Below are 57671 nucleotides of genomic sequence, written 5' to 3'. Positions count from 1 at the left end.
ATCTTAGCTCAACAAGATTACCTACACAAATATCTAATTAGATTTTTTAGAGATTATCCAAATACTAAATTTTCGATCATCATCCCAACATATTCAAGATTATTTTATCGTATGCAAAATATAGAAACAATATATAATGATAATTCCAAGTTTTTTTATACTTGGGAGAAATCTTTAAGATACTTTATCACTCAAAGTAGTAGTTATAAAAATGTCAAAGTATATGGATTTGATGAATTAGATTATGCTGATGATATTGCTAATTATAGAGACTTGCCACATTATAACAAAGATTTGAATTCAATCCAGCTCGACGCTATAAAAAATCAAACAAATATCCTAACTCCACAAAATATAGATAAATATCTAGCAACACTGGAGCAAAAGATCAAATCCTATGATATAAAGCCATTTATCAAAGCTTTAGAAAATGTAGAGATAGAGCAGATAAAGCAGTAAATATAGCCCATAAATAGGGCTATATCAAATTTAGTTATTTAAATTATCGTTTTAGCTGATTTACGGTTTGGAGCATTTCATCACTTGTTGTGATAGCTTTTGAGTTGGCTTCATAAGCTCTTTGGCCTGTGATAAGATCAGTCATCTCTTCTACTAATTGGACATTACTCATCTCTACAAAGTGTTGTTTGATCTGACCGAAGCCATCAGCACCGCCATTACCGATATTTGGTGCTCCGCTCGCTGCGGTTTCTAAAAATAGATTATCCCCCATAGCGTGAAGGCCGGCTGGGTTTATAAAGTTAGCTAACTCTATTTGACCGATCTGTGTCATCTCTTGATTACCTGGTTGAAGGACAGAGATAGTTCCATCAATGCCTATTGAAATTTCAGTAGCATCAGCTGGAATAGTCATCTCAGGAAGTAGTCTATAACCATCGCTATTTACTATATTTCCATCGCCATCTAGCTTAAATGAGCCATTTCTTGTATATGCTGTAGTACCATCTGGGAGTTGGATTTGGAAAAATCCATTACCGGCAATTGTCATATCAAGTGCATTTCCTGTCTCTTTGAAATATCCTTGCCCAAACATCTTTGTAATAGCAGTCGGACGCACTCCAAGACCTACTTCCATACCTGTTGGGCTCATTGTAGTAGTGCTTGTCGGTGTGCCTGCGTATTGCATAGTTTGATACATTAAATCAGCAAATTCAGCTCTATTTTTCTTAAAGCCTATGGTATTGACATTTGAGATATTATGCGAAGTTGTGTCTATTTGAGTTTGTTGAGCTATCATACCTGTAGCTGCTGTGTATAGAGATCTTATCATTATTTTATCCTTTAGTTAGCTCTCATTGAGGCTAGTTTGTTTATCGCTTCTTGATTTAAATCACTCATGTGAGTTGTCATCACTCTTTGATACATATCAACCATTCTTTGGGTCTCTATTAGGCTTACCATCTCTTTTACTGGATTGACATTTGAGATTTGTGCGTAGCCTTGTGCTATTGAGCCGCTTGTAGCGTTATCTACTACTTCTTCCATACTATCTATTTTATATAGATTATCACCCTCTTTTTGTAAATTTCTAAGCTCTCTTGGCTGAGCTACATACAATCTTCCAACTGGGGCTTGATCGGAGTATATATTGCCATTACTATCGATTGTCATAGGGGCATTTTGTGGGATTACAATTCCCCTTGTTAGCGGTGGTTGGGCTTCATAATTTGTAGGTAAAACTCTATAACCATCTTTAGTTACTAAATACCCTTCACTATCTAAATTTAGTGAGCCATTTTTGGTTAGTCTTACGCCGGCTGGAGTATCTACTAACAAAAATAGATCATTTTTGCCAATTGCGATATCAAGCGGATTATTAGTATGCTTTAGTCCACCAGCGCCAAAATCTGTATAAACTTCATTGATATGCGGCACTCTATTTATAGCACGATTTAGAAATTTAGCAGAATCTTTCGTGTGGTTTTCTAATGGCAATATATCCTTAGTCTCTTTGAAAATTCTCTCAAAATCAGCTATTACCACATCATCTTTTTTATATCCACTAGTATTTACATTAGCAAGATTATTAGTAATGATATCTAAGCGATTAAACTGCGTTACCATCGCACCCGTGGCTTGATAATATCCGTTTTGCATAATCTCTCCTAAGTGAAATTTCTAGCTACTAAGCAAGTTGCGTTCCATATTAAATTTTTATCAAATTACCAAATTTAATACAATTAAGCTACAAAAAATCAATTTTAATGTATAATCAAAAATCTATTTTAAATCCAAATTTAAGGCTTATAAATTTGACTAAGATATTTAATGAGAGATTTTTTAAATTTATATTTGTAATTTCTATAATCATAATTGGCTTATATCTCACCTTTCCAGCCGATCTTACTCAAGCGCAGAAATTAGCCTATCAAAATGCCTATTTCACCACTATTATGCTTACTTTTGGTGGGATTAGTATAGGCGTGATACTTGGATTTGTTTTGGCGTTTTTAAAGTTTTTGGATATCAAAATTCTATCATTTATAATAGATGAATATATAGATATTATCCGTGGAACTCCTGTGTTGCTTCAGCTTATGATATTTGCCTTTGTGATATTAGCCACACTTAGTGATAACTTTTATGCTGCCATTATCGCACTTGGGCTAAATAGCTCAGCATATGTAGCAGAGATAGTCCGCAGTGGTATAAATAGCGTAGATCGTGGCCAAATGGAGGCAGCTAGAGCGATGGGGCTTAGCTATAGTGCGTCTATGAGATTAATCATATTTCCACAAGCTATTAAGAATATTCTTCCAGCTCTTGCTAATGAGTTTATAAGCCTATTTAAAGAGACTTCCGTAGTTGGATTAATAGGGATTTTTGACCTAACAATGCAAAGCAAAAGCCTACAAGCCACGCTATTTACCCCGGAGCCGATTTTGTTTGCGGGGGTGGTGTATTATGCTAATGTCAAGATATTTTCTGTTATAGCAAAATTATTAGAAAATAGGCTAAATAAAGATGATTAAGGTAGTAAATTTAACAAAAAAATATGGCGATTTATCTGTATTAAACAATATTAATACACAGATAAACAAAGGCGAAGTAGTAGCGATAATAGGCCCAAGCGGTGGTGGCAAAAGCACATTTTTACGCTGTTTAAATAGATTAGAAGAGCCTAGTAGCGGAGAGATATTTATAAACAATCAAAATATCTTAGATAAAAAAGTGGATATAAACAAAATTAGACAAAAAGTCAGCATGGTATTTCAACACTTCAATCTCTTTGCCAATAAAACTGTAATACAAAATCTCACCCTAGCACCAGTCCAAGCCAAGCTATATACCATATCACAAGCTACAGATATAGCTATGGAGCTACTAAAAAAAGTTGGCTTAGAATCCAAAGCCAATGTCTATCCACACAAGCTAAGTGGCGGCCAAAAACAAAGAATTGCTATAGCTAGAAGTCTAGCATTAAAGCCTGAAATTATACTATTTGATGAGCCTACAAGCGCCTTAGATCCAGAGATGATTGGCGAGGTTCTATCCATCATGAAAGAAGTAGCTAATGAGGATCTAACTATGGTTGTAGTAACTCATGAGATGGGATTTGCTAAAAATGTCGCAAATAGAATATTCTTTATGGATAAGGGCGTTATAGCAGTAGATGGTAGCCCTAAAGAGATATTTGAAGATAGTTCGCACCCAAGACTGAATGAATTTATAAATAAGGTTTTAAACCATTAAAAGGAGCTTAAATGAATATATTTTTCAAACTAATTTTTGGCGTTGCTTTACTAGCAACTTTGGCCATAAGCCAAACCATAAAAGTCGGCACAAATGCCTCTTATCCGCCATTTGAATTTATAGATGAACAAAATAAAATAAGTGGCTTTGATATGGATTTGATCGATGAGATATCTAAGATTGTTGGCTTTAAATATGAGATAGTAAATCTAGCTTTTGATGCCTTAATACCAGCTTTAAAAGCCGGTAAAATCGATATTATAGCTTCAGCTATGAGCGCTACTCCTGTAAGAGAAAAGGCGGTGGATTTTAGTAAGCCATATTATAATACTATGAATTTGTTTATCAAAAGAGCTGATAATAGCGATCTAATCAAATTCGAGCAACTAGAAGGCAAAAAGATAGCCGTCCAATTAGGCACAGTCCAAGAGCTAGCCGCTAAAGAGATTAAATCAGCTAAGGTTATGGCTATTGATGATATCTATGGCGCTGTGATGGCTGTCAAAAATGCCAAAGCCGATGCCCTAATAGTAGATAGCTCAATAGGTTATGGCTATCTAAAAAACAACAAAGATTTAGCGGAATTTCTAATCCTTCCAGATGGTAGTAATGGATTTAGCTTTGCTTATGATAAAGGCAAATATAAAGAATTTCAAGCTAAAATTGATAAAGCCATCGATGAGCTAAAAAGTAATGGCACATATGATAAACTCTTAATCAAATATGATTTAAAATGAATCAAATTTACGCACTAACCGATCAACACTTCACCCCACTAAACACTCTAAAAGCTCAAATAAACGAGCTTTTAGCTGGTGGGGTCAAAATAATCCAATATAGAAACAAAAGCCAAAATCACGATATATCACTACTAAAAGATATAGCCAAAATATGTAAAAACAACAACGCTAAGTTTATAATAAACGATGATGTAAGCTTAGCCCAAATAGTCCAAGCTGATGGCGTCCATATAGGCAAAGATGATGAGACGCTTAAAAGAGCTAGAGATATTTTAGGTTATAAGGCTTTTATAGGTGTGAGCTGTTATAATGATCTGAATTTAGCTCAAAATGCCGTTACTAATGGCGCTGATTATATCGCATTTGGGGCGATATTTCCTAGCTTATCTAAGCCAAATGCCACGCTTTGTGAGCTTGATATAATCAAAGAAGCGAGAGTAAAATTTAAAACCAAAATAGCCGTAATAGGCGGAATCAATAGTTTAAATTTAAAAGAGATAAAGGATATTGGCGTTGATTACATAGCTATCATATCGGCACTATACACAGATGGGTCAATTAGTGAGAATTTAATCAAATTAAATAGAGCATTAAAGGGGTAAAATGGATATAATCTCAGCTATAATCTTAGGTATTGTAGAGGGGCTTACTGAGTTTTTGCCAGTTAGCTCAACTGGCCATATGATACTTACTTCGCACTTTTTGGGTCTTGAGCAGACTCAAATTTTAAAATGTTTTGAAGTAGTTATTCAATTAGGTAGTATTTTGGCTGTTGTGTGGGCCTTTAAAGAGCGTTTGACAAGTGATATTTTACTATGGATTAAGCTAATTATCGGATTTATACCGACTGCGATTATTGGATTTTTGGCTTACAAATATATTAAAGAGCTATTTAATCCAAATACAGTAGCCTATATGCTGATAATCGGCGGTATTATTTTCATCATTGTTGAGCTATTTCATAAACGCCCTAGCTACACTCCTAGCACAATTCACCTACACAATGTCAGCTATAATCAAGCCTTTATAATTGGTCTTAGTCAATGCCTAGCTATGATACCAGGGACCTCTAGAAGTGGCTCTACTATTATCACCGGTTTGCTTTGTGGGCTTAGTCGTGAAGTGGCTGCTAGATTTAGCTTTTTGCTCGCTATCCCTACTATGCTAGCAGCTACAATATATGATAGCTATAAAAATAGAGAGATTTTCGCTACAAATTTAGACCAAATTTGGATATTTTTAACTGGCGCTGCCGTGGCGTTTATCGTAGCTTTAATAGTGATTAAGCTATTTTTGCGTTTTGTGGCGCATTTTAGTTATATTAGTTTTGGGATTTATCGCATAATTTTGGGATTAGCCTTTTTGTCGCTATCACTTTAAAGATTTGGCTAACTCTACGCAATCTTTAATAGTTTGAGATTTAGAGATTATGGGATCTGTATATGGCTTTAACGCTTGGGCTGTGGCTTTGCCGATAGCAACTGCTTTGTAGCTATCATCCCAACCCAAATTTTGGATAAAGGCTCTCACATTAATCGGGCTTGTAAATATCAAAATTGAGTTAGATTTTGGCTTGCTAGATATATCTTTTTTTAAGATTAAATTCTCATAACCATCAATCACGCTTATATCAATACCATTTTGATTAAAATATATATCTAAATTTGAAATTGTCTCTTTGGCCTTGATAAATAAAACCCTTTTACCATATAATTTCTCTAAAATTTCAGCCCCAAACTCACTTCCGTGCGAATTTTGCGCTTCGTAAATTTGAGTAAAGCCAAATTCCTTACAAGAGAGCGCCGTAGCCTTGCCAATAGCAAAAACCAAAATATCAGCTAAGGTTATAGAGTTAAATTTAAGCGAATTAATACCATTTTTACTAGTAACTATAAGAGCGTCAAATTCACTCAAATCGGTATTAAATTTATTAAATTTAATACCGCAAAGCGAAATTTGCTCCACGCTCTCATCATCAAAAGGTGTATTAGAGATTAAATATATCATATTTTAATCTAGCAAAATCCGCTCTACTCCCACTCGATTGTCGCTGGCGGCTTAGAGCTGATATCATAAACTACACGATTGATTCCGCTAACTTCATTTATGATCCTACGGCTACAATTTTCTAATAGATCATAAGGCAATCTAGAAAAACTCGCCGTCATACCATCGCTAGCATCCACTACCCTGATACAAACAGCATTTTCATAAGTTCTATTATCACCCATCACGCCAACTGAGCTTACATTTAAAAGCACACAAAATGCTTGCCAAGTCTTATCATACCAACCACTACTTTTAAGCTCTTGCTGAAGTATCACATCAGCTTTTCTAAGTAGCTCAAGACTAGGCTCATCCACCTCACCCATTATGCGTATCGCTAGACCTGGCCCTGGAAATGGATGGCGGAAAACCACATCACGACTAAGCCCAAGCTCCAAGCCAAGCGCCCTCACCTCATCTTTGAAAATCTCTCTTAAAGGCTCAATAAGCTCAAATTTCATCCACTCAGGAAGTCCCCCTACATTGTGATGACTTTTGATAGTTTTAGAAGCCCCTACAACGCTACTTTCTATAATATCAGTGTATAGCGTCCCTTGTGCTAGATACTTCACATTAGTGTGCTTTTTGGCCTCGTTATCAAAAACTTCTATAAATGTCTCGCCGATGATTTTGCGTTTTTTCTCTGGGTCTCTTACACCTTTTAAACGACTTAAAAATAACTCACTCGCATCAATGCTAATCAAATTCACCCCAAGTTTTAGCTTAAACATCTCCTCAACTTGCTTAGCCTCATTAGTGCGAAGAAGCCCATTATCTACAAATACAACTATCAAATTTTCTGGCACCGCAGTAGCCAAAAGCGCTGCTACAACAGAGCTATCCACACCACCACTTACAGCACAAAGCACCTTATCATTGCCTACTTTTTTTCTAATAGCTTGAATTTGAGTCTTAGCAAAACTTCCCATATTCCAAGTGCTATCGCACCCACAAATCTTGGCAAAATTCTTAAGCATCACACTCCCAAACTCGCTATGAGCGACCTCTGGATGAAACTGCATAGCATAAATTTTACGCTCAAAATCACCAAAAACACAAAATTCGCTATTTTGGCTCTTAGCTATCACTTCAAAGCCTTTTGGTAGCTCATTTACCTTATCAGAGTGGCTCATCCAAACAATGCTATTATCTACCACGCCACTCATAAATTCACACTCTTTTATAATCTCGATATTAGCCTTGCCATACTCTTTGTGATTGGCTGGTGCGACATTTGCGCCATTTTTGTAAGCGATTAATTGCATACCATAGCATATCCCAAGAATAGGAAGCCCAAGAGCAAAAATCCCATCATCGCAAAAATAGGCATTTTCATCATAAACACTAGCTGGGCCACCGCTTAGAATTATACCTTTTGGATTTTTGGCTTTTATCGCTTCAAGAGTAGCATTAAAGGGCATAAGCTCGGCATAAACGCCCTCTTCTCTAAGCCTTCTAGCGATCAATTGAGTATATTGCGAGCCAAAATCTAGCACCAAAATATCAGCATTTTTCATAATTTATCCTAAAATTAAATTTGCGCAAGTCTATCTAAATTTGGCTTAATTAGCCTTGATTTCTTGCGTAGAATCTGTATAAAATGGATCTGCTTTATATCCACATCCTACTAAAAAAATTAAGCAAAAAATAGCTATAATTGCCAAATGCGAAGTTTTGAGATTATTAATCATATTGTCAACGATCCTAAATATAAAAAATTAAAAGCCGCCAAAGAGACAAGAGAGATATTAAAACTACTTGGTCTGGCTAAAAATAGACTGATTAAATTCACATACCAAAAAGATGGGATTTTGTTTATCGCAGTTTTACATCCACTTGCCAAATCTGAACTAAATCACGATAGTACCAAATTTCATATAAAAAATCTATTAAACAAATACATTGACAATACCCCAAATACTGCCTTAACTCCTATAAAAAGCGTTGTGATTTTCATCACAAAACCTAAAGCATTCCAAGAGTCATTAGAGCCTAAAAAGCCAATTTTCATAGAGCGAAGTGATGGGAATTTCAAAAACAACGCCCAAGATAGAGATATTTACGCACTTTTTGAAAAATTAAGAGAGTCTATAAATGCTAATAGATGAGTTAAAATCCCTACCCAATTCCCCTGGAGTTTATCAATATTTTGATAAAAACTCAAAGCTCTTATATGTAGGCAAGGCTAAGAATTTAAAAAATCGAGTAAAGAGCTATTTCAACGCTGATGCTACGCCAAATTCAAATCTAAGCCCTAGAATCACAAAGATGATAAGCGAAGCTGTCCATATAGAGTGGATTACAACCCAAAGCGAACAAGACGCATTGATATTAGAAAATTCCTTCATCAAACAACTCCATCCAAAATACAATATCTTATTAAGAGATGATAAAACTTATCCATATATTTGCCTAGATTTAAATAGCGATTTCCCTAGATTTGAGATCACTAGAAAGGTTTTAAAAGGCTCTAATATCAAATATTTTGGCCCATTTTTCAAAGGTGCTAATGAGATTTTAGAAGCCTTATACACTGAGTTTAAGCTAGTCCAAAAAAGATCATGCCTAAAAGAGAAAAAAGGTTGTTTATTTCATCAAATTGGTCGTTGCTACGCCCCTTGTCTTGGACTAATAGATAAAAATAATTACGCCAAAATCATAGAAGAGGCTATAAAAAAGATCAAAAATCCACAACTTTTAATACCAAATTTAGAAAAAACAATGCTAAACCTAGCCCAAAATGAAAACTACGAAGAAGCAGCTAAAATCAGAGATCAAATCAAAGCGATCAATGATACAAGCGTTAAAATTCAAATAGATTTAGCTAAATTAGAAGATTTTGAAGTTATCAGCGTCAATTCTAGCTTAGGCTTTGTGTGTGGCGTGAGATTTAGCATTAAAGATGGAAAAGTATGCTCTTCTACGCACATCATAAAACCAGCTAAAGATATGGTAGAATCGGATTTAGAAGCGGTTTATAGAGTTATGATATTAGATGCTTTTGGTATAGATCAACCCATAAATTCAACCAAAATTTACACATATATTAATCTTGAAGATTCTCAAATTCTAGCTGATATACTAAACTCTCGCCATAACAAAAAATTCCAAATCATCCAACCAAAAATAGGCGAAAAAAAAGAGCTAGTAAATATCGCTTACCAAAACGCATTTGAGCTGATTAAAAAACATATCAAAACTAATGATTACACCCTAGCAAGGGATATTCAAGAGAGTTTTGGGCTTAATAACCTACCTTTGAAAATTGAAATTTTCGATAACTCTCATCTATTTGGCGCAGCCCCTGTGGGTGCGATGGTTGTATGGGAAAATGGAGAGTTTAATAAAGCAAAATACCGCCATATGCACCTAAATAGCATAAATGACTATGATCAAATGAGCCAAGTCCTAACTCACAGAGCCAAAAGCTTTGAGAAGACAGCGCCACCAGATCTTTGGATCATTGATGGTGGTGGGGCTTTGCTTAATTTGGCTGAAGATATCATAAAAAGCAGTGGCGCTAATGTCGATATCATCGCAATTTCTAAAGAGAAAATTGATGCTAAAGCCAATAGAGCAAAAGGCAAGGCAAATGATAAAATTTACACAAATATAGGCAAATTTAGTCTAAATTCAAATGATATAAAGCTACAATTCATACAGCGTTTGCGAGATGAAGCGCATAGATTTGCCATTAGCTTTCATCAAAAAAGCAGACAAAAAAGCGACCTGCAAAGTAGCCAGCTAAGCGCTCTTGGTATCTCCAAAGGCTCTATAATCAAGCTTATTAACTACTTTGGAAACTTTGAAAATATCCAAAAAGCTAGCTTTGATGAGATTAAAAAAGTAACCAATAAAATCGTAGCTACAAAGATTACTAAAGGCTAAATTCTCTCAAATTTAGCCAAAATATATCAAAACTCTTGAGTATATTCGTATCCAGCATCTTTTAGAGCTTTTTGAACCCTATCTTGATGCTCTTTGCCTTTGGTTTCTAGCGTGATGGTGATTTTGGCATCGCCATAGCTTAATTTGGTTGAAAATCTATCATAATCAATCTTAACTATATTTGCTCCAGCGATCCGTAAAACATCTCCAAGCGCCATTAAAGCACCTGGTTTATCTATCAATGTGACATTGATTATCATCTTTCTATAGCTTTTTAAAAGCCCTTTTTCGATAATTACGCTTAGAGTTTGGACATCTATATTGCCACCACTTAATATAGCACCGATTTTAGAGCCCTTTTTAAACTCAAATTTACTCTCCAAAATCGCCGCTACAGATACCGCTCCAGCGCCTTCAACCATAATTTTTTGCTGTTCTAAAAGATACAAAATAGCATTTGCGATCTCTTCATCATCTACTTGTACCATATCATCAACGCTTTCTAAAATATGAGCCAAAGTAATCTTGCTAGCGTCTCTAACGGCGATTCCATCAGCTATAGTGCGCACACTTTTGGAGTTGTGTTGGCACCTATCTTTAAAGCTCTCAAACATAGCCGGCGCCCCCTTAGCACTCACGCCAATAATCTTGATATTTGGATTAATCTGCTTAGCGCAACTCGCCACACCACTAATTAACCCACCACCGCCAACAGGCACAACTATATAATCAAGATCACTAACCTCATCTAACATCTCAAGCGCTATTGTCCCTTGACCAGCTTGGACTAACTCATCATCAAAAGGGTGGATAAAGCTCATATTATTCTCTTTAGCATACTCTAAAGCATAGGCATAAGCCTCATCAAAATTATCCCCTTTTAAGATCACTTCAGCCCCAAGAGCCTTAGTCCCAGCAACTTTAGATAGTGGCGCAGCTTCTGGCATAATGATTATAGCCCTTACGCCAAAGTGTTTAGCGCTGATAGCTACGCCTTGGGCGTGATTACCGGCACTTGCTGCTACAACTCCGGATTTTTTAGCCTCTTCATCTAAATTCGCAATTTTATTAAAGGCACCTCTAACCTTATACGCTCCAGTGATTTGTAAATTCTCTTTTTTAAGATAAATTTGAGCATCTGCTATTTTGCTTAATTTTGGCGCAAAGCCAAATGGAGTCTTAGCCACAAATCCATCAATATTTCGTTTAGCTTGAATAATTTTATTTAGACTTATCATTTTTCATCCTTTTATGCTCTATCATGATACAAGCATCTTGAATAAAGTTCAATCCACCATCTTGGGCGATTTTTTTGGCTTCATCATTTACAATCCCTAATTGTAGCCATAGATTTTTCACACCTAATCTTAGGGCTTCCTTGGCTAATTCTGTGGCAAATTCAGCCTTTCTAAACATAACAATCGTATCTATATTTTGCTTAATCTCGCTTAAGCTTTGATATGTTTGGCGTCCATTTATCTCTACACTTTTTGGATAGATAGCAAACACATTAAAACCTTGTTCTATCAGGTAGTTGCCGACATGATTACTAGCCTTATTTGGATCAGGGCTAAAGCCTACAACGGCTATATTTTTCATTGAATTTAATATATTTTGCATTATTTTTCTTTTTTTGGAATTTGGATTTGGATTGTAACGAAATTTTACTAAGTTTAAATTTAAAATCTCCCAAAAGTTACTATAATCAACTTTTGGGACTAAGTTTATTAAGTTGAATTTAAGCTATTTTACTATTCTTTTTACATCAATCTCATTTGCTTTAAGAGCGTTGCCATCAACTTCGCCATATATCGTGATAAGCTCATCAGGCCCAACACTAACTCCACCCCAATCATCATCATCAATCTCTATAATAATAGTATCTTTACCATCGCTAAATTTATATTTTTCGTGGCCTACTTGAGAGATGATTTTGCCTTTTATCTCAACCCAGGTATCATCCCACGCACTAAGGGCCGCTTTGACGCTATTTACCCCATATCTAGGACCTAAAAATCCACCTTGATTCATCGGTGCTTGACCACCTGTAAAGCCTGAAGTATTTGATTGACTAGCACCACCTGTAAAGCCTGCTGCGTTTGCGCTAATTGCTAAAGCTAAAATAGCTATAAAACTGAGTTTTTTCATGTTAATTCCTTATTTAAATGTTGCGTAATTATATATGATATTTGTTAAGCTATTGTGAATTTTAACCATAAAGATAGAAATTGATTTAAACGCTATCTAAATAGCAATCTCACTAAATAAACTCAAAGCAAAATCATCAAATTTAGCCCCTTTTAAATGGCTTTTACAAAATTCCACAATAACCCCATGATAACGACAAAATAGCTCATTATCGCTTATATCACCAATTGCTTTATAAACCTCATCTCTATCGATACTCTCTAGCCACTCCCTAGCCTCTTCATAGCTCTCAAATTCATACCCTAAAGCACTTAAAATCCTATTAGTATAGCTATCGACAACCATCACATCACGCCCACAACCAAAGCACAAAATAGAATAAACGCTCTCAAGTCCTAAGCCCTTTTGTGCTATGAGCCACTCAAAGCTAACGCTACTAGCAAATTCATCAAAATTATCAAATTTATCTATAATTTTATTACAAAGCATACTAAGCCTTTTGGCTTTGGTATTATAAAATCCGCTTGGCTTTATCAATCTGCTTAAAACTTCAATATCCAAATTTGCGATATCTGATAGCTCTTTAACCCCATAATCTCTTAAATTTGCTAAAGATTTTTCCACGCTTGACCACTTAGCATTTTGCGTTAAAATAGCACCCACTATAACCCAAAAGCTCCCATAATCTGGCCACCAATGTCTATTTAACTCAAAGTCAAACTCGCAAACCCCATCAAGTGCTAAAAATAGCTCAACGCTTCTCAATATACTCCTTTGCGCTCTGCCAAAATAACCTAGCGTTTCTAGGGCTTCTTACCCCTTTGCTAGATGCGTAGGCTAAAGCTTGAGCCTTTATCTTCTCTTTATCTATATCGCTATTTTCAAAGAATTTACTCACAATATCGATATACTCATCAACTCCTAACTCATAAAAGCTAATATGAAGCCCAAATCTATCAGCAAGGCTTAAATTCTCTCTGCTATTTTCTTTCTCAACTATGTAATTATCGCTATTTGCTTTGCTTTTTACAAGGTGTTTTAAATTGCTTGTGGCATAAAATACCGCATTTGATGGTGGTGCTTGGATAGAGCCTTCAAGAAGATTTTTTAACTCCGCTAGCGAGCTATCTCTGTTTTCAAATCCAAAATCATCACAAAAAATAATAAATTTATATCTCTTTTTATCCCTGATTTTATCTAAAATTTTATGAAGATTTTTAAGCTCATTAGTATTAATCTCTATAAGCCTTAAACCCATATCCATAAATTTACAAAACACACCCCTTACAAGGCTAGATTTACCACATCCTCGCTCACCCCATAAAAGCACATGATTTACGATATCATCATTTATAAATTTCAATGTGTTGTTGATTAGTTTTGATTTTTGCTCATCAAGGCCGATTAAATCATCTAAATTTGTATAGGCAAGCTCACTTACGGCTTTTAGCTTTCCATCTCTTACTATAGCTGCTTTTGTGTTTTTCCATTTTATCTTCATCAAAAGCTCCCTATATTTGTAGGCATATAATTGCTATTTAAAGCACTATTATATGGATTTTTTCTCTGTTCGTTTAGGTAGTTTGAAGTATCTTGGCTTGATTGCGAATTTTGGGAATTTTGCTCTGTTTTGTCTTTTGTTTCTTGGTTTTGATTTTTTTGAATTTCCATCTTGGCATCAATCTCCATATTAGTAGCTGTGGCTGCTACTTGAAGGTCAGCTGAGCTTGGCTGGGCTGGTGCTAGGGCGGCTCTTTTGATTTGGGCGGCCTTTTTTAATGTCTCTTCTGGAGTTTTGCCTGATGATGTATCTATACCAACCTCACCACCTATAGCATACATCTTATCATCTGGGCCTCTTTGGTAGCTATAACTAGCCCCAGTAGTTAGCCCCGCTCCTGCTGACATATGAGCAGCCTCATGAGTTCTAACTTCTAAATCTCGCCTTTGTAGCTCTATAACTTGCATTTTTTGATCTTGTGTTAGCTCATATTGGTTATTACTACTTTTTTCTTGTGCGTTAGATTCACTGCTTTGAGTTACATTAACGCTTTGAGTCTCTATATTATAAAGAGGTTGATAGTATGATAGTCCCGAAATCATCATCTATTTTTCCTTAAATAGCGTAAAATTTCAGCTAAGACATCGTCATCATCTTTGCTTGGCGATTTTAAAGCAACTTTTATTCCATCCATTTTGGTTAGAGTGATATTTTGTTCATAGCTACTAATGCTCTTAAATTCTTGCTGTGTAGCCATAATTTTGATAACTATGATATCCAAAAACTGCTTAGTATAGATATCAAGCTTACCAAATCTATCTTCAATCTCACCACCGATATCATAGACTTCACTCACTTGATTGCACTTGCTTAAACGCCTATAAAGCTCTAATCTTAATCTATCTTCTGTGATTAAATCACTATTTAAAAAAGCATTTACGCTAAGTTTGATATCTATTTGGGACTCTTTTTTGGTATCTTTATTTAAAATTGAATTTATCTCATCTTCGAGCATTTTAAGATACAAAGAGTAGCCAATAGCTTCTATATGACCGCTTTGAGCCTCGCCGACCAAATTCCCGCCACCCCTAATCTCTAAATCATGATAAGCAAGCAAGGCCCCACTACCAAGAAATGAATTTGACTCCAAAGCCAAAAGTCGCTTAAGTGCCTCATCACTTAGCTCATCTTTATCTTTGACTAAAAAATAGCAATAACCTTGTTTTGAGCCTCTACCTACTCTACCACGCAACTGATGTAAATCCGCAATTCCAAATTTATTTGCTTCATCTATTATAATTGTATTAGCATTTGGCAGGTGAATTCCGCTCTCTACGATGCTAGTACAAAGCAATAAATCATACTCGCCATTAGCAAATTTAATCATCTCATCTTCGCTAGTTTTAGCATCAATTTGGCTGTGAAGTGTGAGGATTTTTAAATTTGGGATTATATCTTTTAGCTCACGCTCGATACTTGGCATATCAGCAATTTTATTATGTAGATAAAAGAGCTGCCCAGCTCGGCGGATCTCACGCATAATTGCTTCTTTAATCAAGCTTCTATCCCACTGCTTGACAAAGGTGCGAACATCTAATCTATCAAGTGGTGGCGTGGTAAGAGTAGCATAACTTTTAATAGAGCTAAGTGCCATATTTAAGCTTCTTGGAATTGGGGTTGCTGACATAGATAATATGTGAGAATGCTCGCTAAATTCTTTTAATTTCTCCTTTTGTTTAACTCCAAATTTATGCTCTTCATCGATAATTATCAGACCCAAATTCCCACTCTCAACACTCAAAAGTGCGTGTGTCCCGATCACTACAAGCGGTTTAGCCGCTCTTAAATCAGCTAATAACCTAGCCTTATCCTTAGCTGTGCTAAATCTATCAAGCCGCCTAACATCGATATCAAATTTAGATAGTCTCTCATTTAAACTCTTATAGTGTTGAGAGCAAAGCAAAGTAGTAGGGACAAAAAATAGAGCCTGAAATCCGCTTTTAACACAAGCAAATATCGCATTCATAGCAACTTCAGTTTTACCAAAGCCCACATCACCGCTTAAAAGCATATCCATCACCTTGCCACTTCTAAGGTGAGATAAAATGCTATTTACGGCGTTATCTTGATCTTTGGTGTATTCAAAGCCCGCTTGAGACCTAAAAGTAGCAAATTCAGCGCTATCAATATCGATTTTAACCCCTTCGATTAGCTCTCTTTTGGCTGCTAGTGAGATAATTTTGTTAGCTATGATAAAAAGCTTTTCTTTGACTTTTTGTTTAAGCTTGCTAAAAGTAGCTTTACCAAGCTTATCTAAGCTCACCACCGCACCGCTTCCAGCAATGTATCTATCTATCATATCAAGATGCTCTGTTGGCAAAAGCAATCTATCATCATTTTGATAAGTTAATACCACAAATTCTCTACTATTACCAAGCACACGAATCAGCTCAAGACCTGCGAATTTACCAATTCCATACTCGCTATGGACTACGAAATCTCCAATTTTTAACTCATCTAAGACAATGCTAGCTTTTTGTCTTTTTTTGCGTGAAGTAAGATGATTTAGGCTGATTATAAGCTCATCTTTGCTAATTAAATTTAATATTAAATCGCTTTTGATGAATTTCAAATTTGGATTTAACTCTAATCCCAAAGCCCTAAATGCACTCTCATTAGCGCTTAAAATCTCTATCTTTTTATCTTTATGAAATGCTATTAAATCGCTATTTACGCTACCTTCAAAGACTCTATATATCTTAGCTTTTGGCAAGGATGTAACGCTATCAAATTTGCTTATATCACAATCATCAAAATCAAACTCACAATCCTTAATAGCCTCAAACTGCTCTAAATAATCCACAAATCCATCAATAACCCAAAATCCAAATGAGGCTAAATCATTTACTAAATTATTTGATTCAATATTATTAGCACTATCTAAAGTACTATTTAGCTCATCAATGCTAAGTGCGGCTATATAAGGGGTGATAGTGATGCTCTCATCGCTACTAATGCTCTTTTGCGTAGCTGGGTCAAATCGGCGAATACTCTCGACTATATCAATATCCAAAGCTATCCTACAAGGCAACTCATCACCAACGCTATAAATATCAATAATATCACCACTAATTCTAATCTCGCCCCTACTTTGGACAATATCGACAAAGTTATATCCATATCCTAGAATTTCATCTTTGAATTTAGCTAAATCTATTGTATCGTTTAAATTTATATTTTTTACACTTAGTTGATTTGCATTGGGGAGTTTATTTAATATAGTTCTAAATGGAGTGATTAATAGCTTATTTGGATTAGTGCTTAGATGAAATCTGCTTAACTCTTTGCTAATATCTAAAAGCTCACTATTAAAAGCTCTTAAATCATCATCCCTTTTAGCTCTAAAATCAGGCAAGACAAAGCACTCACGCCCAGCATAAGTAGCCGCTGCGTGAGCCTTAAAAGCCTCTTTGTCATCATTGACTATTAGAATTTGAAATTGAGTTTTATGGGTTTTAAAAAACTCATATACCCTTGCTTGCACCACTTTCCTCTGTATCTATTATCTCTAAATTCTCTAAAGATTGTATAGACTCTGAAGCTTTAAGAGAGCTTTTGCCATCGAATCTTCCGCCAACTTCAATACTCAAACTACCAGAGCAGATATCGCCTAAGACAAATCCACCACTTAAAATCTCAACCGACCCAGAATCGATATTGCCCTCAAAGACACCATTTACCACTACCTTAGATGCCGTGATAATGCCTGTAACCTTGCCGTTTTTACCAATTACAACTGTGTTGCTAGATTTGATCATACCATCAATATGACCCTCAATATATAAAACCGAGCCACAAGCTAGCTCCCCTTTTATGTATGCTCCTTCTGATATTATGGTTGTTTCAGAGTTAAATTTGCCACTGCCTTTACTAAAGACTGCCATGATACTCTCTTCTCCTTTTGAAATATTTCTTCATAATTTTTTCTATTCCAATTAATAAAATTAGCCGGATCTAATGGGCGTTGAACAAAGCGTATTTCATAGTGTAGATGCGGCCCTGTGCTTATACCTGTGTTACCGCTATAACCTATCAGATCTCCTTTTTTGACAAATTGCCCTTCTTGGACAACATCCTTTCTTGATAGGTGAGCAAATCTAGTTTTAAAGCCAAAATTATGCTCTATAACCACTAAATATCCATATCCGCTAACTATATTAAATCCCGCTACTTGGACAACTCCATCAGCTGGTGCATATACTGGTGTGCCAATAGGTGCTCTAAGGTCAATTCCTTGATGTAGGTGCCTATGGCCTAAAACCGGATGAATCCTCCACCCAAAAGAGGCCGTTACACCGCCATCCTCCATTACTTTGCCATTTGGAATCATTGAAAATAGTATATTTTGTTGCTCTACTGTAAGCTTAATATTTTCTAATCTATCATCGATATTGGTGCTATTTATATCATCATTTAGGCCGATTTGCTCTTCTAAAAGTGAAATTTTATCCTCGATAGCCATCAATTCTTCTTCTTTGGTTGAGAGCTTTTGTTTTATATTTTCATACTCTAAATTCAAGCTCTCGCTACTGCTTATTAGCTCCTCTTTGGTCTGTCTAAGGCTATTTGTCTCATCTTGTAAATACCCCATATACAAAGCCCCAAAGACAAAAATCAATAGCAAAATCGCAACGATATATATAAAAATTTTTTTTAATACCTGACTTAAGAGATAGTTTCTAGAACCATTAATATCAGTTATTGTAACAACAATTTTATCTTTCAATCTTATCCTTAATAAAATTTTCTACCAACATAAATGACCCAAAAACCAAATAACGCTTATCTTTATCTAAATGCTTAAACTCCAAACACTCAATACCAAGCTCATTGGCTGCTTTAATAATCTGTTTTTTTGCTAATTTTCTATTTTGACTATCATAATTGTAAATGTAAATTGTAGCAATAAAAGGCTTTAAGCTTAATAAAACGCCAAAAATATCCTTATCATCAAAGGCATTATATATCAAATTCACCCCATACCAGCCTATACTTTGTAAGTGTTTAGCTATTGCTTTTGCTGCGTGCGGATTGTGTCCGACATCGATTATTAGGTTATCTTTTATCCTTTGGCATCTGCCTATTAAGCTTAATCTATCTAAATTTAAAATTATATTATCTAATTTCTCCACACCTAAAATTTTAGCCGCATTTACTGCTAGGGATAAATTTATCTTTAAAAAATCCGCTAATTCAAATCTCTTAGCATACTCATCAATGCTATGTTGAAATATATCTTTTTGGATTATTAAATTTGCCTTTTTGCTCTTTGCTATATCCTTGGCTAATTCCATACAGGCAAATTCACTACTTATCAAAGCTACTTTTCCCATCGCATTAAGCTTGGTTGTGGCTATCTTGCTAAGGGTATCACCTAGCATATCTGTATGGTCTAATCCAATTGGCGTAAATATACTAAGAATTTTATCAAATACATTTGTAGCATCATACTCTCCACCCATTCCAGCTTCCATAACCAAATAATCATACCCCTCAAACAGCACCACACAAAGCAGAGTCGCCCACTCAAAATAGCTTAATCTCTCTACCATCTCAAAGCCATCAAAAGAGCCAAAAATATCTAAAAGCCTATTATGAGCTAAATTTAATCTATCTTTATCAATCACCTCACAACCACTATAAAATCTCTCGCTAAAATCAAATATATGCGGACTGCTATAGTGACCAACTCTTTTACCGCTAGAAGTGAGAATTTGAGTTAGGAATCTACCGGTGCTTCCCTTGCCATTAGTGCCTACTACATGGATAATTGGTGGTGGATTGAGCTTGGATTTTATAAGTTTATAAATTTTAGGAAATCTCTCATAATTAATCTCTTGATAATACAATGGTTTTGAGCTTAGAAATATCTCATAATCCATCAAAGAACTTTTATACAATTAACCCCCTCGCTCCTAGCAGATTTCAATCCCAAATTTGCCTTTTGTATCATATCAGATTGAGTATTAGCACTAGATCTAATAGCAATACCACAACTAACACTAACTACAATATGCTCATCTTTATATCGAAATTTATACCCAGATATATCATTTATCATAGTTTGAGCTAAACTCATAGAGCTATTTATATCTAAATTTGCTATTAATATCACAAATTCATCCGCCTTTGTCCTAGCGATAAATTCTCCATTTATGCAGCGATTCTGTATGATTTTAGCCATTGTAGACAAGATCGCATCCTTGGCATTTAAGCCATATTTTGAGCCGATATCATCCAGACCATTAATCCCGATAATCATAATAGAATAATCTATTGAGTATTTGGTTTTAGCCTCTTCGATACTAGCTAACTCCATCTCAAAGCTACTTTTGTTATTTAATCCTGTTAGCTCATCTTTTTGGATATTGGCCTTAGCTATCATATCTTCAAGCTCTTTAATTCTCTCTTTTAAATCACTTATCAATCTACTATCATTACTTAGCCTAGATCCCATTGCTGATATCTCATTGCGAAGTGAATTTGATGTGTTTTGTAGCTTCTGTTTTATGGTGTTATAATCATCAATTGAGCTGATATTATCCATATCAAAAATAGCGCTATCTACGCTACTACCATTATTTAAAAGAGTTGCGGCGAAATTTTGAATTTCAATATTTAAATCATTTAAAATTCCATCTAAAATAGCTATCTTATGCTTTATCTCATTTTGATCAAGCTTAACTCGCTTTAATATACACCTTTTAATGTCATCTTCCATAGCTGGGCTACTTAATAGCGCTGGGTCTTGCCTTAAATGCTCGCTAATAGTAGCTATATCATCATCAGCACTTGGAGCAATCGATGGGACTAGGGCTGCTATTATAAGTTCGCAAATTTTAAAATATTGCAAATCTTGTTCTTTGGAATTATCTTTGAATTTCTCGATTTTAGCGACTATTGTCTCTATATCATCGCTTTGTTTTATACCATATTTTTCTAATCTTTTTAAATATTTATCATCAAAATGCGAAACAAACTCAAACCACCTATCCCTAATCAAATTCAAACTCTCAACACTCACAACCCCATCAAGCATAGAGATACTAGAGTTTGCTAAATCCTTGGCTTTGGTATTGTGCATTAAGTTTATAGCGTGAAGAATTCGCTTTAAAAGCATTGTTTGAGCTAGACTAATTTTGGTTATATCAGTTGGATTAGCACGATTTAACCTAGAGCTAATAAAAGCAAAAAGCTCATCAATGCTTCTTACATTCATCTTTTTAAGCTCGTTTTGGTAGCTTTGATCTAGTTTGGATATATAATTTTCTAGCTTTTTACACTCCATCGCACTTAGCCCACGCCTAGCTGCAGCCGCACAAAATAGCGTATGATAATTATCAGGCGTTAGAGTGATCTTCTTTTGACTTGCTTCTTTAAATACATCTTTTATAACATCAGAGATTAGACTTGCCATTTAAAAGACCTTGCATAGCTAACTTGCTCACAAACTCATCAAAGCTCTGTAAAGATGCATTTGTGATCGCATCAAACCTCTCACTATCACTAATTACACTATCTGTAAATCTATTGTCGTTCAGTCTTCTAGTCACACGAAAATCATAATCCCCACTAGCTAAAACACTCTTGATATTGCCATCTTTTTGCTTTAATTTATACTCTATAATCAAATTTGCCTTATAGGCTGTAGCGTAGCCAAACTGGTCGTATGATATAGTATCAAATGTCAAAGATTTTATAGACGCTATAATGATACTTTCAGCTTTGTCTTTTTGAGTTAAGCTAACGCCAAGGCGCCTTAACATCGCTGATTTGATACCATCTTTTATAGCTACTGAGCTTTCTGGGTCAATCTTGCTGATGATTACATCGATCCAAACACTACTACCTAAAATATCTCTAGCTGCCACGCTAGATGGTTTATAGCCACAACCTACAATAAAAAAAGCTAGCAATAAAATGGCAATTAATCTCACTCTATCCCTTTATAACGATATTTACAAGCTTATTTGGCACATAAATTTCTTTTATAATCTCAGATGAGCCAATCCACTTAGATGCAGCGATTTTGGCTTGATTTATGATCTCTTGGTCGCTTAAACTCTTATCTATCTCTATCTCGGCTCGTCTTTTGCCATTTATGGTGATAGCTAAATTTATAGTATCACTCTCAAAAACTTCACTTTTAAGCTCGATTTTTCTAAGATTTTTAAGCCCAAATAACTCACTACTAAGCTCCCAAGAGACATGCGGGATAATAGGCTCAAGCAAACTTAAAATTATATAATACCCCTCCGTCCATATATCTTTGTTTTGTTGAGCATTTAGGGCATTTAGAGCCTCCATACAAGCAGCGATTAAGGTGTTAAATGTAAAGCTACTCTCAAAAACCTCGCTTGATTTTTTAAGTGCTTCATAGACTTTTAGCCTTGCGTATTTCTCATCTTTGTTTAAATTTGCGTGATTTATAGATGGGAGTTGCTCTGTTTTATAGGCATTTACACTTCTATCATAAAGTCTATTTATAAACTTAAAAGCACCCTCCACAGCGCTATCATTCCACTCAAGCTCCTTTTGTGGTGGAGCTGCAAAAAGTATAAATAGCCTTGCGGTATCAGCACCATATCTATCTATAATCTCATCTGGATCAACCGTATTTCCCTTGCTTTTACTCATTTTAGCGCCGTCTTTTAAGACCATACCCTGAGTTAATAAACTAGCAAAAGGCTCACTATCACGCAAATAGCCAAGATCTCTTAAAACTTTTTGAAAAAATCTAGCATATAAAAGATGAAGTATAGCGTGTTCTATCCCACCGATATATTGATCTACGCTCATCCAATAATCAACACTTTTTTTATCAAAGGCTACTTTTTCCCAAGTTTTCTCATCACTTGCATATCTAGCAAAATACCAGCTACTTTCAAAAAATGTATCCATAGTATCGGTTTCTCTTTTAGCTTGATTGCCGCATTTAGGGCATTTACATTTTTTGAAATTTGGATGCTTGTCTAGCGGATTTCCCTCACCTGTGATACTCACATCTTCAGGCAATAAAACAGGCAAATTCTCAATACTCTCGCACACAACTCCGCATTTATCGCAATGCACTATAGGGATCGGCGCACCCCAATATCTCTGTCTAGAGATACCCCAATCTCTTAATTTGTAGTTTGTAACCTCTTTACCGCTACTGCTATTTTCGAAGTAATTTATGATAGTTTTACTAGCCTCATCATAATCCATATTATTTATCATATCTGAATTTATATGGTTGCCACTCTTTTGAGTATATGGCAACTCATCGCACTCTATTATCTTTTTAATAGGTAGATTAAATTTAATAGCAAACTCATAATCCCTCTCATCATGAGCAGGCACCGCCATCAAAGCCCCATGACCATACTCAGCTAAGACGAAATTCGCACACCATATCGGCACTAGCTCTTTGGTTATCGGATGGATAGCATTAATGCCTAGATAGACTCCATCTTTATCAGCTATTTGGCGCTCTTTTGGACTTTGATTTAGCATAAATTTGATCTTATCTTTTATCTCTTTTGAGGTATTATCACTATTTAAAATCTTTTTTGTAAGGCTATGCTCTGGCGCTAAAGCACAATAACTAACTCCATAAATAGTATCAGCCCTAGTAGTAAAGACCATAAATCCATCTTCACTAGCAATCTCCTTGCTACGATCATCAAGCTTAAATTCAAACTCAAGCCCGCTACTTTTACCTATCCAATTTTCTTGCATAGTTATAACTTGATTTGGCCATTTGCCATCTAAATCTTTTAAACACTCCAAAAGCTCATTAGCATAATCTGTAATTTTGAGATAATATCCTGGCATCTCTTTTTGAATTACATCGTGGCCACATCTCCAGCATTTACCATCTTCTACTTGCTCATTTGCCAAAACTGTTTGGTCATTTTCACACCAATTTACCACAGCAGATTTGCGATATACCAAGCCTTTTTCATACATTTTTATGAAAAACTCTTGCTCCCATCTTGTATAGAGTGGATCGCTAGTAGCTAATAAGCGATTTTTAGAAAAGCTTAACCCCAAGGTATCAAGCTCTTTTATCATATATTCTATATTTTCATATGTCCATTTTTTAGGATGAATTTTATGCTTTATAGCGGCATTTTCTGCTGGCATACCAAAGCTATCAAAACCCATTGGCTGAAGGACATTAAACCCCATATTTCTATAATACCTAGATAGGGCATCACCTATAGCGTAGTTTCGCACATGCCCCATGTGAAGTCTGCCACTAGGATATGGAAACATAGATAAAATATATTTTTTAGGTAAGCTATAATCATCTTTTGGCTCGCTATAACCGCTATCTCTCCAAGTAGTTTGCCATTTATACTCTATATCTTTAGCTACATATTGCATTATCTATCCTTAAAATTCATCTCTAGTTTTATACGCTTCTATCAATATCAAAATAATAGAAAATATATTTGCCAAAATCGCACCTATAACTAGCGTATATACCATACTTTGGCTATAGCCAGTTATTAGCAATACAAAAGCAGGAATTAGGTGTAAATCAGCCACCAATGAACTAGCAAAAAGCTCCGCTGCGAGCAAATTTCTCACTCCTACTTTTAATAGAGTTGAGATCAAATTTATACTAGCAGCGATAAATAGAGCCACAGCATTATCTTCAAACAAAAACCCAGCCGTAGTAGTCAAGCTCATAAGCGCAAAAAATGTAAATATAACCTTACCCCAATCCATACAAACTCCTTATAATCTGCCTTTTTCATACATAGCGCGAATTTTCTCTTTCTCTTTTTTTCTTAGCTCCTTAGCAGCAATCAACGCTCTATAACTCTCAACACTAAATCTAAACCAACTTAGCATAGGTGCTGCTATAAAAATCGAGCTTATAGTGCCGATTAGAATGCCAATTATCATAATAGTAGAAAATCCATGTATCATATCTCCACCATAGAAAAATAGCGTAATCACCGCTAAAAGCGTAGTCACAGAAGTCATCAAAGTCCTAGAAAGAGTAAGCGATACAGACTCATTAATCACCCCAAATAGCTCTATAAATTTACTATCTCTAATCCTCTCTCTAATCCTATCAAATATAATAATAGTATCATTTAGCGAGTATCCTAAAACAGTTAAAACCGCCGCTAAGGTATCTAAATTCACATCAATACTAAGCAAACTAATAGCCCCAAGCACGATAACTACATCGTGAATTTCACTAAATATAGCTGCTAGTGCAAATCTCCACTCAAACCTAATACCGATATAAATAAGTATCAAAATAAGCGAAACAACAATAGCCATTATACCTTTTTGCCTTAATTCACTACCGATTTTTGGCCCTACTACATCAACTCGGCGAATCTCAAATTCCCCACTACCTTTAAGCATATCAGCCACAAAATCCCCAGGATTATTGCCCAAACTATCACTAGTTGTGGTATATCTAATGGTGATTTCGCTAGCTGAACCAAACTCTGTGATACTAGCATTTTTCAAAATTTCATTAGTGGCAAATTTCTGCCTAATCAAATCTATTGGCGCATCCTTATCATGATATTTAACCTGAATTAGCGTCCCACCAGCAAAGTCAATCCCATAATTTAACCCCTTGGTAAATAAAAGCGCAATAGAGCCAAAAAACAGCACACCACTAAGAGCAAACATCACCCATCTAATGCTCATAAAATTATATATTTTACTCTTATCAAATATCTGCATTTTAGCCCCTTTTAATCCTATAACCAAACCACAGCACGCTACTACCCTTTTCTATCTTGCGACTTAAAAACTCAAACATCCCATGGGTACCTAAAATAGCTGTAAGCATAGAGGCTACAATACCTATACTCATAGTTACAGCAAAGCCCTTTACAGGCCCAGTGCCATAAGCATATAGAGCAGCTGAAGTTATAAGCGTGGTTAAATTCGAATCCACGATAGCGCTCATAGCGTTTTGATAGCCCTTTTGGATACAAGTGTGGATATTGTGACCCTCTTTTAAAAGCTCTCTAATACGCTCATTTATAATCACATTGGCATCCACGGCCATACCGATAGTAAGCAAAATACCAGCCATACCAGGAAGTGTAAGCGTCGCACCAAATAGAGCCATAACCGCTATAAGTAACACTATATTAACAACCAAAGCGATATTAGCCAAAACTCCAGCTAGACCATACACCATAACCATAAATATCAAAACCAAAATAGCACCAACAGATAGCGCCACCATACTTTGATCGATACTTTGCTGACCTAGGCTTGGGCCTATGCTTCTTTTCTCTTCTAAATTCACAGGAGCTATCAATGCCCCGCTTCTTAAAGCTATAGCCACATCTCTAGCCTCTTCTACACTAAATCCACCACTTATCTGACCGCTTCCACCGCCAATTCTCTCATTAATAGATGGAGCTGAATATACTCTATTATCTAATACTATAGCAAGTCTTTTACCTACATTTGCCCCAGTAAAATCCCCAAATATCTTAGCGCCTTGAGCATTTAGAGTAAAATTTATAATTGGCATATTTGTTTGATTATCAAATGCCACCTTAGCATCTACTAGCATACTACCATCTAAGACTGGAATTTCATTAACTAAATACTTATATCTTGGATTTCTAGCATCGCTTAATAATAGATCTCCATAAGCTGCGGCCTCATCTTCGTTCATAGTTTGAGCCATATCTTGGCGTTTTTCATCCACTGCCATGAGCTGTAAATGCGCTGATTTGGCTATCAAATCCATAGCTCTTTGCTCATCGGCTGCATTTTTAATACCAGGAAGTTCAACTAAAATTTTATCTTCACCTTGCTTAATCACCGTAGGCTCAGCCAAGCCAAATTGATCTAAGCGATTTCTGATAGTCTCTACTGCTTGATCTACTGCGTATTTGGCTGTGTCGATCTTCTCTTGCGGGGTGAGTAAAACTCTGTAATTTAGCTCATCTTTTTGAATTTCAATACCACTGATTTTAGATAAAATTCCATCTAATTTCTTGATATCATCACTATCTAAAAGAGCTATACTAATCCCGCTCTCATCGGCTTTTAATCTATCTACTAAGATATCATTTTTATCAGTATCGTATTTGATAGCTGAAGCTATTGATTTGATTTTAGATATTAAGGCTGCGTCTGTTTGGACGCTTAATAGCATATATAAACCACCTTGTAAATCAAGCCCTAGGCTTACCTTTTTACCATTTTGACTATCAGTAAAGCTTGGTATAGAAAAAAATATACCAAACACTAAAGCAAGGATAAAAACTATAAGCCTATAAGTTACCCTACTTCTCATCACTTGACTCTATTTTGTCTAATTTTTTGGCGACAAAATTTCTATCAATGCGGACAATTACATCATCATTAAGTTTAACTTTGATAAAATCATCTTCTGGTTTTACCACTTCGCATACTAAGCCTCCATTTGTGATGATTTTATCACCTTTTTGGAGATTTGCTAGCATATTTTTATGCTCACGCTGCTGCTTTTGCTGTGGTCTAATAACCAAAAAATAGAATATTGCAAACAATACAACAAGAGGTAATAATGAAGTTAGCATTGAATTTTCTGCCATGTGAATCCTTTAAGAAAAAATTAGTTGCCTATTTTACATTAAAATTTATAATAAAAGGCTTTATGATCTCCATTTTGCTATCCCTTTTTATATTTTTGGATCTACTAAATTTAAAATATATAGCAAATTTAGGGCTTTTAAGTGCGATTATAGGTTTATATATCCTTTTAAAAAGCGATAGAAAAATTTGGTTTTGGAGTGGGTTTTTTATCGGATTATTTTGGTTTTATTGGATTAGTTTTAGTTTGATTTATTATAATTTTGGCTATCTTATACCTATTGAAATTTTGGGAATTTGTTTAATATATGGCTCTATATTTTTAGCTGTTAGTTGGCTAGAGAGTATCTATATCAAGTCTATTTTCTTGCTATTTGCTAGTTATGTGGCACCTTTTGGCTTTGATTGGTTGAATTTTGAATTGATATTTGTCGATACGCTTTTTAAGCCTACTATTTATACTCTTGCTTTGGTATTAATATCCATTATTATATCTATAAAATTTAGTAGATATTTAGGTCTTGGGGCTATGGTTTTATCTCTTATAATCAGCTATAAATCCACAGATAATTTTGAGAGTTTGCCCTTTAATATCTCACTTATCACAACCGAACTTAACCAAAATCAAATTTGGGATCGCAACACAAAAAACGATATCATTAAAAGCAATCTAAATATAATCGACCAAGCCATCTTGGATGGCTCTAGGGCTGTGGTTTTGCCTGAGAGTGCCTTTCCACTATTTTTGGATCGTAGCCAAATTCTACTTAGCGAACTTAGGCAAAAATCTCATCAAATAGCCATCATAACTGGTGCTTTGGGCGCTAGCGATAATAAGCTTTATAACTCAACTTATATCTTTGACAAAGGTGAGGTTAAAAGGCTTGATAAGCTTATTTTAGTGCCATTTGGCGAAGAGATTCCATTGCCAAATTTCATTAAAAATCCTATTAATAATATCTTTTTTGATTCAGCTGTGGATTATAGCAAAGCTAATGGGGTGAGTGATTATGAGATTGATGGAGTCAAAATACGAAATGCCATCTGCTACGAAGCTACCAAAGATGAGCTATTTAAGTATAATCCTAAATTTATGATAGCTATTAGCAATAATGCGTGGTTTAGCCCATCTACTCAGCCAAATTTACAATCCAAAATACTAAAATTAAAAGCCTTCAAGCACAAAACCACAATATATCATAGTATAAATGGCAGCCCTAGCCAGATGATAACCCCATAGTGTTACTATGGGTAATATATTTAAATTTTTATCTGGTTTTTAGCGAATTTCAGCTTACTTTTATGGGGGGGGTATAATGCTATATGGATTTTTGTAATCCAAATTCATTATACAAGGACTTTCTTTGGCAAATATGGTTAAATTTGGTGCTGTAGTTGTAGCAGCTACAGCTATTTTAAGTAGCAGTGCAGCAGCGCAAGGCGGATTTGTAGGGGTTGAAGGTGCATTATTGCAAAGTCAAGTCAAACTAGATGATATATACCCATCAGTACTTGACGATCCAAAAGATACTTCGATTGAACTTGGATTAAAAGCAGGTTATGACTTTGATGTTTTTAGAGTTTGGGGTGGCTACTCATATAGAACTAAAGGCAGCGAAGATTATAATATGAAAGATGGCGCAGATTTTATAAATGGTGAATTTAACTGGCAAACTCACAATATTTTAGTAGGAGCTGATTATACTCCATCATTAACAGATAGCTTCAAACTAACACTTGGTGCTTATACCGGTATTTCTATCGTTAGAGGAGAATTTACTGGTCAAGCTCAATTTACTACTCAAGATAGTTATGGTACTTACGAATTTACACTCAGCGATAATTCAATAACTGGTGTAGGCAGTATATGGGGTGCAAAACTTGGTGGTATCTATGAAGTTGTTGAAAATAATGAGATTGAATTTGGTATAAAAGGCGACTACAAAATAACTGATATAGAAGATTATGATAACATACTTAACTATGGTGTATATGTAGGTTATAATTACAAATTTTAATCAAACGGACGAATCTCTTCGCCCCGAAATAAAATCTCTAAAATTTAAATTTAATCTATCCACCTAGATATTTTTTCTTAATCTCATAATTATTAGTCATATCTTTTGATACGCCCTCCATAACTATATGGCCATTTTCTAAAACATAGGTATAATCACTGGCTTTTAAGGCCAAAAAGGCATTTTGCTCTACTAAAAGTATAGTGATCCCCTCTTCTTTTAATCTCTCTATAATATCAAAAACTTCACCAACAATCTTAGGTGCCAAGCCAAGACTAGGCTCATCTAGCATTAAAAGCTTTGGCTCGCCCATCAAAGCCCTAGAGATAGCTAGCATTTGAGCCTCGCCACCACTTAAAGTCCCAGCTAATTGATATCTTTTTTGTTTGAGTCTAGGAAATAGCTCATACATTGTATCTTTTAGGTGTTCGTAATTCTCATCATTGTTAAAAGCACCCATTTTAAGGTTCTCTTCTACACTTAGATTTATAAAAACTCTTCTGCCCTCTGGCACTAAGGCTATACCTTGCTTTACGATTGTGTGAGTCTTGTGTCTGCTAGTATCATAGCCTAAAAATTTTATCTCGCCACTTCTTTTGACTGAATTTATAAGCGCATTTAGAGTGCTAGTTTTGCCTGCGCCATTTGAGCCTATAAGGCTTACTATTTGACCAGTTTGGACTGAAAAGCTAATCCCCTTTACCGCCTCAATCACCCCATAATAAACATGTAAATTCTTAACTTCTATCATTGTATAAAATCCCCTAAATACGCACTGATAACATCTTTGTGATTTATAGCTTCACTTGGGGAGCCTGTAAAAATCACCCTACCATAATCAAGCACCAAAACCCTATCACACAGATGATTTACAAATTTCATATCATGCTCGATTAATAAAATAGATAACCCATCACTAGCCCTAAGATCAAAAATCAAATTTGCCAACTCATCACTCTCGCTAGGATTCATCCCCGCTGCTGGCTCATCTAATAATAATAGCTTTGGATTAGTAGCTAAGGCTCTTGCTATCTCGACTTTACGCTGTGTGCCATAACTCAAATTCTTAGCAAATTCATTAGCATATCTAACAATCCCCAATCGCTCCAAAATAGCCATAGCTCTCTCTTTGGCTAATTTTTCAGCTTTAGCAAATCTACCTAAATGAAAACACGCTTCTAAAAAGCTATATTTTGTTGATTGATTTAGCCCTATTAAGACATTTTCGACCACGCTCAAAGAGCCAAAAAGGCGTATATTTTGAAAAGTTCTAGCGATACCTAAATTTACAATTTTATTTGGTTTTATGCTATTTAAAATCACCCCATCAAATTTAATCTCACCTTTACTTGGTTTGTATGCTCCGGTGATGATATTAAACATTGTGGTTTTACCGGCTCCATTTGGCCCAATAAGACCGAAAATTTCACCTCTTTTAACCCCAAAACTCGTCTCTTTAATAGCTTCAACACCGCCAAAATTTTTTGAAATTTTATCTAGCTCTAATATCATCTACGCCTACCTTTAAATAGATCGCTTAACTCTCTTTGACCCATAATTCCACTTCTAGCAAATAGCATAACAAAGATTAACACCAAAGAAAATACCACCATTCTAAGCCCCGGATAAGCCTCGGTTTGATGGCCAAATATATTCATCGGCTCATCTAAAAATCTAAGCCACTCACTACCGCCCATTACTAGCACCGTTGCGATAATCGCTCCACTAGTGCTACCAAGGCCACCTAGCACAATAATAATAAGCAATAAGAAAGTAAACATAAATGTAAATTGATCAGGGCTAACACTACCTAAAAGCCCAACCAATAAAGCCCCGCCCATCCCTTCAAAAAACGCACTCACGCAAAAAGCCGTAGTCTTAGTAGCAAAGGTATTAATCCCCATAGCCATAGCTGCGTCTTCATCATCTCTTACGGCTTTCATGGCTCGGCCAAATTTAGAATATACTAAATTTAGTATCACAATAGTAGCGATAATGGCTACTCCTCCGCTATAAAATATATTTGTAAAGCGACTTAAATTCCCATTTTCATCAGCTCTCATAACCTCATTTAAGCCAATTGAGCCATTTGTAAATGCTGGGAAATTTATAGCTAATAACTGGATTATAAAGCCAAATCCCAAAGTCACAATAGCTAGATAATCACCACGCACTCTAAATACAGGAATAGCCAAAATCAAAGCAAGCAAGGTAGCACAAATTCCACTTATAATCATAGCCAAAATAAAGTTGCTAGTATATAGAGCTAATATCACGCTTGATGGCTCGGCTGCGTCAAATTGATATAGCTTAGAATCAGCATTTAAGAGCAAAATAGCCGCCACATACGCACCCACAGCCACAAATCCATTAGGCTCAAGGCTAAACTGCCCAGTTACGCCATTTATGAGATTATAGCTAATCGCAAGAGTTATGAAAATAGCGATATTGTTCGCAATTCCTAAGCTATATTCACCCAAATATCTATCACAAACAAATAAAAATCCAATAGCCAAAATAGTAGCTAACCAAAATTTAAATTTACCCACCATTTAAAACCTACTCTTTTCAAAATTAATCCCCAAAATTCCAGTTGGCCTAAATAACAAAACTAAAATCAAAAATATAAAAGCAAAAGCATCTTTAAACCCTGCAAGATCTGGAAATAAAGCCACCGCCACAACCTCGCTAAATCCTATGATAAATCCACCAAGCACAGCTCCACCGACGCTTCCGATACCACCAAGCACAGCCGCCCCAAAAGCTTTAAGTCCTATTAAAACTCCCATTAATGGATCGATACTAGGATAATTAATAGCCCAAAATACCCCACCGATAGCAGCCAAAGATGAGCCTATGGCAAATACAACTGCGATGATTAAATTCGCATCAATTCCCATCAAATTCACGGTATTAATATCAAAAGCTAAGGCCCTAATAGCAATTCCATATTTGGTTTTATAAAGTAGATATAGCACAATACAGAGCAAAAATATAGTAATCACAGGAACTAATATCGCACTAACAGGCAAATTTATAGCGCCAATCTTGACAATATTTTCAAAAAATGGTGGCACGCTAAAAGACCTAGGTGTCCCACCAAATACAACTTGAAAGATATTTTCTAATAAAAAGCTAATCCCAATAGCGGTAATTAATAGCGAAATTCTAGGCGCATTTCTAAGTGGTTTATAGGCTATTTTGTCAGTAGATATACCTAAAATTGCAGATACAACCACAGCAACAATCAAAGCAAATCCAAATGGCAACGACATACTAGTCATAGAAAATAACGCCACATAAGCCCCAACCATCATTATATCACCATGAGCAAAGTTAATAAGCCTAAGCACCCCATAAACCATAGTATAACCAATAGCTATCAAAGCATACATAGACCCCAAGCTAAAACCATTAACCATCTGTTGTAAAAATAGCGTTAAATCCATAAATTCCCTTTAAATAAAGCTTTTTAAATCTAAATTTATTAAATTCACTCATTTCTCAAAGTTGTCAAAATATCGATATTGCTAGCCTTTTTAGCTGGATAATATGATGATAACAAGACAATAACTATAGCACCAACTAATATCATAGCTAGATCATAAATTGATAACTCCATAGGAAGTTTTGAGCTTCCATAGACATCAGCTGGCAAACTCACTATATCAAAACTACCTAAAAGCCAAACACCAAAAAGCCCCAAAATCAGCCCAAATATAATCCCACTTCCACCAATCACAACACCTTGAGTAAAAAAGCTCTTTTTAATCTCGCTCTTACTTGCCCCAAGTGCCAAAAGCAAGGCGATCTCTTGGCGACGATTCATAACAGTCATAAGAAGTGAGCTAATAATATTTAAACTAGCAACCAAAATTATAAGCATTAAAACAATAAAAAGCGCCCTTTTTTCTAACTCCAAAGCACTAAAAAAATTGCCATTTTGCTCCCACCATCCGATGGCTCTTTGGCCTGGTTTTAAGAGTTGATTTAGCTTTATGATATCATCTTTTGGGTTATTAGAGTAGATGTGAATTCCATCATATTTTTTACTCCCATAGCCTAAAATTTTAGCCAATGCATCTATATCTGTGTATGAGTATGCCTTATCATAAGCGATGAGCCCTGAGCTAAAATTTGCTACATACTCAAATCTCTTCATAACTGGCATAGAGAGCAATCCACTTGGATTAAGCTCCATAAACAAAGTTGTGATTTTCTCATTTAAAGATAGAGCAAAATCATCAGCAATCCCCTTACCTAAAACTATCTCAAAGCCCTTTGGCGTGGTATCTTTTAAGGCTTCATTAATTACAGAGTTTATCTGCTTTTCATCATCAAAATTCACACCAAACAGCAATCCGCCCTCTAGCTTGTTGCCATATTTTACAATAGCTTGTGTAGAGATATATGGGCTAAATTTAAGCTCTTTAAACTGCTCTTTAAGCCTGATTACATCGCTATCATCGATAGAGCCTTTCATATAGCTTATAATCGTGATTGGATAGTTCATAGTAAATAGCTTACGCTCAAATTCTTTATCAAAACCATTCATTATAGCCATAGCAATTATAAGCACCATAAGCCCAACACTAACCCCCAAAAAAGCTAAAATCGCCGATAGTGTGATAAATGGCTGAGACTTATCAAATCGTAGATATTTAAATAGCAGATACTTAACCACTAGGCAAAGACTCCGATTTTTGGCCCACTCTTACCACAACACTCTTTATATTTTAACCCACTACCGCAAGGGCAAGGCGAGTTGCGAGATGGCTTTTTATCTCTTTTTGGCATATCTTTTGGCTCATCTATATTTGTTAATTCTGTTTTAAATTTAACCACTTGTAACGCTCTTACACTCTCAGTTTTTAGCCTATTTACAAGCTCCATAAAGAGATTATAGCTCTCTTTTTTATACTCAGTTAGTGGGTCTTTTTGATTATATCCTCTAAGCCCAATTCCCGTTTTTAAAATATCCATTTGATATAAATGCTCTCTCCAAGCTGCGTCTAAAATTTGTAGATATAAGAGTTTTTCTATACTCTTTCTTTGCTCACTATCTATATTTGACATCTTATTCTCATAATCTTTAGTAAGCTCATCAACTATAAAAGATTTAATTTCATTATAATCAAGCCCCTTTAGCTGGCTGGAATTTATATCTATTAGGCTATTTTCTTTTATTATCAAGCATAGTTTATCCATATCAAAATCCTCGCTAAGCCCACCATCGACAATATCAGCATCATCTAAAAACATAGCGACCAAATCTTGGCGATTAGATATAATCTTATCTTTTAGATCGCTATTTGGATCTAGTAGCTCATCTCTATATTTATATATAGTTTTTCTCTGTTCATTTGCTACATCATCATATTCTAAGACATGCTTTCTACTCTCAAAATGCAAGCTCTCTACTTTCTTTTGAGCATTCTCTACAGCACGAGTAACTAGCCTACTCTCTATACTCTCACCCTCTTCTATACCTAGTCTTTCCATAATAGCTTTTATCTTATCACTACCAAATATCCTAAGGAGATTATCTTCTAAGCTTAGATAAAATCTACTAATACCAGGATCGCCCTGACGCCCAGCACGACCCCTTAATTGATTATCTATACGGCGGCTCTCATGTCTCTCTGTGCCTATAATATATAACCCACCAAGCGCTCTAACCTCATCATCGATTCTGATATCCACACCACGACCAGCCATATTAGTCGCTATTGTGACTGCGCCTTTTACTCCAGCTTGAGCAATGATTTGAGCCTCTTTTTCATGATTTTTAGCATTTAAAACTGAATGCGCTATTCTCTCTTTTACAAGCATATTATGAAAAACTTCACTCTTTTCTATACTCGCAGTCCCTACAAGCACAGGCTGACCGATGGAATTTGCCCTTTTGATCTCTTCAATAACAGCTTTGAATTTCTCATTTTCACTCTTATATATTAAATCATCTTTATCCAATCTCTTAATAGGTAAATTCGTAGGGATAGAGATTACATCTAAGTTATAAATTTGAGAAAATTCCGTAGCTTCGGTTTGGGCTGTTCCTGTCATACCAGCTATTTTCTCATACATTCTAAAATAGTTTTGAAATGTTATATCGGCTAAGGTTTGGCTCTCTTCTTGAATTTTCACACCCTCTTTGGCCTCTAAGGCTTGATGAAGACCTTCACTAAATCTCCTACCTTCGCTAAGTCTGCCTGTGAATTCATCCACAATCACAACCCCAGAATCACGCACCACATAATGGACATCTTTTTCAAAAAGATTATGAGCTTTTAAGGCTTGGTCTAGATGATGGCTTAAAATAGCATTATCTAAATTATATAAATTCTCAACCCCAAAAAGCTTTTCAGCCTTAGCAATACCAGCTTCAGTTATCATTATGGTTCTGCTCTTTTCATCTACTATAAAATCCCCTGTAGGCTTATCTTGAGGCGTGGCTGCTGGCTCACCTTTTACCATAGCTCTAGCCACCTCATCAGCCTTGATATAGCCATCAAGAGTGCGATTAGTAGGCCCTGAGATAATAAGAGGCGTTCTAGCCTCATCGATTAAAATACTATCTACCTCATCTACTATTACAAAATTATGCTCCCTTTGAACCTTCATAGATAATTCAAATTTCATATTATCACGCAAGTAATCAAAGCCAAATTCATTATTCGTCCCATAAGTTATATCAGCATCATAAGCGGCCTTACGCTTTACATCATCATACTCACCACCTACTATAATCCCCACACTAAGGCCTAAAAAGTTATATATAGCACTCATTTGCGTAGCATCTCTTTTGGCTAGATAGTCATTTACTGTAACTACATGGACACCTTTTTTATCCATAGCGTTTAAGACCACCGGCAAAGTCGCTACTAATGTTTTGCCCTCACCAGTTTTCATCTCTGCTATGCGGCCATCATTTAAGACCATACCGCCTATTAATTGGACATCGAAATGTCGCATATTCAAAACTCTTTTAGAGACCTCTCTAACAATAGCAAAAACATCATTTAATATACTATCTTTAGTAGCTTTGCCATCTATCAAAGAGCTTTGTAATTTAACGAATTCAGCCCTTAGCTCATCATCATTTAAAGCTTCATATTTTGGCTCTAAGGCGCCAATTTTGGCTACTCTTTTATAATATTTTTTGATCTCTTTGTCGTTTTTTGTCCCAAAAATTTTTCTAGCAATGAGTGAAAGCATCTCTTATCCTGTAGTTAAAATAAGCTGCTATTTTATCTAAAATCGCTTAAATTTAGCCTTTTATTTGCTAAATTTAGATAGAATAAACAACCAAAAATTACCAATTTTAAGGCAAATTATGAGAAAATTTATAATTATTTTTACCCTATTTCTAAATCTTTTTGGCTATAGTGAGCTTGAATTTAAAAGCTTAAGTGCTAAATTTACTCAAACGATCACAAGCCAAAATCAAAAGATTATCTACACCGGCTCAATATCGATAGATAGTGATTTTGGAGCATTTTGGCAATACAATACACCAACACAAAAATCAATATACATTAGCAATAGCAAAATCACAATAATAGAGCCACAATTACAACAAGCCGTAATCACAAATCTACAAAACTCGCCCGATATAACCCAAATTCTAAATAACGCCCAAAAGCTATCTGATAATAAATTTCAAACCACATACGATGATATAACCTACGATATAGTAGTAGAAAATAGCAATCCAAAGCTAATTAGCTATACCGATAAACTTGGCAATATAGCCACTATCGAATTTCACCAAACAATCAAAAATAGCCCCATCAATAAAGAGCTATTAACCCCTAAAATCCCATCTGATTATGATATAATCAGCAATTAAAAATTCTTATCAAAGTTATTATCTGGGATTAAATTTTCAATCTTTGGTAGCTCTGGAATAGCTGGTTGAGCGCTACTTGAGCTATCTTTATTCATCGCTTTTATAGCATCAAGTATCTTTTGGATATTGGTCTCTTCAACAAATTTAAGCTTAATAATATATATATCATCTATGCTAATTGAGTGCTTTTTATCGATATATTTGATTAAAGTAGCCTTAAAGCTCTCTTTGCCTTTTGAAGTCATGATATCCTCAGCATAAAAGCTCCCAACAATGATATTCAAAGCATCATAAATAGGTGCTCTTGCCACATCATCATCTCTGGTTATAATCTCCAAATCCATAGAGATTTTTTTAAGGTTATTGGTATCATATTTGGAGTATAAATCACTCTCAAACCCCTCTACACTCACCACATCACCAAAGCCCAAACTACACAAAATCATCATAGATAAAATCGCTTTTTTCATATATCTTCCCTTATAAATTTCTCTTTTAGATAAAACTCTTTTACATTATCATCTATATTCACAACACTTTTTAAATATGAGCCAAAATCCCTACTTTTGGTATATATTATCTTTAAATTATCCCAACTAATCGCCCTTGAAAGCGCTACATATAACTGCCCATTGGCAAAAATATTATCCAAATTACACACCAATCTATCAATACTCATCCCTTGGGATTTATGAATCGTAATAGCATAGGCTAATTTCAATGGAAATTGAGTAAATTCCGCCCTTAATCTCTCATTTATACTCTCGCCATCTCTCTCATACTCAATCAAAGAGTATGTAAAAGGCTCTACCTGTGCCATCTCGCCACTATCTTTTAAAACACTGATACTAACGATATTACCGCCATCATCGCTATTTAGCTCTTTGATTATACCTTGTTCACCGTTATAGTATTCGCCCCTTTTATTGGATAAAAACATAATTCTAGCATCTATTTTAATCTGTAAATCACTCAAAACATTTAGGCTATTTACCCACCTTTCATAGGCATTTTTATCTAAATTTTCATCATATATCTCACCACTAGCTTTTAGCGATATTAATGGATTTGGAATTTGAGCCAATCTCTTGGCATTTAGCATATCAGCTGGGGCATTTGTCCCAAATAAAACTATGCTATCTTCTGGAATTACATTTGTGATTTTAGATCTTAAATTTTGATAAATTTCATCATCTATAATTCCAAGCCTAATGCGTGATAACATAGAATAAAATTTAATATCAGAAGTCCTTTTAGATATCACCAATTCAACATTTTTAAATTTCAAATTATGCCAAGCAGTAGAGTCAAAAGCATAGCAAAAACTCATCAAGCTACCATCGTCTTGCTTTTTAACCGGTGGTAATTGATAAAAGTCCCCCACCACCATCACACGACCTTTGAAATTACCTTGTATAAGTCTGTAATTTATCATCTCCATCAATTCAGCACTTACCATAGATATCTCATCGATTATCAAAAGATCGATATTTTTGATAATATCAAATAACTCTTTTAGCTTTGATTTTTGCTTGAGATCAAGAGCTTTTAGCTCCATATGATTAGCACAAAGCCCAAATTTAAAAAAGCTATGTATAGTCACCCCACCGATCCCAACAGCACTAATCCCAGTGCTACCAAGTGCTACAATATCCTTGCCATCATCTTTATAAATTCGCATAATCTCTTTGGTGGTATAGCTCTTGCCTACTCCACCACCGCCAGTTAAAAATAGATTATTATTCCCAAGAAGCTCTATAATACAATTTAACAAACTATTTATCCTATTTTTGTTAGAATTATACCCAAAAAATATTAAGGATAAAGATGAAAAATTCACTACTATTTCTAATAATTTTTATATTTTTGGGCTGCGCTAAACAGAGCTATACGCTAAATGAGTTAAATTTAAGGCTTGATTTGGATTTTAATCAAAGCGCAAATATCTTACCCGATACCGATCTAAACTTCAAATCAAATAATAATGAATTAATCAATAGATATTTTAGCGTTTGGGATGGCGGATTTGATGTAGATATAAATGACGCTATGTGGGCGTTTGATACCTACACTTATGAGAAGCAAAAATATTATGGAGAGAGCCATATCTTGCGTGATCAAGAGTGGTTCGATAGACACAGACAAAATGCGAATTTCGCATCTTATAAAAGAGTTTTAAAACCTGCAATAATCCTTAGAGATACCGCTGTTAGGGGTTTTCCTACCAAAGAGAGACTATTTTTAGATAGTAGGCCAGGCGAGGGATATCCATTTGATTACTTACAAGATTCAAATTTAGAAGCCTTTCATCCAGTTTTGGTATCACATTTTAGCCTTGATGGTGCGTGGGTCTTTATCCAAAGCGACTCATTTACCGGCTTTGTAGCCAGTAACGATATCAAGATTCTAAGCAAAAAAGAGGCTAATGAGTTTAAAAAATCCAAATTTGGCATATTTATCAAAGATAGAGTCGCTATAAAAGATCAATCTAATAAATTTATATTTTACTCAAGAATCGGCGGTCTAGTCCCATATACAAAGATTGAAAATGGCAACTTCATCACCCCACAAGGCTATAAAATCAGCCAAGATATCGCCACTATAAATTTAGAGCTAAACTCCAAAAACGCTAAACTAATATTAAATGAGATGATAGGGATGAATTACGGCTGGGGCGGATTAGATGAGCTTAGAGATTGCTCTGCTTTTACCAAAGACTATTTTGCTAGTTTTGGAATTTGGCTACCACGAAACTCCAAACAACAATCCCAAATCGCTCAAATAATAGATTTAAAAGAGTTATCAGATGAAGCCAAAAAGGCCAAAATAGTTGAATTTGGCGTGCCTTATGCTACGCTTTTGTATATGCGTGGCCATATCATGCTCTACACCGGTGTAGTAGATGGCAAAATCAGCGTTACTCACGCTTCATGGGGTTTAAAAACCAAAAACAACTCTAGAGCAATCATAGGTCGCACAGCTATAACTGATATCGAGATTGGCAAAGATAGAAGCGATATAAAAGCACTTTTATTAAGCCTTGTAGAGTCTATGAATATCTTAACCCCAAATCCAAAACTAGCCCTACAAAATAGTTATAATATCAAATTTCAAAACAACAATATAATATTTGCCAACAACTCATCTATGCCGTATGAGATAGGTAGTAGCGATATTTTAAATAACCCAAGTATAAAAGATATGTTTGCTCTAAACTACCCACTTTTAAAGCCTTTAAACTCTCAATTAACAGACGCTGGACGGATAAGAAATGAGCAGTTTTTTAACGCAATTTATGGCGATAGCAAAGAAGCAGTAGAGGCTAATCTAAGTGAAGTAATCTGGCTAAAAAATAGCCTAAACCAAAAGATCAAATTCAACTCCTTAAATGGCGCAGCCAAAGCACTACAAAAAGTCAGCGATGAGCTTGATATATTGGTAAAAAATGAGCCAAATTTAATTATCTATCTTCAAGATATCGGCGGAACATTTAAATATAGAAATATAGCTCAAACCAACAGACTATCACCGCATAGCTGGGGAATCGCTATAGATATAAATGTAGCAAATAGCCACTACTGGCTATGGAGTAAAGATGGCTATCAAAACAAAATTCCATATAAAATAGTAGAGGTATTTGAAAAAAATGGATTTATCTGGGGCGGCAGATGGGAGCATTTTGATACAATGCATTTTGAGTATCGCCCCGAATTTGCCGCCTTAAGGGTTAATTAAATATAGGCAATCCCATCATTGCTGAAATTATAAAGGCATTTATAATATCTATGAAAAACGCCCCAACCAATGGAATAACGATAAAAGCCATGTGGCTTGGACCATAATGTTTTGTTACCGTTTGCATATTTACGAGTGCCGTAGGCGTAGCACCAAGACCAAATCCACAATGCCCAGCCGATAGCACAGCCGCATCATAATTCTTACCACAAAATCTAAAAGTGATAAATATGACATATAAGATCATAAGGATAATTTGAACTATAAGAATTGTTAGCATTGGAAGCGCTAGTGAGATAAGTTGAGCGATATTGATAGTCATCAAAGCAAATGCCAAAAATAGAGATAAACTCACATTGCCAATCACAGAAATTTCACGATCAAATACTGTGTGAATTTTGGTTGCTGATAGGACATTTCTAAGCACAGCACCAGTAAGCAAACACCAAACAAATGTAGGCATAGTTACAAATGTAACAATTTTTTTAAGCTCAGTCCCCACTAGCAAACATATAGCAATCAACGCCAAAGACTCCACAAATGAAGAAGATGTTATCAATCTTCGTTTTTCAGGCTTTTCAAAAAGAGTTGGATCGACCTTCTCTTCTAAGTGATGTCCGCTTAGACTATTTTTCACAACCAAATATCTAGCCACAGGCCCACCTATGATTCCGCCTGCTATCAAACCAAATGTAGCCGCCGCCATCGCTACTTCCATAGCTGGAGCGTAGTTATAAGGCTCTTTGATAAACTCAGCCGCCCATGCTGCACCCGTACCATGCCCACCACTCATTGTGATAGATCCTGATAGCATTCCTATAATAGGATTTTCACCCATTGCCAAAGCCACACCGATACCAGCTAAATTTTGTAAAATCAATAACCCAGTTACAATAAATAAAAATCCGATAATTACCTTTCCACCCTTTTTAAAAGAGGCGAAATCAGCACTAAGACCGATAGTAGCATAAAAGGCAAGCATTAATGGATCTTTAAGCGAACCATCAAAACTAAAGCTAATCCCAATATATTTATTAGCTATAAATAACAAAATAGCCACAATAATCCCACCCACAACTGGCTCAGGAATATTATAAACTCTTAGGAATTTAACTTGTTTAATGATGAAAGTACCTAATAACAAAACAAAAACCATCGCACAAAGAGTGGAATAAAAATTGAGTGTAATTTCCATTTAAATCCTTAAAATTTAATATTAATATCTATTATATTTAATTTATTTAAATAATAAAGCATTTATGAGAATTTTTGATAATAGCCAATACCCAAATTCTCACTACTAATATCTATTCTTATGCCTTAGCTAGAGCTCTTTTTTTATTGGAGTTTAAATACATTATCAAAAAAGTCAGTAACCATTAAGGTTACCAAAACCTTATCAATCGGCATAGTTACATCGCATTTTGTACTCCAAAATATATCAGCGTCAGGATCTATGGTTGCTTCTATAATTTGCATAGCTTCAGACATATTGCTCATCGGATGATCTGGATGTATAGTAAAATTAACTATAGCACCCATTGTGCCTTTTATATCTATACCACCTAAAAGCGGAGATTGCATAGCTGATTTTAAGGCTTCTTGAGCTGCCTTGTTACCTTGAGCCTCGCCAATACCCGTCAAGAAACATTCTACACTACTCATAACTGTTATAATATCAGCAAAATCAATATTGATATCAAACTCACTATGACTAAGAAATATAGAGCTTATACCATTTACTGCACTCGCTAAAATAGTATCAAATGATTCAATGTTATCTTTTGGGTCAGCTTTACTATCTGTGATATTACTTAATTTCTCATTTGAGATAACTACAACGCCATCGCACATTTTTTTAAGCTCATTAATATTTTTAGTAGCAAGTTGAATTTGTTCATTATTTTTAAATTTAAATGGAGTGGTTACTATAGCTATGCTAGTTTGGTAAATATAATTAGTGGAGTAAAAATTGAGTGTAATTTCCATTTAAATCCTTAAAAAATTTAATATTAATTTGATTAATTTATTAAATAAATGAAGTATTTATAAGAATTTTGGTGGTTAAATTCAGCTTAACCACCTAGTAAATTATAATTAATCTAACTGATGGCGACTAATAGTCGGAACATCCAAATCCTCGCTACTAATATTTATATCCAAGCCTGAAACCCTACGACGACTAAAAATACTCTCTTTTGGCTCTTCTACCTTAGCTGGGGCGATCTCTTTAGTTGGTTGGAGTTTTGATACATTATTATCAGAAAAACCAGTAGCTACTAATGTTACTAAAACCTTGTCAATTGGCATAGTTATATCACATTTTGTCCCCCAGAATATATCAGCATCAGGATCAGCAGCTGCCTCTATAATTTGCATAGCTTCGGTCATATCGCTCATCGGACAATCTGGATGTATAGTAAAATGAACTATAGCACCCATTGCGCCTTTTATATCCATATCATCTAAAAGTGGAGATTGCATAGCTGATTTTAAGGCTTCTTGAGCTGCGCCATCACCTTGAGCCTCGCCAACACCCATAAGCGACAACCCTCTATGGCTCATAGCAGTTTTGACATCAGCAAAGTCAAGATTGATATCGCTCTCACCATGGCTAAGAACTATAGAGCTCATACCATTTACTGCGCGCGCTAAAATACTATCAACTAATTTAAAGCTATCTTTTATACCAGCTTTTCTATCTACGATATTACTCAATTTCTCATTTGGGACGACCACTACGCTATCGCACTCTTTTTTAAGCTCATTGATACCCTCGATAGCAAGACGCATTCTCTTATTGCCTTCAAATTTAAATGGAGTGGTTACTACAGCTATTGTCAATGCGCCAATCTCTTTGGCTGCTTGAGCCACGACAGGAGCCGCACCAGTACCAGTACCGCCACCAAATCCAGAAGCGATAAATACAATATCAGAATACTCTAAAGTAGTTTTGATCTCTTCGTAACTCTCGATAGCAGCTTCTTTACCAACACTTGGCTGCATACCAGCACCTAAGCCTCTAGTCTTTTTCTCACCTAATTGAATTTTAGTTGGCGCAGATGAGCTATCTAGGGCTTGAGCATCTGTATTAGCAACGATTAAATCCACAGTTTTCATACCATCTTCGTTATTTATACCCTCTCTGATTATATGATTGATCATATTGCCACCGCCGCCGCCTACACCAACAACTTTTATCTTAGCACCATAAATATTTTGTTTTTCTTCTACAGTAAAACCACTCATCACAAGCCCCCTTATTAAAATAAATTTTTAAGATAATTAACCATTTTAGATACAGGATTAACCTTATCTAACTCAACATTTGATTTGATATCATTTTTACTGATATCATCATCGATTTTCAAATCCAACTCCGCCTTTGGCTTAGATTCGCTCTTTAGCTCTAAATTATCATAGGCACTAAAGCTGCTATCTAAATTTGGTCTATTTACACTCTCATCTAACTCTTTGATAGAGATAAAAGGATTTGGCTTTATGGCTATTTCATCTTTATAGCGAAGTTTTCTTTCAGAATCTATCTCGTATGGAGTGAAATATCCAGCACCATATAAGCAAAGACCAATTGCACATGAATTTGCTGGATCTTTAAATACATCAATTGAGCTTTCAAATTCCCTTGGTCTAGCAATCCTTACAGGCATATTATCGAAAATTGCAGTCGCTAACTCTTTTAATCCATCAAGCTTAGCCATACCACCAGTTAAGACTATCCCAGCTGCTGCGTAATCTTTATATCCACTCTCGCTTAGCATCTTAGCTAAGATCATTAACGCCTCTTCTACACGCATATATATAACATTTATAATAACATTTATATCAACTTCGTGGCTTGAGTTTTCATCGCCTAAATCAGGCAAAACTATAAGCTCATTATTTTTGGCTTTTAGGGTTCCATATTTGATCTTAATCTCTTCAGCAACTGATGGCGGAGTGTGAAGAACGGTTGATATATCAGTAGTGATATTTAGACTACCAACAGCTAAAAAATCATTATACCTAATCGAATTTCCAGAGTGTATAACCATATTACAACTTGAGCCACCAAGATCGATTAACACGGTTCCTAAAGATTTTTCATCTTCATTTAAAGTGGCAATAGCCGAGGCATAACCAGATAAAACGATATTATCAGCCTTTAATCCAGCTTTTTGTATGGCTTTTCTCAAATTCATAATAGCTGATTTTTGCACCGCTATAATGTGAGCTTGTACCTCTAATCTAGTGCCATTCATACCTAGTGGATCTTCTATATTATCTTGCTCATCAACCTTAAAATTATAAGGCAATGTATGTAAAATCTCATAATCATGAGGCACCTTAACCTTATACTCAGCTGAGCTTATAGCACGCTCAATCTGCTTGATAGTTACCTCTTTTTCAGGGATATTTACCACATCTTTACAATCTATATTTTTAGCATCTTTGCCAGATATTGAGACTATAACCTTATCAAATTTAGTCCCAGCTATCCTTACTACATCGCTTACTACTGTTTTAATAGAATTTGACGCTAATTCGATATTTGTGATTGAGCCTTTTTTAAGGCCTTGGGATTTGATAGTTCCCATACCGATAACTTTAACAGAGTTATTTGAGTCGTGCTCCACCATCACAGCACAAATCTGCGTAGAGCCGATATCAATACCTAATATTTTAATTCCCACGACTACTGACCTTTATAATATTGTTCTATCTTATATCTATGTTGAAGAGATGAGAGAAGATCTTCTATTAATTGCTCATTTTTGATACTAAAAGCACTATTTTTAAGCAAATCTTCATATTTAGATATATCTTTAAAATTTGGTAATTTTTGATCTGTGATCTTATATACTACGATTTTATTACCTAAAATTACATATCCACTTTTAGCGCTATTTTCAAAGACTGAATTTATAAATATAGCACTCTGGGCATCATTTAACTCATCAATTTTAGGTCTATTCTCCCTAGATATAAATCCTATATCTCTACCTTTAAAATTTTCCAAAGCGCTTTTAGCTCTATTTTCTAAGCTCTCTTTTAGCTTATTGTCTATATACTCACCTACTATAAGCTCTCTAGCCTCTTCATAATCCATAGGCTTTGGCAGATCTTTAGAATCCAATCTTGATATCAGATATCCATCTTGATAGTTCATTCTATATTTAACTGGCTTTATATATTCGCCGATTTGAGCATTTTTCAACTCTTGTGAGTCAAATTCATAGTCATCATCTAAGGCAATTAGATCAAATTCAAGCTCTACTTCACCTTTTTTGGCTTTTAGATATTCGCTTAGGGCTAATTTTCTTGTTTGTCTCATATCGTAATCATCTTTTACACGCTCTTTTGCCGCTTCAAAGCTTAAAATTTTATCAAATCCATCTCTATACTGAGCTCTATTTTCTTCATAATACTCTTGTAATAAGGCTAAATTCTCATCACTTACAACTTTTGGTATAAATTTGCCTTTGAGATTGTATTTTGTCTTAGTTAGATATTTATCTTTATTTTTTTCCCAAATTGATTTTAGCTCATTTTCATCTACTTTTATATCTGCTCTATTTAGGCTTATTATCTCTAAAGATAATCTATCTTCCATAAAGTAACTTGATGCTAACATATCAAGATCTTTTGAGTTAGCATCTATCTTTAAAGCGTTAAATAGTTTATCCAAAAGCAAACTATCGGCTAAATTTTTCTCATAATCTTTAGGCGAAATTCTAGCTTGTTTTAAGCTATTTTCATATTTGGCTTTATCGAATTTACCATCAACCATAAAGTTAGGATCTACCATCAAAGCTAGTATTATCTCCTCATCAGATATACCAAGCCCTAGCTCATCAGCGTAATTTAACATTACATTATCTTGGATTAATCTTTGTAAAACTACCTTATCAAGCCCCATTTGTTCAGCTTGTTCTTGATTAAATTTACCATTTGAAGCACTTAGATAATATTCATACATTGTGCTATATTTTTGTTGAAACTGGCTAATTGAGATATTTCTACTTCCGACTTTTGCTACTGATTTGGCACGACTAGTATTCATATCATATGCACCCCAGCCCACAAATCCAGCACCTACGAAAGCTATAGTGCTAACCCAAATAGTAACAACTAAATATTTTTTATGCTTTTGCATCCAAGTGATCATCAACTACCCTTTTAATAAAACAGACAATTAAACGGCGTTATTGTATCAATAATTGCTTTTAAATTAACTTAAAATAGCCTTTGAAATTAAACATTAAATTTAATTTAGGCTAAAATCCATTTGATAAATTTAACAATTTACAACTATTTTCTAATAAAGCTATAGATTTAGCCAAATCATGAGCCGTTCGCTCATATATGTATAATCCATAGCCCTTAATAACTACAACATTTGTATTTTTTTCTATCATATAACGGCAAATTTCAGATGGAGCACGCTCATACCAGTCATCAAATCTCTTTGGATCATATATAAAGATATTTCCAAATTTCATATAGCCAAAGTAATCCTTAGGCTCAAAAAATGAGTGATTAATGCTATAAGCAGTCATATAAGGCGGGATAGCATAGCAAACATATTTCGCTTCAGCTATGCTTTTATATATATTTAGATGTATATCTGCATCTATGCTAGCATCATTCCATCTATAATCTTTTTTAGAGTATAAAAGGGTTAAATCCTCATCTCTAAGACCATCGAAAATCGCATCTTTTCTATTAATCACAAATTGATTATGTTCGATTCTAGCAGAGATAGAGCCGTGAAAAATCCCCAAAAAATTCTTTTTAAACATAGAAGAAGATATCTTTTTGATCTCGCCTATTGAGTATTCTATATTCATAATTATTCCTAATTTCTTATACAAAATTGACTAAATTATACCAAAATATAAGGCTCTATTCATTAAATTTATGATAGAATTTTTGCTAAATTTAGCAAAGGTGTGCTTTTGGATTCTATTCATATTCCTGTTTTGCTCCAAGAAGTTATCGATACATTTAAAGATATTGATAGTGGCGTGATATTAGATTGTACCTTAGGCTATGGTGGCCATTCAAAAGCACTTTTAGATGCCTTGCCAAATATCAAAATTATCGCTTGCGATCAAGATGATATGTCTATTAAATATTGCCAAGATAAATTTAAAAATTATAAAAATAGAATCGAAATTCACAAAAGCAACTTCAGCCAAATCATAAACCAAATCCCGCAAAATGATATTAAAGGAATCCTAGCTGATATCGGTGTAAGCTCACTTCAATTAGATCTTAATGAGCGTGGATTTAGCCTTAAAAGCGATACTTTGGATATGAGAATGGATAGCTCAAATCCACTTGATGCTAAAACCATAGTAAATAACTATACTAAAGATGAGCTTCAAAGGATATTTTATGAGTATGGCGAGTTGCCAAATGCCAAAAGCATAGCCCAAAAAATAATAACCGCTAGAAATATTAAGCAGATAAACTCTTGTAAGGAGTTAAGCCAAATAGTAGGAAGCTCAAATTTACAAAATCGCTCTATAAATATCGCTACTTTGGTATTTCAAGCCATAAGAATTGAGGTAAATAAAGAGCTTGATGTCTTAAAAGAGCTATTAAATTCAATCCAAAATTCCCAAATCAATAACGCCAAAGTAGCAATTATCAGCTTTCACTCACTTGAAGATAGGATAGTTAAGGATAAATTCAAAAAGTGGCAATCAAGCTGTATCTGCCCAGCTGCGGCCCTACGCTGTGAGTGCGGCAACAACCACGCAATAGGTAAAATCATAACCAAAAAACCAATCACCCCAACCAATAGCGAAATAAGATCAAACTCAAGAGCGAGCTGCGCTAAGATGAGAGTTTTTGAGATTAAGAGGCCAAAATGACAGATAAAGAGAATTTACTCCAACAAAATAACCAAAGGATAAAAAATGAAAATAATCTAAATTTCAAATCCTTGCTAACAGGCTATGCTATTTTGCTTTTAATCCTTGCTTTGAGTCTGCCTAAAGTTTATTTTAGCAATGAAATTTACTACACAAGCAAGGATATCGCAGAGCTAAAAAGCAAATTAAATGTATTAAAAGAAGAGCATAAACTCCTAAAAAAAGATCTAGAATTCATAAGATATAAAAATCAAATAATTGATAATATGAGTGATTAATGCATAAATTTATCAAATTTTTCAACCGCTATGATCCGGCTTGGTTTGCTCTAAGCTACTCGCTAAAAGCCACTATATCTATATTGATATGCGGGTTTTTGGGATATTATGTGGGTGGATTTTTTGGGATGATATATGCGTCAAATTCATCTATGATTATCTTTTTCTTATCTTCGCTTAATGGAGATATAAGGGTTAAAATAGGCTATTTGTTACTATATATTATTCTTGGAATTTGCTCGGTTTTGTTTGTTAGTGCTCTTTTTAAATTTCATCTATTGTTTTGCTTTTTTACGCTTATTTGGATGATATTTGTGGGATTTAGCAAACTATTTAATTCAAATTTAAATAAAATTCTAACGATAGTCAATGCCACCGGCCTCCTTAGTATTATTACCTCCAATCAACCAAATTGGGATCTACAAAGCTCATTAGAAGGTTTTGTGATGGGTAGCATTATTGCTATAATTTTTAGGCTTACTAGGTTTGGGACTTATGGTAAATTTACCAAACGATCCGCTACAATGATACTAGATAATCTAATCCAAATGAACCAAAATATAAGTAGCGATAAGGAATTTCTAAATTTAGCCAAACAATGTGACAAAAATATCAACGATATAAAAAAGGTATTTGCCAACAAAAGCTCAACTATCAAAGATGAAAGGCTCATCATCCACCACTCAAGAGCGATATTTTATCTATATAAATTAGAAGATATCTATCATATATTAGTCTCAATGCAAAGATATTTTAAATCAATTAAAGATCAAAATCTCTTAAATTTGATAAATAGCGAAATCACAAACAACCTAATAGAGCTAAAAAATATCTTTGTAGATAGAAATTTCACAATCAAAGATGACGCACTAAATCTAATCAGGCAGAGTGATTATGGGATTTTTAAGGCATCTTTGGAGGTTTTATACTCTAAATTTAATCTTATAAAAGCTGGTGGCGAGGATAAAATCGCTTTAGAGTATAAAAAGCATAAAAGTATAAAAGAGATATTTAAAGATATCACGATAAATAACCCAACTATCCAGCACTCACTTCGCCTAGCTATTGGCGTGAGTATCGCTATAATCATCGCTAGTTTTGGCGATGTCCATAATGGAGTTTGGATCGCAATTGGCGTAATAAGCATAACCAAAGATAGCTCATATATGACCAAAATCACAGGTATTGGCAATATCAAGGGCACTATTATAGGTGTTGTTTTTACATCTATTTTATTGAATTTAATAACAAATGATCTTGTATTTACCATAATTTGTGTGATTTTTATATTTTTGGCATTTTACTTTAAAAACTTTCCGCCCATGTATGAGATGGCGGCTTTTATGAGTGCTTTTACTATAGTATATTATCTGATTTTAGGCAATGATATAAATCTTGTTTATCTTAGGATTATTGATATTTTGATAGGATTTATAGTCTCATTTGGTATCACTTTTATCCTATTTCGCCATACTAATGAGATCAAACTTAGTAATAGCTATATCAATCTTTTACCTAAATTTAAAAATCTTAGTAATAGCGTTATCGAAGGCAGATTTACAATAGAGCAAAATGCGATATCAAATAGCCTTACCAATTATCATAACACAATAATCCAAAGCGACAGAAGAAAAGGCTTAAAAAGATATTTAGAGATTTATAAAAACCTACACGATATCAGCTCGCTTCTTAGCAATCTAAAAGCATATAGCGACTCAACTGATATTAGCACCACCAAAGATGCGTTGATTTCAGATATCAATATAATCTCAACTAGATTTGAGATGATAGAAAAAAGAGTAAATAAACTCCCATACTACTTCTATGAAAATATGGAAGATAGAATTTTAAGTCAAGATAGCAAAATAAGATTTTTGCTCTTAGAGATAGCTAAAAAACAAGATAAGATAATATCCCAAAGCGATCTACTTATCAGATGATATGCCATGAACTAATCTATCTAAGACATATTTTTCTAAATCTTTGCGTGAGACTTCGTGCTCTTTTGTTACCTTGTGATAGACATCAGCCTTTAAAAGCGACTTTTTAAGTGTTTCTAATGCGTTTTTAAAGCCTTTTCATCATCAACAAATTTAAGTTTATTTACAGCTGATTTTAATGATTCGCCAATAAGTTCAAACACTATATACCTTTTGAAATTTTGATTAAAAAGTGCTAATTATACTTTAAAATTCTTTAATCATTCCATTACGCATATATTTTTTGCTATAATATTTTTTACAGTATGATAAGATACATATATAACCATCACGCAAAGCAAGATAAAAATAGTCATTCCTATATAGAGAAAAGCTATGTTGTTATTAATATTATAACCCTCTAACATCGCTATAGAAGCTGCAGCACTAGGAAAAATAAACGCCCACCATGATAAGAAAAATTTAAGTTTTAAAAAATTTTTATACATATAAATCACCATAAAACTAAAAAATATAGTAAGATTAAGCATAATATTAGCAGCAACATCAAATCCTACAAGCTTATAATATCCCAAAAACCCAACAGCTGGAGGAGCTATCATAATAAATAGTGTAGGCATAAATTTTTGCGCTAGCTGCTCATGAAATAATATTCTATAAAACATTATAGAAAATAAAATAATCCAAAAAAATACCCCTATGCTAAAATAATACCATAACCATTCATAGTTTTTATCTGATGATATAACAACTATTAAATTACCTACTACTGGTATAAACCAAGCTGGATTGGAGTGCTTGATCTCTAAATTCTTATTAATCCAAAATGCAATAACCCTAAAAGTTATATAGGTTTGCAATATTAAACCACTATAAAATAACCACTCATATACAATACTTTTTTGCCATAGATTGGCTAAAATTAAAAAAGATATAGGTATCGCACCAAAGAAATTTAATCTTATTTGATGATTAAATTCACTTTTTACCTCATCTATATTTATAAATATTTTAATAGCATACAACAATACAACCAATAAAAAAATAGCAGATGTAATAATTTTAAATATATCAAAATATAAACTATTAATTTCAAATACTACACTGACTTTTCTTATAGCCATACTAAACCCACCAAATCCCATTATAATGGCAAAAAACATAATAGGAAAATTACTTATTCTACTCATTTTTTATCCTTGCCATTTTTTAATATTTTATTAGCCTCTTTTATACCCTCTCTCCACAATTGATGACGCTTTAATGTGTATTTTGCATCTACATTGCCACTAAACATTGATATAAGCAAAAAGCGATTAATTTTAGGTATAAAGGCTGCTAAATGGGCAATAATTAATATTATGATAAGTATCATACCCAAATTATGCAATTGTGCCGCCCAAAAATATGCCCAATTTGCTATATCAAATCCTAATAAATTCTTATATGTTTTTATTAATCCTGTAAATACTAGTATAAAAAGCGTAAAAGCAATTGCTATATATGCTAAGCGTTGTTCTGGTAGATATTTTTGGTTTGGTGGTTCTTGATCTTTTGTTATCATAGATTTTATAACTAAATAACTATTTTTTATATCGCCTTTTTTAGGTATGATATCAAACTCTTTTTTTAAACTATGATAAACTATATGATAAACTCCAAAAAATATAAGCCCTATAGCAAAGATATAATGCAATACTAGACCTTCAAAATACTCGCCACTCCATTCCCATATATTTGCTACGCCATATCTTTTAGCCACTGGCATTTGAAATATACCAGTTAAAATAAGTCCAAAAGTAGATATAGCAACTCCCCAATGTATGATACGATTTTGCAAACTCTGTCTATATATTTTCATTATTTATCCTTTTTATTCCATTTTATAGCAGATATAGCTCCCGCACCTATTGCAGCTAGTGGAGTAATCATTGCAGCCATAGCTAAATTTTCGCTCTTTTGTAATGGACTATCTACTCTAGCCATATGAGGTCTGCCTATTTTATTTGTTAAATTTTCATATTTTTTTGTTATTGCTTCATTTATAGATTCAAAATCTACACTACTTAAATATATTGTAGATGTTCCACCATTTTCTTTTAATCCATATATATGCCTGTTTTCTTTATTTACTATACTCATTATCTCATTTTTTGGAGCAAATTTTATAGCTTTTTTTGGACATTGATTTTGACATGCTGGCTTATCGCCTTTATTTAGCAGATCTTTACACATATCGCATTTATACATTACACCGCCACCTGCTAATTTTGGTGCTATATTTAAATATAATCCAACTCCAGCTTGACGCTGCGGTATCTGCCACGGACAAGCATCTCTACATTTAGCACCGCCAAAGCAAAAATCCTTATCAATATCTACAGCTCCATATTTATCTTTGCTTATAACGCCAAAAGGGCATAATTTTTGGCATGGAGGGTTATCACAATGCATACAGCGTCTTGGTATATTTATCTTTTTACCATTTATCTCTATCTTTTGAACATATGTCCAATTATATGGGGTTAATCTATCTATAATATCTTTTTTATCACTATAATCTTCATATTTTTTTTGAGGCCAATAATTCATTATAGGCTTTTTAGGATCTGGGAATTTATCTTTATTATGTGTTTTGCAAGCAATTATACATTTTGGTACTTCAAAACCTTCGCACCCATCGCATAAATCAAGATCTATTATACTCATCATCTGAGAATTCTGCTTTGATATTTCTTGATCAGCTAAAAGCGGTGTAGCACTAGTTATAAGGGTAAATTTTAAAAAATTACGCCTATTCATCTTCTTATATCCTTATATATTTTTAAAGAATTATAGCTATAATAATGCAAATTTTCAGTGATAAAGTTACCAAATGAAAAAAGATATAGAGCAATTTATAGATAAATTTAAAAAATTTAATTTGTCTAAAGAAGATTTAGATACCGTTAGTTCAAATGTTAAAATAATGGAATTTAAAAAAGGTGATGATGTAATAGTCGATAAAAATAGCTGTCAAGGTTTTATATATGTATTAAAAGGGAATTTAAGAGCATATGCAATATCTACAACAGGAAAAGAAATAACAGTATTTAATCTTAACTCTGGAGATGAATGCATTCTTTGTGCTAATTGTATGACTGATAATTTGCAACTTGAATTAAATTTACAAGCCAATAAAGATACAAAAATACTATTATTACACTCTAGTTACTTTTCAGTATTAAAAGATAAATACCCATCAATAGCATCTTTTGTAGTAGAGCTTTTATCCATAAGATTAGCTAGCGCTATTAAAGTTATGACACAAGCTCTATTTACGCCAATTACACAAAGGATTATTGATTTTCTTAAACAAAATGCTACAAATAATCAAATTCAAATTACCCACGAAATACTTGCTAGCCATTTAGGTACTGCAAGAGAGGTGGTATCAAGAATTTTAAAAGATATAGAAAAAGAGAATCTAATAAAATTAGAGCGTGGGAAAATAATTATTTTAAATTTATAATCTTTTGTGACTTTATCACTGATAAAAATAGAAAATCTATATATAATCATAATATCTATTCCCTAATAAAGGATATATTATGAATGAAATTCAAAAATCCCGCAGAGACGCTCTAAAAATATTTACCTTAGGTTCTGCCTTAGCAGCTACTTCTGTTACTATACCTACACAAGCCAAAGCTGCAAGTGATTTATCTCCAAATATAGCTATCATAGGAGCTGGACTTGGCGGTATCACAATGAGTGCTCATCTAATAGATATAATGCCAAAAGCAAATGTTACCTTATATGATGCAAATCAAACAATGCATTATGAGCCTGGATTTACATTAATTGCTGCTGGTGTTTATACTACCAAAGATACAAAATATGATAAAGCAGATCTAATAAATGAAAAAGTAAAATGGATAAAACAAAATGTACAAAGTGTAGATCCAAACAATAATTCACTTACAACAAATGATGGCAATATCTATAAATATGATTATTTAATAATCTCTACTGGGGTGTATTATGATTTTCAAAGTGTAAAAGGTTTAAATGCTGATATTATAGAAGATCCTAACTCTAAAATTACTAGTATATATACTCCAAATGGAGCAACAAAATCAAATAAATTTATTCAAGAATTGGTTAAAAATGGTGGTAATGCTCTATTTGCCGAGCCAAATACACCATCAAAATGCGGTGGAGCAAATAAAAAGGTAAATATGCTATTAAATGATTTAGGTCAAAAAAATAACCAAAAATCTTTAAAAACTATACTATGTACAGGTAGTGCAAATATGCTCTCAAGCCCATTACACGCTAAGATGATTGAACAAATGTATATACAAAGAGATATGGAGTATAAAACACGCCACCTTTTAGTAGAAGTTGATACTATAAATCAAATAGCTAAATTTGACAAACTAATGCCTTATACTCAAGACTCAATACAAAAAATAGCAAAAGAGAGAGTAGAAATACCATATGATTATCTATTTGTAGTGCCTAGAATGAAAAGTGCTGATTTTATAACTCAAGCTGGTTTAAACACAAGCAAAGGCGATGTAGCTGGCAATTGGGTTGATGTTGATCAATATACATTACAACACAAAAAATATCCAAATATATTTGCACTAGGAGATTGCGCTGGAGTACCAAAAGGCAAAACAGGAGCAAGTATACGCAAACAATATCCAGTTGTAGGTGCAAATATATTATCTCACTTAAAAAATAAACCTTTAGAGGCTAAATTCGATGGCTATACAGCTTGTCCGCTACTTACTAGATATGGTAAGGCTGTTATGGTTGAGTTTAATTATAAAGGAGCTGCACCGACATTAGAATGTATGGGTTCTACAAGAGAAAGTTGGCTAAACTGGGCTGTTAAGGTATATTTAATGAAGCCTATGGTTATGCAAGCCATGATACATGCTAAAGCTTAAAAATAAAAAAAGGATATAATATGAGTAACTTAGATAAAACTATAAGACTAATAATAGCAGCTATAATATTTTTTGTATTTGGATTTGTATGCCAATGCTGGTGGTGGTTAATCGGACTTGTTCCTTTGCTTACTGCAGTATATGGATATTGCCCATTATACTCACTAATAGGCAAAAAAAGTTGTAAAAAATAGCTATTATGCCTCAAACGAGGCATAATACTCTTAAAATCCATGTAATCTTTTTAAATCTTTATCTATTAATTTTTTATTACCTTTTTCATCTACGCTAACATAAGCTACTTCAGCAGTTGTAACTGGAACACACTCACAAAAATTAAAATTTACTACTTCTTATTATATATTATACTTGGAATTTTTGCAATTTTAAAAGATATCTATAAATCTATAAAAATCTACAAGATATTAGCTCGCTACTTAGTAATCTTAAAGTTTATACCGATTCACTCAAACAATCAAATAAACTAATTACTACCAAAGATGCGCTAAATTCAGATATAAACATAATCTCAACTAGATTTGAAATGATAGAAAAAAGAGTCAATAAACTCCCATATTACTTCTATGAAAATATGGAAGATAGAATTTTAAGTCAAGATAGCAAAATAAGATTTTTGCTCTTAGAGATAGCTAAAAAACAAGATAAGATAATATCCCAAAGCGATCTACTTATCAGATGATATGCCATGAACCAATCTATCTAAGACATATTTTTCTAAATCTTTGCGTGGAATTTCAAGCTTTATAGCCTCATTGTAGATTATCTCAATTTTTTGAGAGTATTTCTCATATGGAAAATATGGAAAATGAACTCTCCAAGCCGCACGAATCAGCTCAAGGCTAATGAGTCTCCTAGTCCAAACTCTAAAATAATCAAACCCGATAAACACGCAAGCAGTTAAAATCACTGTAATAATAACAGATATATGCAAATCAGCTTCAAATTTACTAAACAAAATATGAAGTATCCAGACAAAAAGCGTCAAAACAATAAAGCAAAGAAGAGCATAAATAGCATAAAATCTGCGATTTCTATAACGGAAATTTAACTTAGCAGGATCAATTAGCATGCCCTCATTATACAGACAATTCGCCTCTAAAAGATCACGAAAAAGCACCGGCTGCTTAGACACTACAAATAAATTTTTAAACATAAATTGCTTAATTTTCTCTATCATTTTCATACTTTTTAAATAATTTTTGGTAGGTTATTATATCTAAAAATTAGTCAAAATCTGATAAAATAGCTCAAATTTAAAAAAGGAGCCAAAATGGCGGCATTGATATCTATGCAAAAGGTCTTTTTAAATGGTGAATTTATAGATAAAGATAGTGCGAAAATAAGCAT

Annotated in this window: 59 protein-coding genes and 1 pseudogene (2 of these 60 cut by a window edge); 20 read left to right on the top strand and 40 right to left on the bottom strand. The window is 34.2% G+C overall.

Translation table 11 applies throughout. The features are described from left to right. A protein-coding gene (locus CLAN_RS02955) for a hypothetical protein (RefSeq protein ID WP_100590549.1) crosses the window boundary here: on the top strand, nt 1–459 show its final stretch. 714 nt of this gene lie to the left of the window's left edge; only the last 459 of its 1173 coding nucleotides appear in the window; the start codon falls outside the window, past its left edge; its stop codon occupies nt 457–459. Nucleotides 460–502: 43 nt separating this feature from the next. On the opposite strand, the gene flgG is transcribed toward CLAN_RS02955, so the two are convergent. Further along, the gene (gene flgG / locus CLAN_RS02950; protein ID WP_096016867.1) at nt 503–1291 is read right to left on the bottom strand and encodes a flagellar basal-body rod protein FlgG; all 789 of its coding nucleotides are present in this window, start codon (nt 1289–1291) and stop codon (nt 503–505) included. A gap of 11 nt (nt 1292–1302) precedes the next feature. After that, a complete protein-coding gene (locus tag CLAN_RS02945) occupies nt 1303–2118 on the bottom strand; it encodes a flagellar hook-basal body protein (protein WP_100590548.1) in 816 nt (271 codons plus the stop codon). A 164-nt stretch (nt 2119–2282) separates the two neighbouring features. Here CLAN_RS02945 and CLAN_RS02940 point away from each other — a divergent pair, with 164 nt between their 5' ends. The 5 genes from CLAN_RS02940 to CLAN_RS02920 are packed head-to-tail and all read left to right on the top strand — an operon-like array spanning nt 2283 to nt 5834. After that, nucleotides 2283–2993 (top strand): amino acid ABC transporter permease, encoded by a 711-nt coding sequence (locus CLAN_RS02940; protein ID WP_167368963.1) that lies wholly within the window; start codon nt 2283–2285, stop codon nt 2991–2993. Beyond that, nucleotides 2986–3714 carry an amino acid ABC transporter ATP-binding protein gene (locus CLAN_RS02935; protein WP_100590547.1) on the top strand — a complete coding sequence of 243 codons (729 nt, stop codon included), beginning with the start codon at nt 2986–2988 and terminating at the stop codon, nt 3712–3714. The genes CLAN_RS02940 and CLAN_RS02935 overlap by 8 nt, the downstream gene beginning before the upstream one ends. Before the next feature lie 11 nt (nt 3715–3725). Next, nucleotides 3726–4451, top strand: coding sequence for a basic amino acid ABC transporter substrate-binding protein (locus CLAN_RS02930; RefSeq protein WP_100590546.1), 726 nt, complete (start codon nt 3726–3728; stop codon nt 4449–4451). Continuing rightward, nucleotides 4448–5056, top strand: a complete 609-nt coding sequence (thiE, locus tag CLAN_RS02925; protein ID WP_100590545.1) for a thiamine phosphate synthase — start codon at nt 4448–4450, stop codon at nt 5054–5056. Before CLAN_RS02930 ends, thiE begins: the two co-directional genes overlap by 4 nt. 1 nt (nt 5057) lies before the next feature. After that, a complete protein-coding gene (locus tag CLAN_RS02920) occupies nt 5058–5834 on the top strand; it encodes an undecaprenyl-diphosphate phosphatase (protein ID WP_100590544.1) in 777 nt (258 codons plus the stop codon). Here CLAN_RS02920 and CLAN_RS02915 read toward each other — a convergent pair. Both CLAN_RS02915 and guaA read right to left on the bottom strand, forming a co-directional pair. After that, on the bottom strand, nt 5826–6461 hold the full coding sequence (locus CLAN_RS02915) for a uroporphyrinogen-III synthase (RefSeq protein ID WP_100590543.1): 636 nt from the start codon (nt 6459–6461) through the stop codon (nt 5826–5828). The two genes, CLAN_RS02920 and CLAN_RS02915, sit on opposite strands and share 9 nt — an antisense overlap. A gap of 23 nt (nt 6462–6484) precedes the next feature. Further along, nucleotides 6485–8017 carry a glutamine-hydrolyzing GMP synthase gene (gene guaA / locus CLAN_RS02910; protein ID WP_096013424.1) on the bottom strand — a complete coding sequence of 511 codons (1533 nt, stop codon included), beginning with the start codon at nt 8015–8017 and terminating at the stop codon, nt 6485–6487. Nucleotides 8018–8164: 147 nt separating this feature from the next. On the opposite strand from guaA, the gene CLAN_RS02905 reads away from it, so the two are divergent. Together CLAN_RS02905 and uvrC are read left to right on the top strand one after the other, a co-directional pair. Beyond that, nucleotides 8165–8608, top strand: coding sequence for a hypothetical protein (locus CLAN_RS02905; RefSeq protein WP_100590542.1), 444 nt, complete (start codon nt 8165–8167; stop codon nt 8606–8608). Beyond that, the gene (gene uvrC / locus CLAN_RS02900; RefSeq protein WP_100590541.1) at nt 8595–10388 is read left to right on the top strand and encodes an excinuclease ABC subunit UvrC; all 1794 of its coding nucleotides are present in this window, start codon (nt 8595–8597) and stop codon (nt 10386–10388) included. The genes CLAN_RS02905 and uvrC overlap by 14 nt, the downstream gene beginning before the upstream one ends. 26 nt (nt 10389–10414) lie before the next feature. Here uvrC and ilvA read toward each other — a convergent pair whose 3' ends face one another. From ilvA to yajC, 17 genes are all read right to left on the bottom strand, one after another. After that, nucleotides 10415–11626 carry a threonine ammonia-lyase gene (gene ilvA / locus CLAN_RS02895; protein WP_096013427.1) on the bottom strand — a complete coding sequence of 404 codons (1212 nt, stop codon included), beginning with the start codon at nt 11624–11626 and terminating at the stop codon, nt 10415–10417. Next, nucleotides 11610–12008 (bottom strand): CoA-binding protein, encoded by a 399-nt coding sequence (locus CLAN_RS02890; RefSeq protein WP_096014828.1) that lies wholly within the window; start codon nt 12006–12008, stop codon nt 11610–11612. The genes ilvA and CLAN_RS02890 overlap by 17 nt, the downstream gene beginning before the upstream one ends. Before the next feature lie 123 nt (nt 12009–12131). Next, the gene (locus CLAN_RS02885) at nt 12132–12536 is read right to left on the bottom strand and encodes a YgiW/YdeI family stress tolerance OB fold protein (protein WP_096013429.1); all 405 of its coding nucleotides are present in this window, start codon (nt 12534–12536) and stop codon (nt 12132–12134) included. 96 nt (nt 12537–12632) lie between these two features. Continuing rightward, nucleotides 12633–13301 carry a 3-methyladenine DNA glycosylase gene (locus CLAN_RS02880; RefSeq protein WP_096027366.1) on the bottom strand — a complete coding sequence of 223 codons (669 nt, stop codon included), beginning with the start codon at nt 13299–13301 and terminating at the stop codon, nt 12633–12635. Next, nucleotides 13288–14037 carry a DUF815 domain-containing protein gene (locus tag CLAN_RS02875; protein WP_096013431.1) on the bottom strand — a complete coding sequence of 250 codons (750 nt, stop codon included), beginning with the start codon at nt 14035–14037 and terminating at the stop codon, nt 13288–13290. The genes CLAN_RS02880 and CLAN_RS02875 overlap by 14 nt, the downstream gene beginning before the upstream one ends. Then, nucleotides 14037–14642: a putative metalloprotease CJM1_0395 family protein gene (locus tag CLAN_RS02870; RefSeq protein WP_100590540.1), complete on the bottom strand. Its 606-nt coding sequence runs from the start codon at nt 14640–14642 to the stop codon at nt 14037–14039. Before CLAN_RS02870 ends, CLAN_RS02875 begins: the two co-directional genes overlap by 1 nt. Continuing rightward, a complete protein-coding gene (locus CLAN_RS02865; protein ID WP_100590539.1) occupies nt 14639–17581 on the bottom strand; it encodes a DEAD/DEAH box helicase in 2943 nt (980 codons plus the stop codon). The genes CLAN_RS02870 and CLAN_RS02865 overlap by 4 nt, the downstream gene beginning before the upstream one ends. Then, nucleotides 17562–17981, bottom strand: coding sequence for a bactofilin family protein (locus tag CLAN_RS02860; protein ID WP_096013434.1), 420 nt, complete (start codon nt 17979–17981; stop codon nt 17562–17564). The genes CLAN_RS02865 and CLAN_RS02860 overlap by 20 nt, the downstream gene beginning before the upstream one ends. Next, a complete protein-coding gene (locus tag CLAN_RS02855) occupies nt 17930–18823 on the bottom strand; it encodes a M23 family metallopeptidase (protein WP_096019247.1) in 894 nt (297 codons plus the stop codon). The genes CLAN_RS02860 and CLAN_RS02855 overlap by 52 nt, the downstream gene beginning before the upstream one ends. Then, nucleotides 18813–19979 (bottom strand): bifunctional folylpolyglutamate synthase/dihydrofolate synthase, encoded by a 1167-nt coding sequence (locus CLAN_RS02850; RefSeq protein WP_100590538.1) that lies wholly within the window; start codon nt 19977–19979, stop codon nt 18813–18815. The genes CLAN_RS02855 and CLAN_RS02850 overlap by 11 nt, the downstream gene beginning before the upstream one ends. Beyond that, nucleotides 19979–21514, bottom strand: coding sequence for a GGDEF domain-containing protein (locus tag CLAN_RS02845; RefSeq protein WP_100590537.1), 1536 nt, complete (start codon nt 21512–21514; stop codon nt 19979–19981). The genes CLAN_RS02850 and CLAN_RS02845 overlap by 1 nt, the downstream gene beginning before the upstream one ends. Then, nucleotides 21495–22034: an LPS assembly lipoprotein LptE gene (lptE, locus tag CLAN_RS02840; RefSeq protein WP_096014837.1), complete on the bottom strand. Its 540-nt coding sequence runs from the start codon at nt 22032–22034 to the stop codon at nt 21495–21497. Before lptE ends, CLAN_RS02845 begins: the two co-directional genes overlap by 20 nt. A gap of 1 nt (nt 22035) precedes the next feature. Continuing rightward, nucleotides 22036–24468, bottom strand: a complete 2433-nt coding sequence (leuS, locus tag CLAN_RS02835) for a leucine--tRNA ligase (RefSeq protein ID WP_100590536.1) — start codon at nt 24466–24468, stop codon at nt 22036–22038. Between the two features lie 9 nt (nt 24469–24477). After that, nucleotides 24478–24816 (bottom strand): DUF6394 family protein, encoded by a 339-nt coding sequence (locus CLAN_RS02830; RefSeq protein WP_086236898.1) that lies wholly within the window; start codon nt 24814–24816, stop codon nt 24478–24480. Between the two features lie 9 nt (nt 24817–24825). Continuing rightward, nucleotides 24826–25800, bottom strand: a complete 975-nt coding sequence (secF, locus tag CLAN_RS02825; protein ID WP_100590535.1) for a protein translocase subunit SecF — start codon at nt 25798–25800, stop codon at nt 24826–24828. Between the two features lies 1 nt (nt 25801). Further along, on the bottom strand, nt 25802–27385 hold the full coding sequence (secD, locus tag CLAN_RS02820) for a protein translocase subunit SecD (protein ID WP_086226276.1): 1584 nt from the start codon (nt 27383–27385) through the stop codon (nt 25802–25804). Continuing rightward, nucleotides 27372–27662, bottom strand: a complete 291-nt coding sequence (yajC, locus tag CLAN_RS02815; RefSeq protein WP_086224811.1) for a preprotein translocase subunit YajC — start codon at nt 27660–27662, stop codon at nt 27372–27374. The genes secD and yajC overlap by 14 nt, the downstream gene beginning before the upstream one ends. Between yajC and CLAN_RS02810 the strand changes: the two genes are divergently transcribed. Continuing rightward, nucleotides 27635–28900, top strand: coding sequence for an apolipoprotein N-acyltransferase (locus CLAN_RS02810; RefSeq protein WP_100590534.1), 1266 nt, complete (start codon nt 27635–27637; stop codon nt 28898–28900). The genes yajC and CLAN_RS02810 overlap by 28 nt on opposite strands. Before the next feature lie 124 nt (nt 28901–29024). Continuing rightward, the gene (locus CLAN_RS02805) at nt 29025–29678 is read left to right on the top strand and encodes a TonB-dependent receptor (RefSeq protein ID WP_100590533.1); all 654 of its coding nucleotides are present in this window, start codon (nt 29025–29027) and stop codon (nt 29676–29678) included. 55 nt (nt 29679–29733) lie between these two features. On the opposite strand, the gene CLAN_RS02800 is transcribed toward CLAN_RS02805, so the two are convergent. Genes CLAN_RS02800 through secA form a run of 6 tightly spaced genes read right to left on the bottom strand, consistent with a single transcriptional unit; the run spans nt 29734 to nt 36896 of the window. After that, nucleotides 29734–30429, bottom strand: a complete 696-nt coding sequence (locus CLAN_RS02800) for an ABC transporter ATP-binding protein (RefSeq protein ID WP_100590532.1) — start codon at nt 30427–30429, stop codon at nt 29734–29736. Then, the gene (locus CLAN_RS02795; RefSeq protein ID WP_096013444.1) at nt 30426–31190 is read right to left on the bottom strand and encodes an ABC transporter ATP-binding protein; all 765 of its coding nucleotides are present in this window, start codon (nt 31188–31190) and stop codon (nt 30426–30428) included. The genes CLAN_RS02800 and CLAN_RS02795 overlap by 4 nt, the downstream gene beginning before the upstream one ends. After that, nucleotides 31187–32230 carry a branched-chain amino acid ABC transporter permease gene (locus CLAN_RS02790; RefSeq protein WP_100590531.1) on the bottom strand — a complete coding sequence of 348 codons (1044 nt, stop codon included), beginning with the start codon at nt 32228–32230 and terminating at the stop codon, nt 31187–31189. The genes CLAN_RS02795 and CLAN_RS02790 overlap by 4 nt, the downstream gene beginning before the upstream one ends. Further along, complete coding sequence (locus tag CLAN_RS02785; RefSeq protein ID WP_100590530.1) at nt 32231–33127, bottom strand: branched-chain amino acid ABC transporter permease; 897 nt, start codon at nt 33125–33127, stop codon at nt 32231–32233. A 44-nt stretch (nt 33128–33171) separates the two neighbouring features. Further along, complete coding sequence (locus CLAN_RS02780; protein ID WP_096019253.1) at nt 33172–34362, bottom strand: ABC transporter permease; 1191 nt, start codon at nt 34360–34362, stop codon at nt 33172–33174. Further along, entirely contained in the window at nt 34362–36896 is a 2535-nt protein-coding gene (secA, locus tag CLAN_RS02775) for a preprotein translocase subunit SecA (RefSeq protein WP_100590529.1), read from the bottom strand. Before secA ends, CLAN_RS02780 begins: the two co-directional genes overlap by 1 nt. A 118-nt stretch (nt 36897–37014) precedes the next feature. On the opposite strand from secA, the gene lolA reads away from it, so the two are divergent. Beyond that, nucleotides 37015–37530 (top strand): LolA-like outer membrane lipoprotein chaperone, encoded by a 516-nt coding sequence (gene lolA / locus CLAN_RS02770; protein ID WP_096018083.1) that lies wholly within the window; start codon nt 37015–37017, stop codon nt 37528–37530. Here the strand turns inward: lolA and CLAN_RS02765 are convergent. Both CLAN_RS02765 and CLAN_RS02760 read right to left on the bottom strand, forming a co-directional pair. Beyond that, a complete protein-coding gene (locus tag CLAN_RS02765) occupies nt 37527–38000 on the bottom strand; it encodes a hypothetical protein (protein WP_096013450.1) in 474 nt (157 codons plus the stop codon). The two genes, lolA and CLAN_RS02765, sit on opposite strands and share 4 nt — an antisense overlap. Continuing rightward, nucleotides 37997–39304, bottom strand: coding sequence for an ATP-dependent DNA helicase (locus tag CLAN_RS02760; protein WP_100590528.1), 1308 nt, complete (start codon nt 39302–39304; stop codon nt 37997–37999). Before CLAN_RS02760 ends, CLAN_RS02765 begins: the two co-directional genes overlap by 4 nt. A gap of 53 nt (nt 39305–39357) precedes the next feature. Between CLAN_RS02760 and CLAN_RS02755 the strand changes: the two genes are divergently transcribed. Continuing rightward, the gene (locus CLAN_RS02755; protein WP_100590527.1) at nt 39358–41265 is read left to right on the top strand and encodes a bifunctional C40 family peptidase/M15 family metallopeptidase; all 1908 of its coding nucleotides are present in this window, start codon (nt 39358–39360) and stop codon (nt 41263–41265) included. On the opposite strand, the gene gltS is transcribed toward CLAN_RS02755, so the two are convergent. The 6 genes from gltS to CLAN_RS02725 all read right to left on the bottom strand — a co-directional run bounded on the left by gltS (nt 41258) and on the right by CLAN_RS02725 (nt 48113). Further along, a complete protein-coding gene (gene gltS, locus CLAN_RS02750; protein ID WP_100590526.1) occupies nt 41258–42460 on the bottom strand; it encodes a sodium/glutamate symporter in 1203 nt (400 codons plus the stop codon). The two genes, CLAN_RS02755 and gltS, sit on opposite strands and share 8 nt — an antisense overlap. 143 nt (nt 42461–42603) lie before the next feature. Then, nucleotides 42604–43254 (bottom strand): FtsZ/tubulin family protein, encoded by a 651-nt coding sequence (locus CLAN_RS02745; protein WP_100590525.1) that lies wholly within the window; start codon nt 43252–43254, stop codon nt 42604–42606. A gap of 108 nt (nt 43255–43362) precedes the next feature. Next, the gene (gene ftsZ / locus CLAN_RS02740) at nt 43363–44514 is read right to left on the bottom strand and encodes a cell division protein FtsZ (protein WP_096021618.1); all 1152 of its coding nucleotides are present in this window, start codon (nt 44512–44514) and stop codon (nt 43363–43365) included. A gap of 14 nt (nt 44515–44528) precedes the next feature. Next, nucleotides 44529–45956 carry a cell division protein FtsA gene (ftsA, locus tag CLAN_RS02735; RefSeq protein ID WP_096016835.1) on the bottom strand — a complete coding sequence of 476 codons (1428 nt, stop codon included), beginning with the start codon at nt 45954–45956 and terminating at the stop codon, nt 44529–44531. 2 nt (nt 45957–45958) lie between these two features. Beyond that, the gene (locus CLAN_RS02730; RefSeq protein ID WP_100590524.1) at nt 45959–47431 is read right to left on the bottom strand and encodes a peptidylprolyl isomerase; all 1473 of its coding nucleotides are present in this window, start codon (nt 47429–47431) and stop codon (nt 45959–45961) included. A gap of 109 nt (nt 47432–47540) precedes the next feature. Next, the gene (locus tag CLAN_RS02725; RefSeq protein WP_096013457.1) at nt 47541–48113 is read right to left on the bottom strand and encodes a class II aldolase and adducin N-terminal domain-containing protein; all 573 of its coding nucleotides are present in this window, start codon (nt 48111–48113) and stop codon (nt 47541–47543) included. A gap of 108 nt (nt 48114–48221) precedes the next feature. Between CLAN_RS02725 and rsmH the strand changes: the two genes are divergently transcribed. From rsmH to CLAN_RS02710, 3 genes are read left to right on the top strand one after another with little or no spacing between them, the layout of a single operon-like run. Further along, nucleotides 48222–49145, top strand: coding sequence for a 16S rRNA (cytosine(1402)-N(4))-methyltransferase RsmH (gene rsmH / locus CLAN_RS02720; protein WP_100590523.1), 924 nt, complete (start codon nt 48222–48224; stop codon nt 49143–49145). Then, complete coding sequence (locus CLAN_RS02715) at nt 49142–49423, top strand: hypothetical protein (RefSeq protein ID WP_100590522.1); 282 nt, start codon at nt 49142–49144, stop codon at nt 49421–49423. Before rsmH ends, CLAN_RS02715 begins: the two co-directional genes overlap by 4 nt. Then, nucleotides 49423–51363: an FUSC family protein gene (locus CLAN_RS02710; protein WP_100590521.1), complete on the top strand. Its 1941-nt coding sequence runs from the start codon at nt 49423–49425 to the stop codon at nt 51361–51363. The genes CLAN_RS02715 and CLAN_RS02710 overlap by 1 nt, the downstream gene beginning before the upstream one ends. Before the next feature lie 60 nt (nt 51364–51423). Here the strand turns inward: CLAN_RS02710 and CLAN_RS02705 are convergent. The 4 genes and pseudogenes from CLAN_RS02705 to CLAN_RS02690 form a co-directional block, all read right to left on the bottom strand. Beyond that, nucleotides 51424–51566 (bottom strand): annotated as a pseudogene (locus CLAN_RS02705) (signal recognition particle receptor subunit alpha); the annotation flags it as partial. A 57-nt stretch (nt 51567–51623) separates the two neighbouring features. Beyond that, nucleotides 51624–52553, bottom strand: coding sequence for an SLAC1 anion channel family protein (locus CLAN_RS02700; protein WP_100590520.1), 930 nt, complete (start codon nt 52551–52553; stop codon nt 51624–51626). Continuing rightward, nucleotides 52550–53224 carry a cytochrome b/b6 domain-containing protein gene (locus CLAN_RS02695; RefSeq protein WP_100590519.1) on the bottom strand — a complete coding sequence of 225 codons (675 nt, stop codon included), beginning with the start codon at nt 53222–53224 and terminating at the stop codon, nt 52550–52552. Before CLAN_RS02695 ends, CLAN_RS02700 begins: the two co-directional genes overlap by 4 nt. Next, nucleotides 53224–54165 carry a 4Fe-4S dicluster domain-containing protein gene (locus CLAN_RS02690; RefSeq protein WP_100590518.1) on the bottom strand — a complete coding sequence of 314 codons (942 nt, stop codon included), beginning with the start codon at nt 54163–54165 and terminating at the stop codon, nt 53224–53226. The genes CLAN_RS02695 and CLAN_RS02690 overlap by 1 nt, the downstream gene beginning before the upstream one ends. A 73-nt stretch (nt 54166–54238) precedes the next feature. Between CLAN_RS02690 and CLAN_RS02685 the strand changes: the two genes are divergently transcribed. The 4 genes from CLAN_RS02685 (at nt 54239) to CLAN_RS08280 (ending at nt 57003) form a co-directional block, all read left to right on the top strand. Further along, nucleotides 54239–54874, top strand: a complete 636-nt coding sequence (locus CLAN_RS02685; protein WP_086224836.1) for a Crp/Fnr family transcriptional regulator — start codon at nt 54239–54241, stop codon at nt 54872–54874. Nucleotides 54875–54953: 79 nt separating this feature from the next. Then, nucleotides 54954–56303: an NAD(P)/FAD-dependent oxidoreductase gene (locus tag CLAN_RS02680; protein WP_086232716.1), complete on the top strand. Its 1350-nt coding sequence runs from the start codon at nt 54954–54956 to the stop codon at nt 56301–56303. Between the two features lie 20 nt (nt 56304–56323). After that, a complete protein-coding gene (locus CLAN_RS02675) occupies nt 56324–56497 on the top strand; it encodes a YgaP family membrane protein (RefSeq protein ID WP_086224838.1) in 174 nt (57 codons plus the stop codon). Between the two features lie 350 nt (nt 56498–56847). Then, nucleotides 56848–57003 (top strand): hypothetical protein, encoded by a 156-nt coding sequence (locus CLAN_RS08280; RefSeq protein WP_167368922.1) that lies wholly within the window; start codon nt 56848–56850, stop codon nt 57001–57003. Here CLAN_RS08280 and CLAN_RS02665 read toward each other — a convergent pair. Continuing rightward, the gene (locus CLAN_RS02665) at nt 56989–57501 is read right to left on the bottom strand and encodes a hypothetical protein (RefSeq protein WP_086224839.1); all 513 of its coding nucleotides are present in this window, start codon (nt 57499–57501) and stop codon (nt 56989–56991) included. The two genes, CLAN_RS08280 and CLAN_RS02665, sit on opposite strands and share 15 nt — an antisense overlap. A gap of 93 nt (nt 57502–57594) precedes the next feature. On the opposite strand from CLAN_RS02665, the gene CLAN_RS02660 reads away from it, so the two are divergent. Beyond that, on the top strand, nt 57595–57671 hold the beginning of the coding sequence (locus CLAN_RS02660) for a D-amino acid aminotransferase (protein ID WP_100590517.1). 796 nt of this gene lie beyond the right edge of the window; only the first 77 of its 873 coding nucleotides appear in the window; the start codon lies at nt 57595–57597; the stop codon falls past the right edge of the window.

The organism is Campylobacter lanienae NCTC 13004 (assembly GCF_002139935.1).
Lineage (GTDB): Bacteria > Campylobacterota > Campylobacteria > Campylobacterales > Campylobacteraceae > Campylobacter > Campylobacter lanienae.
Note: the sequence above shows the minus strand (reverse complement) of the source record. Positions and strands in the feature narration are given on the sequence as shown.

Excerpts from the sequence above, each read along its gene's own strand:
- CLAN_RS02945 (WP_100590548.1), bottom strand. The coding sequence starts at position 2,118 with ATGCAAAACGGATATTATCAAGCCACGGGTGCGATGGTAACGCAGTTT.
- CLAN_RS02915 (WP_100590543.1), bottom strand. The coding sequence starts at position 6,461 with ATGATATATTTAATCTCTAATACACCTTTTGATGATGAGAGCGTGGAG.
- CLAN_RS02845 (WP_100590537.1), bottom strand. The coding sequence starts at position 21,514 with ATGGCAAGTCTAATCTCTGATGTTATAAAAGATGTATTTAAAGAAGCA.
- CLAN_RS02800 (WP_100590532.1), bottom strand. The coding sequence starts at position 30,429 with ATGATAGAAGTTAAGAATTTACATGTTTATTATGGGGTGATTGAGGCG.
- CLAN_RS02710 (WP_100590521.1), top strand. The coding sequence starts at position 49,423 with ATGCATAAATTTATCAAATTTTTCAACCGCTATGATCCGGCTTGGTTT.
- CLAN_RS02725 (WP_096013457.1), bottom strand. The coding sequence starts at position 48,113 with ATGAATATAGAATACTCAATAGGCGAGATCAAAAAGATATCTTCTTCT.
- CLAN_RS08280 (WP_167368922.1), top strand. The coding sequence starts at position 56,848 with ATGATAGAAAAAAGAGTCAATAAACTCCCATATTACTTCTATGAAAAT.
- CLAN_RS02790 (WP_100590531.1), bottom strand. The coding sequence starts at position 32,230 with ATGGTGGGTAAATTTAAATTTTGGTTAGCTACTATTTTGGCTATTGGA.
- CLAN_RS02810 (WP_100590534.1), top strand. The coding sequence starts at position 27,635 with ATGAAGTTAGCATTGAATTTTCTGCCATGTGAATCCTTTAAGAAAAAA.
- secA (WP_100590529.1), bottom strand. The coding sequence starts at position 36,896 with ATGCTTTCACTCATTGCTAGAAAAATTTTTGGGACAAAAAACGACAAA.
- CLAN_RS02875 (WP_096013431.1), bottom strand. The coding sequence starts at position 14,037 with ATGAAGATAAAATGGAAAAACACAAAAGCAGCTATAGTAAGAGATGGA.
- CLAN_RS02665 (WP_086224839.1), bottom strand. The coding sequence starts at position 57,501 with ATGATAGAGAAAATTAAGCAATTTATGTTTAAAAATTTATTTGTAGTG.
- CLAN_RS02860 (WP_096013434.1), bottom strand. The coding sequence starts at position 17,981 with ATGGCAGTCTTTAGTAAAGGCAGTGGCAAATTTAACTCTGAAACAACC.
- CLAN_RS02785 (WP_100590530.1), bottom strand. The coding sequence starts at position 33,127 with ATGGATTTAACGCTATTTTTACAACAGATGGTTAATGGTTTTAGCTTG.
- CLAN_RS02920 (WP_100590544.1), top strand. The coding sequence starts at position 5,058 with ATGGATATAATCTCAGCTATAATCTTAGGTATTGTAGAGGGGCTTACT.
- CLAN_RS02700 (WP_100590520.1), bottom strand. The coding sequence starts at position 52,553 with ATGAGTAGAATAAGTAATTTTCCTATTATGTTTTTTGCCATTATAATG.
- thiE (WP_100590545.1), top strand. The coding sequence starts at position 4,448 with ATGAATCAAATTTACGCACTAACCGATCAACACTTCACCCCACTAAAC.
- CLAN_RS02795 (WP_096013444.1), bottom strand. The coding sequence starts at position 31,190 with ATGATATTAGAGCTAGATAAAATTTCAAAAAATTTTGGCGGTGTTGAA.
- leuS (WP_100590536.1), bottom strand. The coding sequence starts at position 24,468 with ATGCAATATGTAGCTAAAGATATAGAGTATAAATGGCAAACTACTTGG.
- CLAN_RS02935 (WP_100590547.1), top strand. The coding sequence starts at position 2,986 with ATGATTAAGGTAGTAAATTTAACAAAAAAATATGGCGATTTATCTGTA.
- CLAN_RS02765 (WP_096013450.1), bottom strand. The coding sequence starts at position 38,000 with ATGAAAAAAGCGATTTTATCTATGATGATTTTGTGTAGTTTGGGCTTT.
- CLAN_RS02690 (WP_100590518.1), bottom strand. The coding sequence starts at position 54,165 with ATGAATAGGCGTAATTTTTTAAAATTTACCCTTATAACTAGTGCTACA.
- CLAN_RS02695 (WP_100590519.1), bottom strand. The coding sequence starts at position 53,224 with ATGAAAATATATAGACAGAGTTTGCAAAATCGTATCATACATTGGGGA.
- CLAN_RS02675 (WP_086224838.1), top strand. The coding sequence starts at position 56,324 with ATGAGTAACTTAGATAAAACTATAAGACTAATAATAGCAGCTATAATA.
- guaA (WP_096013424.1), bottom strand. The coding sequence starts at position 8,017 with ATGAAAAATGCTGATATTTTGGTGCTAGATTTTGGCTCGCAATATACT.
- flgG (WP_096016867.1), bottom strand. The coding sequence starts at position 1,291 with ATGATAAGATCTCTATACACAGCAGCTACAGGTATGATAGCTCAACAA.
- CLAN_RS02685 (WP_086224836.1), top strand. The coding sequence starts at position 54,239 with ATGAAAAAAGATATAGAGCAATTTATAGATAAATTTAAAAAATTTAAT.
- CLAN_RS02680 (WP_086232716.1), top strand. The coding sequence starts at position 54,954 with ATGAATGAAATTCAAAAATCCCGCAGAGACGCTCTAAAAATATTTACC.
- lolA (WP_096018083.1), top strand. The coding sequence starts at position 37,015 with ATGAGAAAATTTATAATTATTTTTACCCTATTTCTAAATCTTTTTGGC.
- ilvA (WP_096013427.1), bottom strand. The coding sequence starts at position 11,626 with ATGATAAGTCTAAATAAAATTATTCAAGCTAAACGAAATATTGATGGA.
- uvrC (WP_100590541.1), top strand. The coding sequence starts at position 8,595 with ATGCTAATAGATGAGTTAAAATCCCTACCCAATTCCCCTGGAGTTTAT.
- secF (WP_100590535.1), bottom strand. The coding sequence starts at position 25,800 with ATGCAGATATTTGATAAGAGTAAAATATATAATTTTATGAGCATTAGA.
- CLAN_RS02870 (WP_100590540.1), bottom strand. The coding sequence starts at position 14,642 with ATGATGATTTCGGGACTATCATACTATCAACCTCTTTATAATATAGAG.
- CLAN_RS02930 (WP_100590546.1), top strand. The coding sequence starts at position 3,726 with ATGAATATATTTTTCAAACTAATTTTTGGCGTTGCTTTACTAGCAACT.
- CLAN_RS02755 (WP_100590527.1), top strand. The coding sequence starts at position 39,358 with ATGAAAAATTCACTACTATTTCTAATAATTTTTATATTTTTGGGCTGC.
- CLAN_RS02745 (WP_100590525.1), bottom strand. The coding sequence starts at position 43,254 with ATGGAAATTACACTCAATTTTTACTCCACTAATTATATTTACCAAACT.
- CLAN_RS02715 (WP_100590522.1), top strand. The coding sequence starts at position 49,142 with ATGACAGATAAAGAGAATTTACTCCAACAAAATAACCAAAGGATAAAA.
- yajC (WP_086224811.1), bottom strand. The coding sequence starts at position 27,662 with ATGGCAGAAAATTCAATGCTAACTTCATTATTACCTCTTGTTGTATTG.
- gltS (WP_100590526.1), bottom strand. The coding sequence starts at position 42,460 with ATGGAAATTACACTCAATTTTTATTCCACTCTTTGTGCGATGGTTTTT.
- ftsZ (WP_096021618.1), bottom strand. The coding sequence starts at position 44,514 with ATGAGTGGTTTTACTGTAGAAGAAAAACAAAATATTTATGGTGCTAAG.
- CLAN_RS02890 (WP_096014828.1), bottom strand. The coding sequence starts at position 12,008 with ATGCAAAATATATTAAATTCAATGAAAAATATAGCCGTTGTAGGCTTT.
- CLAN_RS02885 (WP_096013429.1), bottom strand. The coding sequence starts at position 12,536 with ATGAAAAAACTCAGTTTTATAGCTATTTTAGCTTTAGCAATTAGCGCA.
- CLAN_RS02850 (WP_100590538.1), bottom strand. The coding sequence starts at position 19,979 with ATGGATTATGAGATATTTCTAAGCTCAAAACCATTGTATTATCAAGAG.
- CLAN_RS02830 (WP_086236898.1), bottom strand. The coding sequence starts at position 24,816 with ATGGATTGGGGTAAGGTTATATTTACATTTTTTGCGCTTATGAGCTTG.
- CLAN_RS02905 (WP_100590542.1), top strand. The coding sequence starts at position 8,165 with ATGCGAAGTTTTGAGATTATTAATCATATTGTCAACGATCCTAAATAT.
- CLAN_RS02730 (WP_100590524.1), bottom strand. The coding sequence starts at position 47,431 with ATGATCACTTGGATGCAAAAGCATAAAAAATATTTAGTTGTTACTATT.